This is a genomic window from Burkholderia sp. 3C, from assembly GCF_054589155.1.
The window spans coordinates 57,777-102,968 of record NZ_BAAILN010000132.1 but is presented as its reverse complement, the minus strand read 5'-3'; the positions used below and the strand labels follow the sequence as shown (position 1 = coordinate 102,968).

The following is a 45,192-nucleotide window of genomic DNA, read 5'->3' as shown; positions in this document are numbered from 1 at the left end:
GCCGTTTCTTCTTATGATTACCGTGATTGCCGCAACGCAGCGTTGCGGGCCGGCGCTGCCGGGCGCCCCGGAATCCGCGCCCGGCAAGGCTTTCGGCCGCCCGTCCAGCCGTGCTGGGCGTCGCGGCGGCCGCCGCCGAGCGCCGCGCCGTTACATCGAGTAACGATTACCCAGATGCGGAAATTGCCGCGCTGCACACCTTGCAGGCATCAATCCAAGGCAGGCCCTATAATTCGGCGTTCTGTGTAACAGGATTGACAGCTCCGTGAGCTCCCCTTCCGAGTCCCTGCTGGAACTTCGCGATGTCGATTTCGGCTACGGCGATCGGCTCGTGCTGTCGAATCTGAACCTGCGCTTCGGGCGCGGCCAAGTGGTCGCGGTGATGGGCGGGTCCGGGTGCGGCAAGACGACCGTGCTGCGGCTGATCGGCGGCCTGGTGCGCGCGCGGCGCGGCCAGGTGCTGTTCGATGGCGCCGATCTCGGCGCGCAATCGCGTGACGGCCTTTACGCGCTGCGCCGCAAGATGGGCATGCTGTTCCAGTTCGGCGCGCTGTTTACCGACATGTCGGTGTTCGACAATGTCGCGTTCGCGCTGCGCGAACATACCGACCTGCCCGAGCCGCTGATCCGCGATCTGGTGTTGATGAAGCTCAACGCGGTGGGCCTGCGCGGCGCGCGCGACCTGATGCCGTCCGAGGTATCGGGCGGCATGGCGCGCCGCATCGCGCTGGCCCGCGCAATTGCGCTCGATCCGCAACTGATCATGTACGACGAGCCGTTCGCCGGCCTCGATCCGATCTCGCTCGGCATCACCGCGAACCTGATCCGCACGCTGAACGAGGCGCTCGGCGCGACCTCGATCCTGGTCACGCACGACGTGCCGGAATCGTTCGCGATCGCCGATTACGTCTACTTCCTCGGCAACGGCGGCGTGCTGGCCGAAGGCACGCCCGACCAGTTGCGCGCCTCGACCGAGCCGAGCGTGCGCCAGTTCATCGACGGCGTGCCCGACGGCCCGTTCCGGTTTCACTACACGAGTCCGCCGCTCGACGCGGATTTCGGCCTTGGCGGAGGGCGCCGATGATCAGCGCGATCGGTCGTTACGTGATCGGCGGTTTCGAACGCACGGGCTATGCGTCCCGGCTGTTCGTGCGCCTCGTGTTCGAATTCTTCGCCCTGCTGCGCCGGCCGCGGCTCGTCACGAAACAGATCCACTTCCTCGGCAATTATTCGTTCGTGATCATTGCCGTGTCGGGCCTGTTCGTCGGCTTCGTGCTGGGCCTGCAGGGCTACTACACGCTGAACCGTTACGGCGCGGAGCAGTCGCTCGGCCTGCTGGTGGCGCTTTCGCTGGTGCGCGAGCTCGGGCCGGTGGTCACCGCGCTGCTGTTCGCGGGCCGCGCCGGCACCTCGCTGACGGCCGAAATCGGCTTGATGAAGGCCGGCGAGCAGCTCACCGCGCTCGAAATGATGGCGATCGATCCGATCAAGACGGTGATCGCGCCGCGCCTGTGGGCCGGCATCATCGCGATGCCGCTGCTGTCGGCGATTTTTTGCGCGGTCGGCGTGCTCGGCGGCTACGTGGTGGGCGTGATCCTGATCGGCGTCGATCCGGGCGCGTTCTGGTCGCAGATGCAGGGTGGCGTGGACGTCTGGTCCGACGTCGGCAACGGCGTGCTCAAGAGCGTGGTGTTCGGCTTCGCCGTCACCTTCACGGCGCTCTACCAGGGTTACGAAGCGAAGCCGACGCCGGAAGGCGTGTCGCGCGCGACCACCCGAACCGTCGTGTACGCGTCGCTCGCGGTACTCGGCCTCGATTTCCTGCTGACTGCGCTGATGTTCAGCTGAGTCGGCCATTTCAGAGATGACGATGAAAAAGACTGCTCTCGACTTCTGGGTCGGCCTGTTCGTGGTGGTGGGCTTCCTGGCCCTGCTGTTCCTTGCGCTGAAGGTCGGCAACATGAGTTCGCTGTCGTTCCAGCAAACCTACCCGGTCAAGATGAAGTTCGACAATATCGGCGGCCTCAAGCCGCGCGCCGCGGTCAAGAGCGCGGGCGTGGTGGTCGGCCGGGTCAGCGCGATCGGCTTCGACACCAATACCTATCAGGCCGTCGTCACGATCGACGTGGACAAGCAGTACGAATTCCCGAAGGATTCGTCCGCGAAAATTTTGACCTCCGGCCTGCTCGGCGAGCAGTACATCGGGCTCGAGCCGGGCGGCGACACGGAAATGCTGAAAGCAGGCGATACGATCACGATGACGCAATCCGCGATCGTGCTGGAAAACCTGATCGGACAATTTTTGTACAGCAAGGCGGCGGATGCGGGCGGTGCGAAGCCGCCGGCGGCGGCCGCGGCCTCGGGGGCGAGCGCGCAGTAGGCGGCGCCATCCTCCCCACGACGAAACAAGACAAAAGAGAAGAGGGAACTTAACCATGCAGACCATGCGCCTCAGGAACGCGGCATTGGCCGCCGCGGCCGTCGCCGCGATGAGCGGTTGCGCCACCGTCCAGACGCCCACCAAGGGCGATCCGATGGAAGGCTTCAACCGCACGATGTACAAGTTCAACGACACGATCGACACCTATGCGCTGAAGCCCGCCGCGAAGGGCTACCAGTGGGTGGTGCCGGGGCCGGTCCGCGACAGCGTGACGAATTTCTTCTCGAACATCGGCGACGTGTATATCGCCGCCAACAACCTCGCGCAGCTGCGCATCGCCGACGGCGTGGGCGACATCATGCGCGTGGTGATCAACACGGTGTTCGGCGTCGGCGGCCTGTTCGACGTGGCGACCGTCGCGAAGCTGCCCAAGCACTCGAGCGACTTCGGCATCACGCTCGGCCACTACGGCGTGCCGGCCGGCCCGTACGTCGTGCTGCCGCTCCTCGGACCGAGCACGGTGCGCGATACGGCGGGCTTGGCCGTCGACTACGTCGGCAATCCGCTCACCTACGTGAACCCCGATTCGCTGAGCTGGGGCCTGTTCGGCGTGAACCTGCTGAACACGCGCGCCAACCTGCTCGGCGCGGGGGACGTGCTCGACGCGGCCGCGATCGACAAGTATTCGTTCGTGCGCAACGCGTACCTGCAACGGCGCCAGTCGCTGATCTCCGCCTCGGGCGGCCCTGGCGGCCGGGCGGCCGCGGCGGCCGTGCCCGACTACAGCGGCGATTCGCTGCCGAAGTACGACGTGCCGGACGACGGCGCGGCGCCGGCGGGCGCTGCGGCAGCGGGTGCAGCCGGTGCAGCGGGTGCGGCAGCCGGGGCGGCGGTTTCGCCGGCCGGCGCGACGCCGGCCTCGGGCGCTTCGGCGGCTGCCGCCGCGCCTGCGTCGAATGCCTCGGACGCCACGGCGGAGCAGCCGAATCCGGCCAGCGCCACCCACGTGCCGGCCCAGAACGTGGTGCCGCCGTCGCCGAACGGCTTCCGTTGGCCGAGCCTGCGTCTCCACTGATCCGGCCCCGGTTCGTTACAGCCAGAAACGTTTGTGACGGCGACGGATGCAACGTGCAGCCCGTTGCCGGTGCAAAATGACGCACCGTTCACTTCGCAGGACACGCTCATGAAAAAGTTTTTTCTGATCCCCGTCGCCGCCGCCTTCCTCGCGTTCGGCAGCGCGGCCCATGCCGAGGTCGACCAGTCGAACCCGCAGGCGCTCATCAAGACCGCGACCGAGCAAGTGCTCAACGAGGTTCGCACGCAATCGATCAAGCCTGGTGACATCGGCAAGATCACCGATATCGTCAATCGCGACATCCTGCCGTACACGGATTTCCGCCGCACCACGCAGCTCGTGATGGGGCGCAGCTGGCGCGCCGCCACGCCGGATCAGCAGGCCCAGGTCATCGATCAGTTCAAGATGCTGCTGATCCGCACCTATTCGGGCGCGATCGCGCAGTTGAAGGCCGATCAGCAGATCCAATACCTGCCGTTCCGCGCCGATCCGGGCGCCACCGACGTGGTGGTCCGCACGCTGGCGCAGACCAACGGCCAGCCGGCGCAGATCGATTACCGTCTGTACAAGTCGCAGCAAGGCTGGCGTGTCTATGACCTGAACGTGCTCGGCGCCTGGCTGATCCAGACGTACCAGCAGCAGTTCAACGAGAAGATCCAGCAAAGCGGCGTGGACGGGCTGATCCAGTTCCTGACGCAACGCAACCAGCAACTGGCCAACGGCAAGGCATCGTGAGCCAGTTCGCCACCGGCGCCACGCTGACCCACGCGAGCGCGAAGGCCGCGCTCGACGACGGGCTCGGCCGGATCGCTTCGGGCGCCACCGTGGTCGACTGCGCGGCCCTCGCGCAGTTCGACTCGGCCGCGCTGGCGGTGCTGCTCGCCTGGCAGCGCGCCGTGCACGCGCGCGGGGCGAATCTCGACATCCTCAATCTGCCGCCGAAGCTCGCCAGCCTCGCGCACGCCTACGGCATCGACACCCTCCTGACCGGGCGACATTGACGCTCGCCCGAGCCACGCCCCGCCGCAGCGATGCGCGCGGCGGCGCCGGTCCGCTGCGGGTTCGCCGCCCCGGACCGCCCTGCCGGTTTGCCCTATAATCAACCGTTTTGCGGGGCATCCAATCGGCCCCCGTTTTTCCCCATCCGTTTTACGACCAGAATCAGGCATCGCGGCGCTCGTTCGTCGCGCTCAGTCATGTCAGCCATAGAAATCCGTAACGTCAAGAAGCGCTACCAGTCGCTTCAGGCGCTCAAGGGCGTCAGCCTGTCCGTCGAGGAGGGCGAATTCTTCGGCCTGCTCGGTCCGAACGGCGCCGGCAAGACCACGCTCATCAGCATCCTGGCCGGGCTTGCCCGCGCCGACGAAGGCAGCATCTCGGTGCGCGGCCACGATGTCGTCACCGATTTCCGCGGGGCGCGCCGCGCGCTCGGCGTGGTGCCGCAGGAGCTGGTGTTCGATCCGTTCTTCTCCGTGCGCGAAACGCTGCGCATCCAGTCCGGCTATTTCGGCCTGCGCCGCAACGACGACTGGATCGACGAGATCATGGCCAATCTCGATCTCACCGAGAAGGCCGACACCAACATGCGCGCGCTGTCGGGCGGCATGAAGCGCCGCGTGCTGGTCGCGCAGGCGCTGGTGCACCGGCCGCCGGTGATCGTGCTCGACGAGCCGACCGCCGGGGTCGACGTCGAACTGCGCCAGACGCTCTGGAAGTTCATCTCGCGCCTGAATCGCGAAGGTCACACGATCGTGCTGACCACCCATTACCTCGAGGAAGCCGAATCGCTGTGCGACCGCATCGCCATGCTGCGCCGCGGAGAGGTGGTGGCGCTCGAACGCACCGATGCCCTGCTGCGCCGCTTCGCCGGCCTGCAGCTCTACCTGCGGCTGTCGCAGGGCGAGCTGCCGGCCGAGTTGCGTACGCTTGCGAGCGAGCCGGCGCCGTCCGGTGCGCGCGAGCATCTGCTGCGGCTCAACAACTACGACGAGGTCGAACGCATTCTGTCGGCCTGCCGCGCGGCGGGCTGCGGGTTCGAGGAGATCGAGGTGCGCAAGGCCGACCTCGAGGACGTGTTCGTCCAGGTGATGAACGGAGCCGATGTGGTCGAGGGGTTGGCATGAGCGGGTTTCGCACGCTGTTCTACAAGGAAATGCTGCGGTTCTGGAAGGTGTCGTTCCAGACCGTGCTCGCGCCGGTCGTGACGGCGCTGCTGTATCTGACGATCTTCGGCCATGCGCTGTCGGGCCGCGTCAACGTGTATCCGGGCGTCGAGTACGTGAGCTTCCTGGTGCCGGGCCTGGTGATGATGAGCGTGTTGCAGAACGCGTTCGCCAACAGCTCGTCGTCGCTGATCCAGTCGAAGATCACCGGCAACCTGGTGTTCATGCTGCTGCCGCCGCTGTCCTACGCCGATATCTTCGGCGCCTACGTGCTGGCGGCCGTGGTGCGCGGGCTGGCGGTGGGCCTCGGGGTGTTCGTGGTGACCGTGTGGTTCATCCCGATCGGCTTCGCCTCGCCGCTGTTCATCGTGCTGTTCGCGCTGTTCGGCTCGGCCATTCTCGGCACGCTCGGCCTGATCGCCGGCATCGTCGCCGAGAAGTTCGATCAACTGGCCGCGTTCCAGAACTTCCTGATCATGCCGCTCACGTTCCTGTCGGGCGTGTTCTATTCGACGCATTCGCTGCCGCCCCTGTGGCGCGAGATCTCGCGTCTCAATCCGTTTTTCTACATGATCGACGGCTTCCGCTACGGGTTCTTCGGCATCGCCGACATCAACCCGTTCGAAAGCCTCGCGATTGTGGCCGGCTTCTTCGTGCTGCTCGCGCTGATCGCGATGCGGCTCCTCGCCTCCGGCTACAAGCTGCGCCACTGATATCGACTGGAGCTTTTCTCATGTTGCCGACTCCCGAACAGGTCAAGCAATACATCGCGGGTGGTCTCGTCTGCTCGCATCTGGAAGTCGAAGGCGACGGCCAGCATTTCTTCGCGACCATCGTGTCGGCCGAATTCGACGGCAAGCGGCTGATCCAGCGCCATCAGCTCGTCTACGCGGCGCTCGGCGACCGCATGAAGCAGGAAATCCACGCGCTCAGCATGAAGACGCTGACGCCCGCCGAATGGCAGAACGCATAAAGAACGGACGAACTTCGTGCAAGTTTCAGTAAACGAACGCGACGCGGTCAGACACGTCGCGACCGCGAGCCCGGCCGTCGCCCGGATCGGGCAGGCGCACGGCGAACAGCTCGTGATGACCGGCGGCCGGCGGCTGGTCGGCGAAATCCAGGTGTCGGGGGCGAAGAACGCCGCGCTGCCGATCCTTTGTGCAAGCCTGCTCAGCGCCGAGCCGCTCGCGCTCGACAACGTGCCGGATCTGCAGGACGTGCGCACCATGCTCGCGCTGCTGGCCGGCATGGGCGTGAAGAGCGAGGTGGACGGCGCGCGCGTGGTGCTCGACGCCGCCGACGTGACCGAGCCGGTCGCGCCGTACGAGCTGGTCAAGACCATGCGTGCCTCGATCCTGGTGCTCGGCCCGCTGGTGGCGCGCTTCGGCTACGCCAAGGTGTCGCTGCCGGGCGGCTGCGCGATCGGTGCGCGGCCGGTGGACCAGCACATCAAGGGCCTGCAGGCGATGGGCGCCGAGATCACCATCGAGCACGGCTACATCGAGGCCCGCGCGACGCGCCTGAAGGGCGCGCGCATCGTCACCGACATGATCACCGTGACGGGCACCGAGAACCTGCTGATGGCCGCGGCGCTGGCCGACGGCGAAACCGTCATCGAGAACGCCGCGCGCGAACCCGAAGTGACCGACCTCGCGAACCTGCTGGTGGCGATGGGCGCGAAGATCGACGGCATCGGCACCGATTGCCTGACGATCCAGGGTGTCGAGCGGCTGCATGGCGCGAGCCACGCCGTGGTGCCCGACCGCATCGAGGCCGGCACGTTCCTGTGCGCGGTGGCGGCGGCCGGCGGCGATGTCACGCTGCGCGGCATGCGCGCGCACCTGCTCGACGCGGTGCTCGGCAAGTTGCGCGACACTGGCGCCGTGCTCGACGAGCGCGCCGACACGCTGCGCGTGACGATGGACCGCCGCCCCGGCGCGGTCGCCATCCGCACCTCGGAATACCCGGCGTTCCCGACCGACATGCAGGCGCAGTTCATGACGCTGAACGCGGTCGCCTCGGGCACCGCGCACGTGGTCGAAACCATCTTCGAGAACCGTTTCATGCACGTGCAGGAGCTGAACCGGCTCGGCGCGGACATCGTGGTGGACGGCAACACCGCGCTCGTGACCGGCGTGCCGCGCCTGTCCGGCGCGAACGTGATGGCCACCGACCTGCGCGCCTCCGCGAGCCTCGTGATCGCCGGCCTGTGCGCCGACGGCGAGACCGTGATCGACCGCATTTACCACCTCGATCGCGGCTATGATCGGATGGAAACCAAGCTGAACGCAGTGGGCGCCGACGTGCGCCGCCTCACCGGGAGTCCCGCATGAACGCACCGCTGACCCTCGCGCTGTCGAAAGGGCGCATCTTCGAGGAAACCGTGCCGCTGCTGGCGGCCGCAGGCATCGAAGTGACCGAGGATCCGGAATCGTCGCGCAAGCTGATTCTGCCGACCAACGATCCGAACGTGCGCGTGATCATCGTGCGCGCCACCGACGTGCCCACCTATGTCGAATACGGCGCGGCCGATTTCGGCGTGGCGGGCAAGGACGTGCTGATCGAGCACGGCGGCGGCGGGCTCTACCAGCCGATCGACCTGAACATCGCGCGCTGCCGCATGTCGGTGGCGGTGCAGGCCGGCTTCGACTACGTCAACGCGGTGCGCCAGGGCGCGCGGCTGCGCGTGGCGACCAAGTACACCCAGGTGGCGCGCGAGCATTTCGCCGCGAAGGGCGTGCACGTCGACCTGATCAAGCTGTACGGCTCGATGGAGCTGGCGCCGCTGGTCGGCCTGGCCGACGCGATCGTCGACCTGGTCAGCTCGGGCGGCACGCTCCGGGCCAACAATCTGGTCGAGGTCGAGGAAATCATGCCGATTTCGTCGCGCCTCGTGGTGAATCAGGCCGCGCTCAAACTGAAGCGCGCCGCGCTGAAGCCGATTCTCGACGCGTTCGAACGCGCGTCGAAGCAGGTCGCGGCCTGACGCGTTCAGGCCCCCGGCGCATTACCCGAACGGAAAGCATCATGTCCATCAAGATTCGCAAGCTCGATTCCAGCAACGACGGCTTCCACGCCGACCTGCGCGCGGTGCTCGCCTTCGAGGCGGGCGAGGACGAGGCGATCGAACGCTCGGTCGCCGGCATCCTGGCCGACGTGAAGGCGCGCGGCGACGCCGCGGTGCTCGATTACACGAACCGCTTCGATCGCCTGAACGCCACCAGCGTGGCCGCGCTCGAGCTGCGCCAAGACATGCTGGAAGCGGCGCTCGAAGGGCTGGAGCCGAAGCGCCGCGCGGCGCTCGAGGCGGCCGCCGCCCGCGTGCGCGGCTATCACGAGAAGCAGAAGATCGAGTGCGGCAGCCATAGCTGGCAATACACCGAATCCGATGGCACGGTGCTCGGCCAGAAGGTCCTGCCGCTCGACCGCGTCGGCCTCTACGTGCCGGGCGGCAAGGCCGCCTATCCGTCGTCGGTGCTGATGAACGCGATTCCCGCGCGGGTGGCCGGCGTGGGTGAAATCGTGATGGTGGTGCCCACCCCGGACGGCGTCGTCAACGACCTGGTGCTGGCCGCGGCGTATCTCGGCGGCGTCGATCGCGTGTTTACGATCGGCGGCGCGCAGGCCGTGGCCGCGATGGCCTACGGCACCGTCACGGTGCCGGCCGTCGACAAGATCTGCGGCCCCGGCAACGCCTATGTGGCGTCGGCCAAGCGCCGCGTGTTCGGCACGGTCGGCATCGACATGATCGCCGGCCCGTCCGAAATCCTCGTGATCTGCGACGGCACCACCGATCCGCACTGGGTCGCGATGGACCTGTTCTCGCAGGCCGAGCACGACGAACTCGCGCAGTCGATCCTGTTGTGCCCCGATGCCGCCTTCATCGAGCGCGTCGAGAAGGCGATCGTCGAACTGCTGCCGACCATGCCGCGCGAGGCCGTGATTCGCGCCTCGCTGGAAGGCCGCGGCGCGCTGATCAAGGTGCGCGACATGGCGGAGGCCTGCCGTATCGCCAACGATATCGCACCCGAGCACCTGGAGATTTCGGCGCTCGAACCGCAGCAGTGGGGCAAGCATATCCGCCACGCCGGCGCGATCTTCCTGGGCCGCTACACCAGCGAAAGCCTCGGCGATTACTGCGCCGGCCCGAACCACGTGCTGCCCACCTCGCGTACGGCGCGCTTCTCGTCGCCGCTCGGCGTCTACGATTTCATCAAGCGTTCGAGCCTGATCGAAGTCAGCGCCGACGGTGCGCAGACGCTTGGCGAGATCGCCTCGGAACTCGCCTACGGCGAAGGCCTGCAGGCCCACGCCCGCGCGGCCGAATACCGGATGCGCAACCACGGCAACCACTGACGCCGTTGCGCAGTCGCGCCGGCCGGGCCGGCGGCGCGGCGCTCGCCGTGTTCGATGCGCCGGCGCCGACGGGCCGAGGCCGGTGAGCGATTCGCCCGGCCCGTCCGATCGGCAACAACCGCAATCACCAAAAGATCCGCAACCCCCCGGAACGCGCGCCGATTCCCGCGCGGCCCCAGGCAGACAGGGCGGCGCGTTGCACGCCGCGCACATCATGACGACGCCACAAGACATCATTCGCCCCGACGTGCTCGCGATGACGAGCTATCCGGTGCCGGACGCCACCGGCTTCGTGAAGCTCGACGCGATGGAGAACCCGTACACGTTGCCGGCGCCGCTGGCGGCCGGGCTCGGCGCGCATCTGGCGCAGGTCGCGCTGAACCGCTATCCGGCCCCGCGGCCGGCTGCGCTGCTCGACAAGCTGCGCGCCGCGATGGCCGTGCCGGCCGGTTGCGAACTGATGCTCGGCAACGGCTCCGACGAATTGATCAACATCCTCTGCGTGGCCTGCGCCAAGCCGGGCGCTTCGGTGCTGACGCCGGTGCCGGGTTTCGTGATGGTCGAGCAGTACGCGCGTTTCGCCGGGCTCGATTTCGTCGGCGTGCCGCTGCGCGAGGATATGTCCCTCGATATCGACGCGATGCTCGCGGCGATCGCCGCGCACCGCCCCGCGCTGATCCACCTCGCGTTCCCGAACAACCCTACCGGCACGCTGTTCGCCGACGCGGACATCGAGCGGATCGTCGCCGCCGCCACCGGCAGCCTGGTCGTGATCGACGAGGCCTACCAGCCGTTCGCCGGCCGCAGTTGGCTCGCGCGGGCGCCGGAGTTCGACAACGTGGTGGTCATGCGCACGCTGTCGAAGCTGGGCCTGGCCGGTGTCCGGCTCGGCTATCTGGCCGGCGCGCCGCGCTGGCTGGCGGAATTCGACAAGGTCCGCCCGCCGTACAACGTCAACGTGCTGACCCAGGCGGCCGTCGATTACCTGCTCGATCACCTCGATGTGCTCGACGCGCAGGCCGCCGAATTGCGCGCCGCCCGCGAGCAATTGATGGCGGCGGTGGCCGCGCTGCCCGGCACGACCGTGTTCCCGAGCGCCGGCAATTTCGTGCTGGTGCGGGTGCCGGACGCCGCCGCCGTGTTCGATACGCTGCTGACCGAGCGGGTCTTGATTAAAAACGTGAGTAAAATGCATCCGTTGCTCGCCAATTGCGTACGGCTGACGGTTGGTTCTCCTGACGAGAACCGCGCGCTGCTCGCGGCGTTGCAACAGGTGCTGTGCTGAGCGGACCGCCCGCCGCCGGTACCTTCCAGCCCCCTTTACCCAGCCATTTCAAGGAATCACCATGCGTGTGGCGGAAGTCGTTCGCAATACGAGCGAAACGCAGATCCGTGCGTCGATCAATCTCGACGGCACCGGCCAGCAGAAGCTGGCGACCGGCGTGCCGTTCCTCGACCATATGCTCGACCAGATCGCGCGCCATGGTCTCATCGATCTCGACATCGAAGCGCACGGCGACACGCATATCGACGACCACCACACGGTGGAAGACGTCGGCATCACGCTCGGCCAGGCGATCGCCAAGGCCGTCGGCGACAAGAAGGGCATCCGCCGCTACGGCCATGCCTACGTGCCGCTCGACGAGGCGCTGTCGCGCGTCGTGATCGATTTCTCGGGCCGTCCGGGCCTCGAATTCCACGTGCCGTTCACGCGCGCACGGATCGGCACGTTCGATGTCGATCTGTCGATCGAATTCTTCCGCGGCTTCGTGAACCACGCCGGCGTCACGCTCCATATCGACAATCTGCGCGGCATCAACGCGCACCATCAGCTCGAGACCGTGTTCAAGGCGTTCGGTCGCGCGCTGCGGATGGCGACCGAGCTCGATGCGCGCGCGGCCGGCCAGATTCCGTCGACCAAGGGCAGCCTCTGATCGAGAACCCGCCCGGTGCGCGGCGGCGCGGCTGAAGCAGGGCCGCCCCGCGTGCCGGCACGCCGCCGACGAGGCTGCACGTCCCGCACGACCCGCACATGGATCTGCTCAAATCGTTCATCTCGCTGCTCGCGCTGATCAACCCGCTCGGCGCGGTGCCGTTCTTCCTGAGCCTGACGGCGTCGCAAAGCGACGACGAACGGCGCCGGACGGTGCGCGTGGCGGCGGTTTCGGTGTTCTGCGTGATCGTGGTGACCACGCTGCTCGGGCAGCAGATCATCCACTTCTTCGGGATTTCGGTCGGCTCGCTCGAAGTGGGCGGCGGCATCATCATGCTGCTGATGGCGATCAACATGCTGAACGCGCAGATGGGCAACGCCCGCTCCACGCCCGAGGAGCGCGACGAGGCGGAATCGAAGAACAGCATCGCCGTGGTGCCGCTCGCGATTCCGCTGCTGACCGGCCCCGGCTCGATCAGCACGGTGATCATCTATTCGGCCAACGCCGCGCACTGGTACGAGCGGCTCTGGCTGATCGCGATCGGCGCGGTGATCGCGGGCCTCTGTTTCGTCGCGATGCGGCTCGCCGAGCCGATCGCGAACTGGATCGGCCGCACCGGCATTAATATTGCGACGCGGCTGATGGGATTGATGCTGTCGGCGCTGGCGGTGGAATTCATCGTCGACGGACTGAAGGCGTTACTGCCTGCACTGAAATGAAAACTTCGATTGCGATTGTGGATTATGGGATGGGCAACCTGCGTTCGGTGGCCCAGGCGCTGATGAAGGCGGAGCCGCTGGCCGAGGTGGCGATCGTCGATCGCCCCGAGCAGATCCGCGCGGCCGACCGGGTGGTGTTGCCGGGCCAGGGCGCGATGCCCGACTGCATGCGCTGCCTCGGTGAATCGGGCTTGCAGGAGGCCGTGATCGAGGCCTCGCGCAGCAAGCCGCTGCTCGGCGTGTGCGTGGGCGAGCAGATGCTGTTCGACTGGAGCGCCGAGGGCGACACGCCGGGCCTCGGCCTGCTGCCGGGCAAGGTGCTGCGCTTCGATCTGGCCGGCCAGCTGCAGGACGACGGCTCGCGTTACAAGGTCCCGCAGATGGGCTGGAACCGCGTGCGCCAGACGCTCGCGCATCCGCTCTGGAGCGGCGTACCCGACGAGGCGTTCTTCTACTTCGTGCACAGCTACTACGTGGTGCCGGCCGACCGCGCGCATGCGGCCGGCGAAACACCCTACGGCGAGCCGTTCGTGTCGGCGGTGGCGCGCGACAATATCTTCGCGACCCAATTTCACCCGGAGAAGAGCGCCGAGGTGGGCCTGCGCCTGTATCGCAATTTCGTCCACTGGAAACCGTGAACGTCGCGCCGAAGCCACGCCGGCGGGGCCTCGAATGCCTGTCGCGCGGGGCGTTGGCGTCAAAACCCTGAAAGACTTGTACTAAACTAGCAAGCGTCGCCGTCCGGCCCGGCTCACCCGGCCCGGTTACGGCGCGCCAACCCTCCATTTTTTCAGACGACTCCCGATAGCTATGCTGCTGATTCCGGCCATCGATCTTAAAGACGGTCAGTGTGTGCGCCTCAAACAGGGCGATATGGACCAGGCGACGATTTTCTCCGAGGACCCCGCGGCGATGGCCCGCAAATGGGTGGATCTCGGGGCGAGACGTCTGCATCTGGTTGACCTGAACGGTGCCTTCGCGGGCAAGCCGAAGAACCTCGAGGCGATCGAGGCGATCCTCGCCGAAGTCGGCGACGAGATCCCCGTGCAGCTCGGCGGCGGCATCCGCAGCCTCGAGACGATCGAGAAGTACCTCGACGCGGGCCTGTCCTACGTGATCATCGGCACCGCCGCCGTGAAGGACCCGGGCTTCCTGCAGGATGCCTGCACCGCGTTTGCCGGCAGCATCATCGTCGGTCTCGACGCGAAGGACGGCAAGGTCGCCACCGATGGCTGGAGCAAGCTGACCGGCCATGAAGTGATCGACCTCGCGCAGAAGTTCGAGGATTACGGCGTCGAATCGATCATCTACACCGACATCGGCCGCGACGGCATGCTCCAGGGCATCAACATCGAAGCCACCGTGAAGCTCGCGCAAGCGGTCGGCATTCCGGTGATCGCCAGCGGCGGCCTGTCGAACCTGAACGACATCGAGCAGCTTTGCGACGTGGAGGGCGAGGGCATCGAAGGCGTGATCTGCGGCCGCGCGATCTACTCCGGCGATCTCGATTTCTCGGTGGCGCAAAAGCGTGCCGACGAACTGAACGGCGAACTCGACGACGCCTGACTCGCGAGCGCGGGCGGCGTGCCGCCGGCCGCCGCGCTGCGTTCTCGCCCGAGCCGCCCGCCTGCGCGGGCGGCCTTACCAGCGGCAATCGTGCACCATCATGGCTCTAGCTAAACGCATCATCCCCTGTCTCGACGTCACCGCCGGGCGCGTCGTGAAGGGCGTCAATTTCGTCGAACTGCGCGACGCGGGCGACCCCGTCGAAATCGCGCGGCGCTACGACGATCAAGGCGCGGACGAACTGACGTTCCTCGACATCACGGCCACCTCCGACCAGCGCGACCTGATCCTGCCGATCATCGAAGCGGTGGCCTCGCAGGTGTTCATTCCGTTGACGGTCGGTGGCGGCGTGCGCGCCGTCGAGGACGTGCGGCGCCTGCTGAACGCCGGCGCGGACAAGGTCAGCATGAACTCGTCGGCCGTGGCCAATCCGCAGCTCGTGGCCGACGCGGCGAACAAGTACGGCTCGCAATGCATCGTGGTCGCGATCGACGCCAAGCGCGTGTCGGCCGACGGCGAAGTGCCGCGCTGGGAAGTGTTCACGCACGGCGGGCGCAAGGCCACCGGCCTCGACGCGATCGAATGGGCGCGCAAGATGGCCGAACTCGGCGCGGGCGAGATCCTGCTGACCAGCATGGATCGCGACGGCACCAAGTCCGGTTTCGACCTGGCGCTCACGCGCGGCGTGTCCGACGCCGTGCCGGTGCCGGTGATCGCTTCGGGCGGCGTGGGCGGCCTCCAGCATCTGGCCGACGGCATCGTCGAAGGCCATGCCGACGCGGTGCTCGCGGCGAGCATCTTCCATTACGGCGAACACACGGTCGGCGAAGCCAAGCGCTTCATGGCCGATCGCGGCATTCCGGTGAGACTGTCATGACGACGAAACCCCAAGCGGCGGCGCTGCCCGCCTGGCTCGACAAGGTGCGCTGGGACGACAACGGCCTGGTGCCGGTGATCGCCCAGGAAGTGGGCAGCAACGACGTGATGATGTTCGCGTGGATGAACCGCGAAGCGCTCGCAAAGACGGTTGAAACCGGCCGCGCCGTGTATTACTCGCGCTCGCGCAAGCGTCTGTGGTTCAAGGGCGAGGAATCGGGGCACGTGCAGCACGTGCACGAAGTGCGCCTCGATTGCGACGAGGACGTCGTGCTGCTGAAGATCGACCAGGTGTCGGGCATCGCCTGCCACACCGGCCGTCATTCCTGCTTCTTCCAGAAATTCGAAGGCACGGCGGAGGCCGGCGACTGGGTCGCCGTCGAGCCGGTGCTGAAAGATCCCGAGCACATCTACAAATGACGCAAACCACCAACGACACGCTGCTGCGCCTCGCGGCCGTGATCGATAGCCGCAAGGGCGGCGATCCCGAGCAATCCTATGTGTCGCGTCTGTTCCACAAGGGCGATGATGCGGTGCTCAAGAAGATCGGCGAGGAAGCGACCGAAGTGGTGCTGGCCGCCAAGGATGTGCGTCAAGGTGGCGCACCCACCGCGCTGGTGGGCGAAGTGGCCGATCTCTGGTTCCACTGCCTGGTGGCGCTGTCGCATTTCGACCTGAGCCCGGCCGACGTGCTGGCCGAGCTGGAGCGTCGCGAAGGATTGTCCGGCCTCGAGGAAAAGGCGCTGCGCAAGCGCCGCGAACGCGAGGAAAACGACGGCGGCTGAACGGGCTTGCCGCATGCATCAGTCATGTCATCTGAGAGGGGTAGCATCATGACCGAACCATCAGTCCAGCCGGGCGGCGTGCCGGTGCCGGTGAATTTTCCGGGTGGCCGGTCCGCCGGAGAACGCGAGCGTTCGCTGAAGACCCTGACGCATGTGCTGTACGCTCTGTATGCGCTGCAGGGTTTCACGGGCGGCTTCACGGCGCTGGTGGCGATCATCATCAATTACGTGAAGCGCGAGGATGTGGTCGGCACGCATTACCAGGCGCACTTCGAGTGGCAGATCCGCACGTTCTGGCGCGCGTTGATCCTGGCGGCGATCGGGTTCCTGTTGGTGTTCGTGGTGGTCGGCTTTTTCATTCTTGGTGCGGCGGGAATCTGGTGCCTGTACCGTATCATCAAGGGCTGGCTGTACCTGTACGACGAGAAACCGCTCGATCCGAAGGCATGGTTCTGAGCCCTGGTGGCGAAACCGGGTTCCGGACCGGATTCATTCTCGGGCCGGTGAGCGGTCTGGCGGTCTATCATCGGCATGCGCGCCGGTTCGCCGGGCCGGGTTCCTGGAAGCGGGCCGGCTCGAAGCGGGTCGTCACGCAGTGAAGGCAGTCAAAAGCAGCAGAAGGCAGCAACGCGGTAACACAACAAGAGTCGACGGAACGCATCAGCAGATCGGAGTGGCGGCGCATCGTGTGCCGCCGCGCTTCGGGAAAGAGGCCGGCGCCGCCGGCAGTTGACGCCGCCATTGGCGGCGAGGTTGAGGAGAGTTGCATCATGGGCGGATTGAGTATTTGGCACTGGCTGATCGTTTTGCTGATCGTCGTGATGGTGTTCGGCACCAAGAAGCTGCGCAATCTGGGCGGCGATCTGGGCGGTGCGGTCAAGGGCTTCAAGGACGGCATGAAGGAAGGCGAACCGTCGGCCGACGGCCAGCAGCTGCCGCGCAACGGTTCAGTCGACGTCGACGCGAAGGAAGCATCGCGCTCGTCCGATTCGCACAAGGCGTAAGCCACGACCTGACGAAACGGCACGATGCTCGATCTCGGTATTTCGAAGATGGCGCTGATCGGCGTCGTCGCGCTGGTGGTGCTCGGCCCCGAGCGCTTGCCGCGCGTCGCGCGCACGGCAGGCGCCTTGTTCGGGCGCGCGCAGCGCTATATCAACGAAGTGAAGGCCGAGGTGACGCGCGAGATCGAACTCGATGCGCTGCGCACCATGAAGACGGACTTCGAAAGCGCGGCGCGCAACGTCGAAAACACCATTCACGACAACCTGCGGCAGCACGAGCAGGATCTCAACGAAGCGTGGAGCACGGCGGTTTCCGGTGATGCCGGCACCTCGTCGGAGCCGGTTTCGGTCCAGCCGGACGGCGCCGCGCCGTTCTGGCAGGGCAGCTCGGTCAGCACCACGTTCACGCCGAAGCGCCGCAACTGGCGCGTCAAGCAGACGGCGACGCCCGCCTGGTACAAGCGCGCCACCACGCGCCGCACCCACGTGCAGTCGGGCGCCGCGCGCGTCGCGCGTCATCAGCCCGACAGCCTGCGCCGTCCCACGCGTTTCTTCTGATTCAGCACGATGAAGCGCGCCCATCACTCGAACCGAGGGCCGGTGTGAGCGACCCCCTGCACAACCCGGAAGAAGCCCGGGAAGAAACCTTCATTTCCCATCTCGTCGAATTGCGCACCCGCCTGGTCCGGGCGGGCGCCGCCGTGTTCGTGGTGTTCGTCGGGCTGGTGTATTGGGCGCCGGACATCTTCCGGCTGCTCGCGCGGCCGCTGATGCAGAACCTGCCGGCCGACGGCAAGATGATCGTCACCGACGTGACCGGCTCGTTCTTCGTGCCGATGAAGGTCACGATGCTCGTCGCGCTGGTGATCGCGCTGCCGGTGGTGCTGTACCAGATCTGGGCCTTCGTGGCGCCGGGGCTGTACCAGCACGAGAAACGGCTCGTCATGCCGCTCGTCGGCAGCAGCTATTTTCTGTTCCTGTGCGGCATGGCGTTCGCGTACTTCGTGGTGTTTCCCACCATCTTCCGCGTGATGGCGCACTACAACGCTCCGCTCGGCGCGGAAATGACCACCGACATCGACAACTACGTGAGCTTCGTGCTCGGCATGTTCCTCGCGTTCGGCGTGACGTTCGAGGTGCCGGTGGTGGTGGTGCTGCTGGTGCGCATGGGCGTGCTGTCGATCAAGAAGCTCAAGGAAATCCGGCCTTACGTGATCGTCGGCGCGTTCGTCGTGTCGGCGGTGGTGACGCCGCCGGACGTGTTCTCGCAGTTGATGCTGGCGCTGCCGCTGATCGTGCTCTACGAAGTCGGCCTGATCGCGGCGCGCATCTTCATCGGCGACAAGCGCGTCGTGAAGGACGAAGGATCGGAAGCGGCGGGTTGACAGGGCAGCCCGGCCCGGCCGAGTACGTAAAAAAGGCAGCCTCGCGGGGCTGCCTTTTTTTATTCCTGTTCCTCGTTGTTCTGATCGTCCGAGGCCTGTTTCGGCGGTGGTGGACGCTTGCCGATCACCACCGTCAGATCGAAGCTGCGCGTCTTGCGCACCACGCTCACCTTGGTCGGCGTGCCCGGCTTGATCTGCGCGACCGTGTTGAGCAGCTTGGTGGTGTCGGTGATCGGCTCGTCGTTGACGGTGGTCAGGATGTCGCCGGGCTTGATGCCGGCCTTGTCGGCCGGGCCGCCCTGCAGCACGCCGGCCACGATCGCGCCCGACTTTTGCGCGAGGCCGAACGAATCGGCGATCTCGGGCGTGAGATCCTGCGGCTCGACGCCGATCCAGCCGCGCGTGACCGCGCCGCTGGTGATGATGCTTTCGAGCACCGTGCGCGCCGTGGAGACCGGAATCGCGAAGCCGATGCCGAGCGAGCCGCCCGAGCGCGAGTAGATGGCGGTGTTGATGCCGAGCAGGTTGCCGCTCACGTCCACCAGCGCGCCGCCCGAATTGCCCGGGTTGATCGGGGCGTCGGTCTGAATGAAGTTCTCGAACGTGTTGATGCCGAGGTGATTGCGCCCCAGCGCGCTGATGATCCCCATCGTGACGGTCTGGCCTACCCCGAACGGGTTGCCGATCGCGAGCACCACGTCGCCGACGCGCGCCTTGTCCGAGCGGCCGAGCGTGATGGTCGGCAGGTTGGTCAGGTTGATCTTGAGGACGGCGAGATCGGTTTCGGGATCGTTGCCGATGACCTTGGCCGTCGAGGTGCGGCCGTCGGCCAGCGCCACTTCGATCTGATCGGCGCCTTCGACGACGTGCTGGTTAGTTAGAATGTAACCTTCCGGGCTCACGATAACGCCGGAGCCCAGGTTCGATGCCGGTTCTTCCCGTTGGTGGCGCGGGTTGCGATCGCCGAAGAAATACCGGAACAGCGGGTCTTTCGCGCGCGGGTCGGGCGGCAGCGAACCATCCTTGCTCGAAAACACGTTGACCACGGCCGGCATCGCCTTTTGCGCCGCATCGGCGTACGAGGCTTGCGCGGGCGCGCCGCCCACGCCGGGCGCGACTTCGCGCAGGGCCACGATCGGCGCGGCGAGCTGCTTGCCGAGTTGCCCCTGGCGCTGCAACCACTGAGGCTTGAGGGTCGCGACGATGAACATCAGCGCGAGCAGAACCGTCACAGCCTGAGCGAAGAACAGCCAGAAGCGTCTAAGCATTTGAAGAGATTAGGGGAAATATATGGACCGGATCGAACTCGAATTGTACTTGAACAATACCCTGGACATTACGCGGTTCAAGGACTACTGCCCGAACGGCCTGCAGGTCGAGGGGCGCCGCCGCATCGAACGGATCGCCACCGGCGTGACCGCCTCGGTGGCCCTGCTCGAACGGGCGCTCGAATGGGGCGCCGATGCCGTGCTCGTGCACCACGGCTATTTCTGGCGCAACGAAGCGCCGCAGATCACCGGCCGCAAGTACCAGCGGTTGAAGCTGCTGCTCGCCAACGACCTGAACCTGTTCGCGTTTCATCTGCCGCTCGACGCGCATCCCGAACTCGGCAACAACGCGCAGCTCGGCGAGCGCCTCGGCCTGATCGCCGATACGCGCTTCGGCGATCACGACCTGGGCTGGCTGGCCACGCTGCCGATGGACGTTTCGCTCGAACACTTCGCGGCCAAGGTCGAGCAGACGCTCGGCCGCGCGCCGCTCGTGCTCGGCGACATGGATCAGCGGCTGCGCCGGGTGGCCTGGTGCACCGGCGGCGCGCAGAGCTATTTCGATGCGGCCATCGACGCCGGCGCCGACGTGTTCCTGACCGGCGAAGCCTCCGAATTCGTCACGCACGCGGCCGCCGAAAGCGGCGTGGCCTTCGTTGCGGCGGGGCATCATGCCACCGAGCGCTACGGCATCCAGGCGCTCGGCCGCCATCTGGCGGAACACTTCGGCCTCGAACACACGTTCATCGACGTGCCGAACCCGGTCTGAGGCCGCCAAATTGCGGCGGCGCACCGTTTCTTTTTATGAAGCATCCGCTTAATAACTGATTGAAAAACACCGTTCGGCGATGGGTGAAAACCCTTGCCGATCAATGACTTCTGCGCAATATCGGGTTTCAGGCCTTGAAAATGCCGAGCCCGAACGCGCACACTATCGGCGATATGCGAAGTCATGACGGTGAATCCAACTCAGAAGTGGGGCGTGAGATGCGAGATAAAGAAGAGAAACGCGTCGACAGCGGCCGCCGTACCTGGCTGATTGCGACCTCCGTGGCGAGCGGGGTTGGGGGTGTCGCCACGGTCATTCCATTCGCGGCTTCGCTGGCGCCATCCACCAAGGCCAAGGCCGCCGGTGCGCCGGTCGAGGTCGACATCTCCGGCCTCAAACCGGGCGATCTCGTCACCGTGGCGTGGCGCGGCAAGCCGGTCTGGATCCTGAACCGCACCGAGGCGATGCTGGCCGATGTCAAGAAGGCCGACCCGGAGCTGGCCGATCCGCAAAGCCGGGCCACGTACTCGATGCCGATGCCCGAGTACTGCGAGAACGAATACCGCTCGCGCGCCGACCGCAAGAACATCCTCGTCGTGATGGCCGTGTGCACCCACCTCGGCTGCACGCCCACCTCGCGCTTCAACCCCGGCCCGCAACCGAACCTGCCTGACGACTGGCCGGGCGGTTTCCTCTGCCCCTGTCACGGCTCGACCTACGATCTTGCCGGGCGCGTCTTCAAGAACAAGCCCGCGCCGCAGAACCTCGATATTCCGCCTTACATGTTCACCTCGGCCAACACGGTCTTGATCGGCAAGGACGAGAAAGGAGAAGCGTGATGGCGACCGACAATAAAAATGTCTCCACGACAGGGTTCATCGGCTGGATCGACGCGCGCTTCCCGTTCACCTCGACGCTGCGCAAGCATGTGACCGAGTACTACGCGCCGAAGAACTTCAACTTCTGGTATTTCTTCGGCTCGCTCGCGTTGCTGGTGCTCGTCAACCAGATCGTCACCGGCATCTTCCTGACGATGAACTACAAGCCCGATGCGACGCTCGCGTTCGCCTCGGTCGAGTACATCATGCGCGAGGTGCCGTGGGGCTGGCTGATCCGCTACCTGCATTCGACCGGCGCGTCGATGTTCTTCGTGGTGGTGTATCTGCATATGTTCCGCGGGCTGCTGTACGGCTCGTACCGCAAGCCGCGCGAGCTGGTGTGGATCTTCGGCTGCGCGATCTTCCTGTGTCTGATGGCCGAGGCGTTCTTCGGCTACCTGCTGCCGTGGGGGCAAATGTCGTTCTGGGGCGCGCAGGTGATCGTCAACCTGTTCTCGGCGATCCCGTTCATCGGCCCCGATCTGTCGCTGTGGATTCGCGGCGATTACGTGGTGTCCGACGTCACGCTGAACCGCTTCTTCGCGTTCCACGTGATCGCGATCCCCCTGGTGCTGGTCGGGCTGGTGGTTGCGCACCTGGTGGCGCTGCACGAGGTCGGCTCGAACAACCCCGACGGCGTCGAGATCAAGGAGCACAAGGACGAACGCGGCATCCCGCTCGACGGCATCCCGTTCCATCCCTATTACTCGGTGCACGATTTCTTCGGCGTGTGCGTGTTCCTGATGATCTTCGCGCTGATCGTGTTCTTCGCGCCGGAGATGGGCGGCTACTTTCTCGAAGCCAACAACTTCGTGCCGGCCAACCCGCTGCAGACGCCGCCCGAGATCGCCCCGGTGTGGTACTTCACGGCGTTCTACGCGATGCTGCGCGCCACCACGGACCCGTTCAAGATCGTGCTGATGGTGGTGATCGCGCTGCTAGGCGTAACCGCGCTGTGGCGCGCGCGCGGCAAATGGCGGCTCGGGCTGCCGGTGCTGGCCGCCGCCGTGGTGGTGTTCATGGGGCTGACCGAATCGAAGTTCTGGGGCGTGGTGGTGATGGGCGCGGCGGTGGTGTCGCTGTTCTTCCTGCCCTGGCTCGACCGCAGCCCGGTCAAGTCGATCCGCTACCGGCCGACGTTCCACAAGGTATTCCTCGGCATCTTCGTGCTGGCGTTCCTGACGCTCGCGTTCCTCGGCACGCAGCCGCCGTCGCCGGCGCGCACGCTGATCGCGCAGGGCTGCGCGCTGATCTACTTCGCATTCTTCCTCGGCATGCCGCTCTGGACCCCGCTCGGCACGTTCAAACGTCCACCCGAGCGCATCACTTTCCGGCCCCATTAATGCGAGCGAGGAGAACACCATGATCAGGATGATGTGGAAGGCCTTGCTGCTGATCGGCGCCGCGTGGCTGGTGCTGGGCGGCGCGGCGGCGCGGGCCGACGAGGCCAATATTCCGCTCGACCGGGCGCCCGATAACGCGGAAAATCTCGTTGCCCTGCAACATGGCGCGCAATTGTTTGTAAACTACTGCCTGAATTGCCATAGCGCGAACCTGATGCGCTACAACCGTCTGACGGATCTGGGCATTTCCCAGAAGGAGATCGAGGCGAATCTCCTGTTCACGACGGACAAGGTCGGCAATACGATGGGCGTCGCGATGCGCCCCGACGACGCCAAACGCTGGTTTGGCGTAACCCCGCCCGATCTCTCGGTCGAGGCGCGGGCTCGGGGCCGCGACTGGCTCTATACGTACTTGCGCAGCTTTTACCGCGACGACACGCGGCCGACCGGCTGGAACAATGCGGTGTTCGAGAACGTCAGCATGCCTCACGTGCTCTGGCAGTTGCAGGGTCAGCGCACGCCGAAATACGAGGAAACGACCGACATGGAGAGTGGCGAGAAGGTTCGCAAGCTCGTCGGTTATACGCAGGTCACGCAAGGAACGCTCTCGCCGGTGGATTATGATGCTGCCGTGGCCGACCTCGTCGCGTACCTGGGATGGATGGCCGAACCCGAACAGCAAACGCGCAAACGCATCGGCGTCTGGGTGCTGCTGTTCCTGGGCATCCTGACCTTTTTCGCGTGGCGGCTTAACGCCGCGTATTGGAAAGATATCAAGTAAACACGCCAAGACCGGCGTGGGGCCGGTGCAAGGGCAAACCTGCTGGCAGGTTTGTCTGCGTGCCGGCCCTCGGCTTTTATTAGGAAACGTTAATCATGATGGTTCTGTATTCGGGCACGACGTGTCCTTTCTCCCAGCGCTGCCGGCTGGTGCTGTTTGAAAAGGGCATGGACTTCGAGATTCGCGATGTGGACTTGTTCAACAAGCCCGAAGATATCGCCGTGATGAATCCGTACGGTCAGGTGCCGATTCTGGTCGAACGCGACCTGATCCTGTACGAGTCGAACATCATCAACGAGTACATCGACGAGCGCTTCCCGCATCCGCAACTGATGCCGGCCGACCCGGTGCAGCGGGCGCGTGCGCGCCTGTTCCTGCTGAATTTCGAGAAGGAGCTGTTCGTTCACGTCAGCACGCTCGAAAACGAGAAGGGCAAGGCCGCCGAGAAGAACCACGAGAAGGCACGCCTCGCGATCCGCGATCGCCTGACGCAACTCGCGCCGATCTTCGTCAAGAACAAGTACATGCTGGGCGAGGAATTCTCGATGCTCGACGTCGCGATCGCGCCGCTGCTGTGGCGCCTGGATCACTACGGCATCGAGCTGTCGAAGAACGCCGCGCCGCTGATGAAGTACGCCGAGCGTATTTTCAGCCGCCCGGCCTATATCGAAGCGCTGACGCCGTCGGAAAAGGTGATGCGTCGTTAATAACGGCTGACGGCCAGCGGCCATCGGCATGCGCCCGGCAGTGCCGCCGCGCGCATGCCTTGTACGAGGACTGTGATGCAAGAGACTTCCACGAAGCCGTATCTGCTGCGCGCGCTGTACGAATGGTGCACGGACAACGGTTACACGCCGCACATCGCGGTGCGCGTCGACAATTCCACGCGCGTGCCGCGGCAGTATGTGCGCGACGGCGAGATCGTGTTGAACATCAGCTTCGAGGCGACCACCGCGCTGCAGATGGGCAACGAATGGATCGAATTCACCGCGCGATTCTCGGGCAAGGCGCACAAGCTTGAGGTGCCGGTTGCCAACGTGCTGGCGATCTATGCGCGCGAGAACGGGCAGGGCATGGCGTTCCAGGTGGACTTGACGGCCGACGAGCCGGGCGAGACGACCGTGGAGGACGACGCCGACGAAGCGGTGCCGGCTGCCACCGCGCCGGCCATCGCCGAAGTGGTGCGCGATTCGGACGAGCCGTCGGAAGGCGCGGACGTGCCTGCGTCGTCACCGGACGATGAAGGCGGGGCTGCGGGAAAGAGCAATCGACCCCGCCTCAAGATCGTGAAATGAGGTAGAATCTGCGGCTACGCCGGCTTAGCTCATCTGGTAGAGCAGTTGATTTGTAATCATCAGGTGGCGGGTTCGAGTCCTGCAGCCGGCACCAGTTCAGAAGTAAAAAGCGGCCTCCAGCAATGGAGGCCGCTTTTTTTATTCGGCATTTTCAATGGCGAATAACGAATGACGGAATAGCGAGCACCACCGGTATCGAATCCCGCCTCATTATCGAGACAAGCATCCGCAATCGCGCGCCTCCCGACCAGCCGCCGCGCCCCACCCCACCCACCGTCACGCCCCCTTCACCCTTCTCCCCGACAATCCGCCTCCAAATCGATTGGAAAACCGAAAGCCTAGCCTTGACGGCAGCCTTTCAGGCCTTTATCGTCCGCATTCCACCGCCGCGAGAGAGCGCGAGCGGGCGTCGCGGAATTCGATTATTCGCACGAGGCATGCTGCCGAATTCGGGCAGCCATGAAGCACGACACGGGAAACGGGGAACCAGAAAATGAAGCCGCTGTTCGAAGACAAGCCGTCCACCACGGTCAGCCCGAGCCTTTCCCCGTCGCCGTCTCCAGCCACTGCGATCACACCCGCGCCGGCCCGGGCCATCGCGCCCGCGCAGCCGGCCACGCCGCTCGTCGATCTCGACCGCTTGATGTCGATCGAGGAAATCGATCAGCTCGGCGCCTCGCAAGGCACGCGCATCGCCGGGTTCTCGCAGCAGATCCTCGCCAGCGTGCGCGCCTCCGACGCCGACCAATTCGGCGACAAGCTCAACGAACTGATCTCCACCGCCAAGGGCCTCGACCCGCGCAGCATGGATAAAGGCGGCCTGCTGTCGAAGGTCTCGCATCTGTTTCGTTCGACGAAGGAAAAGCTGTTCGCGCAATATGAATCGGTCAGCAAGCGCATGGATACGCTGACGTCCGAGCTCGAACGCCACGCGCAGCAGCAGAAGGCCGGCATCGACGGCCTCGAGCACATGTACAACGACAACTACGCGCTGCACCAGGAGCTCGCGCAGGCCAGGGCGCACGGCGCGGCGGCGCTCGAAGCGCTGCGCGCGCACCTCGCGGCCGGCCAGCAACAGGCCGAGGACGCGTTCGGCGCGCAGCGCCTGCTCGACGTGAAGCGCAAGGTCGACGCGCTCGAAGTGAAGCTCGACGATCTCGATCGCGCGATGCTGATGTCGAAGCAGCTCGCGCCGCAGATCCGCATGGAGCAGGACCAGAAGCGCTCGCTCACCTCCAAGTTCGCCACCATCAAGACGGTGCTGATCCCGGCCTGGACCAACGCCTTCGCGCTCTACCTCGAACAACTGAGCACCAAGCGCGCAGCCGAGCTGGCGAACGCCACCTACGATGCCGCCGACGAGGCGATCCGCGCGCAGGCGGACCTCAACCGCCAGAACGCGCAGGAAGTCGCGAAGCTGTCGCAGCGCCCGGTGATTTCCACCGACACGTTCGAATACGCGCAGCAGCAACTGTTCGGCGCGTTCGACGACGTCACCAAGATCATCGCCGAGGGCAAGCGCCAGCGCGAACAGGATGCGCCGCGCCTGCGCCAGCTCGAACAGGATCTGATCACCCGTTTCGCACCGAAGCACAACTGAGGCCCATCGCATGATCACGTTGGAAAAACGCGCGGCCAAGGTCGCGATCGTTCTGGAAAAACGTCGTCTCCTGACGCCGCCCGTGGTGCGCGTGGGCGCGGCGCTCGATATGTCGGGCTCCGCGGCGCCGCTGTACGAATCGGGCATCATCCAGGAAACGCACGATCGTATTCTCGGCATCGCGCTGAAGTTCGACGACAACGGCGAAGTGGACACCTGGACCTTCACCGAAGGCTTCGACCGCCTGCCGACCGCCACGCCGGACAACTACGGCTCGTACATCGGCGAGCACGTGCTGAACGGCCCGATCAAGAAGTGGGGCGGCACGCGCTACGCGCCGGTGATGGGCGACATCGTCGATTTCTTCTTCCGCACTCCGCAACCGAGGAGCGAGCCGAAACGCGGCGGTTTCCTGAGCCGGCTGTTCGGCGGTGGCGATGCCACACCAGCCGCGCCGGCCGCATCGCCCGAAGGCGCGCACCTGCCGGCCTGGGTGCTGTTCATCACCGACGGCCAGAACCCGTCGCAGGATCGCGACCGCGTGCGCCGCCTGCTGGCCGATTCGCAGCATTTCCCGCTCTACTGGTCGCTGATCGGCGTGGGCGATCCGGACGAATTCGGCTTCCTGGCAGAGATCGCCGACGAAATGCCGAACGTGGGCTTCCTTCACCTCGAATCGCTCGACGTGCCCGACGAGCAGATCTACGAGCACCTGATCACGCCGGAATTTTGCGAGTGGGTGCGTGCGAAGTAAGCGCATCCCGCCGGCCACTTCTCCTTCGGACCCCTACCTTCCATCATGCTGAAAGATTTCAAGATCCCGCTGTCGCTGACGGTACTGGCGCTGATCGCGGCGTACCTGCTCGGCGGCTTCAAGGACATGCTGATCGTCGCCGTCCTGTGCGTGCTCGAGATTTCGCTCTCGCTCGATAACGCGGTGGTCAACGCCTCGGTGCTCAAGGGCTGGTCCGAGAAGTGGCGTCAGCGCTTCATGCTGTTCGGCCTGCCGGTGGCCGTGTTCGGCATGCGGCTGGTGTTCCCGCTGCTGATCGTGGCGGTGATCGGCCATATCGGCCTGATCGACGCGTTGAAGCTGGCGATCGAATCGCCCGACCGCTATGCGGCGGTGCTGGTCTCGGCGCACCACGAGGTGTCGGCGTTCGGCGGCGCGTTCCTGCTGATGGTGTTCTTCAAGTTCATGCTCGATGCCGGCAAGGACGAGCACTGGATCGGCTTCCTCGAAGGCCCGATGCGCCACCTGGGCCGCATCACGGCGATCGAGGTCGCGCTCACGCTGGCGATCGTGATCATCGCGTCGTTCTACGTGCCGGCCGCCGAGCAGGTGAGCTTCCTGCTGGCGGGCGCGTTCGGCGTGATCGGCTTCGTGATCGCGCACGGCATCGGCGACCTGGTGGGCGGCGAGAATACCGGCACGCGCGTGGTGCGCGAAGGCATGGCCGGCTTCTTCTATCTCGAAGTGCTCGATTCGTCGTTCAGCTTCGACGGCGTGATCGGCGCGTTCGCGCTGTCCAACAACATCTTCCTGATCGCGCTCGGCCTCGGCGTGGGCGCGGCCTACATCCGGGAAATGACGCTCGTGCTGCTCAAGAAGGGCACGCTCGCGCAATACCGCTTCCTCGAACACGGCGCGTTCTGGGCGATCGGCGCACTGGCGGCGATCATGTTCGTCGGCGTGAAGTACGAGGTGCCGGAAGTCGTGACGGGCTTGGTGGGCGCGGCCATGATCGGCGCGGCGGTGTGGTCGTCGATCATCGTGCAGCGCCGCGAGGCGCGCACGGGCAGCGCGGACTGACACAAGCCATTCCTTGGCCCGCGCGCTGCGCGGCGCCGCATTACCGCCGGTGTTGCGGCGGGTTCCAGCAAACGAGGTTCAGATGATCAATTTGTCGAAAGGCGGCCGGGTCAACCTGTCGAAGGAAGCACCGGGCACGCAGAAATTCCACGTCGGCCTGGGTTGGGATGCGAACGCGACGGATACCGGCGCCGATTTCGATCTCGACGTGTCGGTGTTCCTCTGCAAGTACGACGAGCAGAACAGCCCGCGCCTGATCTCCGATCAGCATTTCGTGTTCTACAACGCCGAAGTGCGCACGACGGACCGCAAGGAAACCTTCATCCAGCCCGGCGACGATTTCCCGAAGCGCGGCATGCCGGCCTCGAAGTGCCTGGGCGTGGTGCATAGCGGCGACAACCGCACGGGCAGCGGCAGCGGCGACGACGAAGTGATCTTCATCGACGTCACCAGGCTGGCCCAGGACATCGAGGAAATTTCGATCGTGGTGACGATCGACCAGGCGGAAGCGCGCCGCCAGAACTTCGGCCAGGTGCGCAACAGCTACATCCAGATATCCGACGAAGTGACGGGCGCGGTGATCGCCAAGTACGCGCTGGAAGAGGATTTCTCGATGGAAACCTCGGTGCAGGTCGGCAGCTTCTACCGCCGCGACGGCCAGTTCATGTTCAAGGCGGTCGGCGCGGGCTACAACCGGGGCCTCGGCGATTTCGTCAAGGCTTACGGCGGCTCGGTCTGACTGGCGGCAGCCCGGCGCGCGGCGATGCCGCCAGCCGGGCAGGGCGTACCGATGACCCTCCCACCCGACGAGCCGAAACGGCTCGATTTCGATACCGAACCGGCGCGCAAGCCCGGCCGGCCGCTGTTCGATGCGGCGCCGGCTGCGGCTGGCCCGGCGTCGCACGCGCCCGAAAACCGCGTGCGGCCGATCGAATTGCCGCGAGCGACGCAAGCGGCACCAGCGGTGCAATCGGCACCGGCGACTCAAGCAGCGCAAGCGGATCAAGCAGCCCGGCCGGCGCAAGCGACTCAAGCGGCCTGGCCGGCGCAATCAGATCAAGCGGCCAGACCGGCACCAGCGGCACCAGCGGCTCAAGCGGCTCAAGCGGCTCAAGCGGCTCAAGCGGCTCAAGCGGCTCAAGCGGCTCAAGCGGGCCGACCGGCACCAGCGGCTCAAGCAGCCCAAGCTCCACAACCGACCACCCCCGCACGCACCGACCGGCCCGCGCCGGCGGCGCTCGATCTCGGCCCATCGCCGTCACCGCGCGCCGAATCGCGCTCGCCGGCCGCCGAAACGGTCGGCAAGAGCCTGTTCGGCGGCGCCGAGCATCCGCAGTTGCAGGCCTGTTTCGACGCGGCGCGAGCGGCTTATCCGAATCTCTATCCCGAGCACGGCGCGCGCGTCGAGCGCCACATCCGTCAACTGCTGCCGCCGCGCCTCGCCACGGTGGCGACGATCGGCGACACCGCGCTGGTGGCATCGGGCGATCTGGTCGAGGCGATCGCCGACACCACGCGCGAGTTCGGCGAACTGAACGCGGCCGACCTGATGGCGGGCCTGCTCGCCCAGGTCACGCGCAAGGACGGCATGCTCGAGCGCTGGTTTCGGCCGGCCACGACCCCCCCGGTCGATTACCGCGCGGCGCTCGGCGCGCTGAAGCAGTCGCTCGGCTTCTTCCCGCGCCGCACGGCGATGCTGGCCGAAAAGCTGCGACACGCCGACGAGGGCCTGGTGGTGGTGCTGGCGGCGCTGAGTGCGGTGACCGACGTGGTGCGCATCCCCGACGACGCCGGGCTGGAGCGCACGCTGCACGACCGCCGCAGCATCTTCGCGCAGGCGCTCCAGCAGTTGCGCATGCAGCCGATGCAGTTGAGCGGGCTCGACGAGCGCGCGACCGATCTGATGTCGCGTGCCGATCACCTGATGAACGTGGTGCTGCCCGCCGCGCATGCGGCGCGATTGCGCGGTTGATTCCGTCGGGGCAGAGGCGGCCCGATTTTTCGGTCCGCTGCTCCGGCCCGCACGAGATTGCCGAATTTCGCGATGACGGCGCCCCCATTCATTTTGATTTTCCCGCCGAAAGATCGAGTGAAACGCAGTGCCCGCCTGAGGTGTGCTCGTCATGCCGAATTTATTTTGGCGGGTTTGGAAAATGGGATTAATCCGGTTTTGTGGAATTGACGCCGTAAATCGAATGATTCGAGCGCGATTATCGGCATTCAATCGATTGCCTTTTCCCGTATTTTGATTATTATTGGCGCCTGGTTTGCCGCACCGGCTTCCCGCCCGCACCGGCCGGCCGCCGCGAGGTGCCGGGCTCTGCGCCGTCGCGTTTCAATAACAACTCAGGAACCTCGAACGATGAATCAAACCGCTCCGCAGCAACCGTCCTTCGCATTCATCGCCGCATCGTGGGCCGCCTTGCTGGCCGGCATCGTCGCGTACCTGCTCGGGCTCTGGAACGCAGGCATGCAGCTCAACGAAAAGGGCTACTACTTCACGGTGCTGATGTTCGGCCTGTTCGCCGCGGTGTCGCTGCAGAAAAGCGTGCGCGACCGCGTCGAAGGGCTGCCCGTGACGGGCATCTACTACGGCCTGTGCTGGTTCTCCACGCTGCTGGCCGTGCTGTTGCTGGCGGTCGGCCTGTTCAACGCCACGCTGGCGCTGAGCGAAAAGGGCTTCTACGGCATGGCGTTCCTGCTGTCGCTGTTCGGCGCGATCGCGGTGCAGAAGAACACGCGTGACATTCAGGCCGCGCGCCCCGATTTTCGCGACGCCGAACCGGCCTCGCCGCTTCAGGAATAAGCGTTCACGGCGCGATTGCGCGGCGGCCAATTCGATATCGGCGTATTGACGTATTGCCCCCGCCGCGATTTTTCAGGAGAATGCGCCGCATCTCATGCGATGGAATGTCGGGGCGTGATTGAAACGCCCGTGGGTTAAACGTTTACATATCCATCGCATGCGCACTCCGCGCGCCGATTCGAATTCCGTTCCAGATCGATGTGAAGGCAATATTCCTTGATGGCTGTCGCCGTCAATGCGTCTGCCATCCTATTTCACATTTTGCTTTTCCCGGAACTGATAAATTCCGAACTACGCCTGTTGAAACGCATGCGCGTCGCGAGCCTCATCGACGCGCGGAATCCACGCCCCTGTCATGTCCGCCATCACCGTTGCTCTGGCCACTACCGCGATGTTCGGGCTTCTGATGCTCGTTCTGCTCGGCTCGCTGATTCGCACCCAGGCGGACGGCGTGCGCGAGTGGTTCGGCGCGAACCTGCTGTTGTCGGCGGCGCTCGCGCTGGTGCTGGCGCACGGGATGGTGCCCGACCTGATGTCGGTGGTGGTGGCCAACGGCATGTGGGTGCTGTCGGGCGTGATGCTGTATGCCGGCTTCGCGCGCTTCCTGCGGCTGCCGGTGCGCTGGCTCTGGCTGGCCGTGCCGGTGGCGCTCACGCTGCCGGCGCTGACCTACTGGCGCTACGCGGTCGACAGCATTCCGATGCGCGTGGTGATCTCCACGCTGTTTACCGCCGGGGTTTGCATCGCGATCGCCGCGATCGTGATCCTGCGCCGCCGCGCCGGCCAGTCGCGCTACCCGTATTTCGCCACGGCCACGCTGGCGATCGCGTTCGCACTGAGCCAGCTCGTGCGCGGCATCCATTTCATGATGCTGCCCGGCCCGTCGAGCGTGACGATGCTGGGCACCACGGTCAACGTGATCCTGCTCTGCATCGGCGCGGCGATCATGCCGGTGATGACGATGTGCGCGATCCTGCTGGTGCACGATTCGCTGCAACGCGAGGCGCGGCACGTGATCGATCACGATTTCCTGACGGGAGCGATGTCGCGGCAGCGCTTCGAGTTCGTGGCGCGCGCGCGCGTGGAAGAGGCCGAGCGCAACGGCACGCCGCTGTCTCTGCTGCTGGTGGATCTCGATCACTTCAAGGCGATCAACGATACCTACGGCCACGCGGGCGGCGATTGCGTGCTGCGCGAATTCACCGAGCTGATGCGCAACCGGCTGCGCGGCGGCGATGCGCTCGGGCGGCTCGGCGGGGAGGAGTTCGCGATCCTGCTGCCGAACACGACGATGGCCGATGCGTACCGGATCGCCGAACGGCTGCGCGACGAAGTGAGCCGTCACGAGGTGGCGACTGCCACCGGCTTGTGTTCGTACCGCACCAGCGGCGGGGTGGCGGGCCGGCAGCCCGGCGAGACGCTCGAGCAACTGGCCGGGCGCGCCGATCAGGCGCTGTACGACGCGAAGGTCACGGGCCGCAACCGGGTGTGCATGCATGGCGGCAGCCTGCCGGTGGCCACGTCCACGCCCGCACCCGCGCTGAAGCTGGTGGGGCAGGACTGACGGCACCGCCGTCAGTCCGTTCGAGCGCCGGGCGTTACGGCAGCGAGATCGTCAGGTTGGCCGATTCGGGGCCGACCTTGATGATCTGCGAATACGGCGCGAGCGCCTTCAGCGTGTGATCGCGCAGGTAGGCGTTCAGGCCGATGAAGGCCAGCAGCCCCACCAGCGCGAACACCGCGCCGATCGACCACAGCGGCACTTCGCGCTTGAGGCGGTGCGCGATCTGGTCCGGCAGCGGCCAGTGCGGCGCGAACGGCGCGCGCTTGCCCTTGATCTGCGCGATTTCGTCGCCGATCCGCGCGGTCAGGTAGGCGAGCTTCTCCGGCCCTTCCAGCAGATACTTGCCCTGGAAGCCGAGCAACAGGCACATGTGGAACACCTCGAGCGATTGCAGGCGCGCCGCGCCGCGCGCCCGGCATTCCTCCAGATACTGGAAGAACTTCTCGCCGGCCAGTTGCTCGCCGAACAGCACGAGCTGCAGCGGGCGGCGCTCCCATTCGGCACGCACCTTGAACTGCGAGGACAGCACGGCCTCGTCGATCGCCGCGCAGAACGCGAACTTGGCGGCGTACACGTCGTCCGCGCCGGCGTTCAGCTTCTTCGCGCCGCGCTCGAAATCGGCCAGGAATTCCTGGATGCGCGTGCGGAATTCGTTCGCCTCGCCCGGCTCGCGGCCGTTCTTCAGCAGGAACATCATGAAGAAGCCGTCGTACAGCAGGTCGAGCAGCGAGCGCGCCTGGAAGCTGGCGTCGGTCGAGGCAGCCGAATGCGGCGCGGGGGGCGGCGTGTTGCCGCCGAACAGGGAAGGCGCGTAGCTCATGAGGTGACGGCGATCAGTTCGAATTTGAGGTCGTTGATGCCCGAGGGCGCGTAGATCATCGCGGATTGCGATTGCAGCATCCGTTCATGCAGCGGGCTGCGGCCGTCGAGCGCGAAATAGCAGGCGCCCGGGCGCACCGGAATCGCCGGCGGCACCTGCGGCGTGTACGACAGGCGCACGCCCGGCATCGCGGACAGCACCAGCTTGTCGACGTCGTCGGGCGCGCCGACCTTGAAGCGCGCCGGCACCGCATCGACCAGCTCGACCGACGGCATGTCGGCCGACACCGCCAGATAGAACTCGGTCTTGTCGTCGATCTTGCCGGAATCGAGGCGGCCGATATGGAACGACGGCCGCACTTCTTCCAGCGTGATCGCGAAGTAGCGCGTGGAGATCACGGTTTCGAGCAACTCGCGCAGCATCGTGTCGAGGCGCGCGAACGGCGGGCCGGGATCGTCGTGACGATAGGCCGGCAGATCGGCGAGCGCATAGCCCTTCGAGAACGTCATCAACTGGCCGGCCAGGCGCAGCAGCTCCTGGAACAGCCGCTCGGGATGCAGCGCCGAGTGCTGATACAGGTGCGCGAGCGAGGCGAACGCGGCATTGGCCGTGTGCAGCAGCCAGAACGAGGCGATGTCGCCCGAGCGGAACTCGATGATGTTCTTGGTCGGCTCGCGGTGGAACCCGTACAGCGCGTTGACCTTGGCCTGCAGCGCGTCGATCAGTTGACGCAGCCGCTGCATCAGCACGCCCGAGGCCTCGATCGCGAGGCACGGCGGCACGAACGAATCGTCGAACTCGAAGCCCGAGGTGGCGGTGCGCCGCACGCGTACCAGCGGGATCGCGAGCAACTGGTCGCGCGGCTCGCTGTGCGCGATCAGCTTGACGTGGGTTTTCAGGAACGCGATGTCGGCCTCGGCCGCATCGGTGAACTGGTCGGCGATCGGGCCGTTCTCGCTCGTGAAGCGGCTGGAAAAGCCGGCATCGGCATCTTCCACGTAGTTCGAGCCGGCTTCGCGCAGCGGATGCAGCGCCAGGTAGAACGTGAATTCGTTGATGCCTTCGGGCAGCGTGTCGAGCGCGACGGGGCGCGGCAGGTCGTCGGCCTGCGGCGCGGAAAAAAGCGCGCCGTCGGGGAAGATCAGCGACAGCTCGGACAGGCGCAGCACGTTGCTGCTGATCGCGTCGCGATCGAGTTTCAACGAACGCAGGCCCCAGTTATATGGCTGGATCGCCTGGATCGACTCGAACAGGCGGGCCTCGTGATAGGCGTCCTGCCGCTGAAAGTGCTGAGGCCGCAAAAACAGGCCTTCACCCCATAGCACCTTGGCCGAATAACTCATGACAAACCTTGTAGGTGATTGGGATGCCGCTTTTGCATAATCGCACCCCGATTCATATCGTCGTCAAACTTTGTTAATTGACTTGGAAACGTCATCGAATCGTTAATTGCCGCAACTGACCGACGACAGCATATTCAGTTGCTGTGCCGGCAGGCCCTGTTGCGATGCGATCACGATGCCGTCGGTAACGGTCATCGCGCAGTTGTGCAGGCCGATGATTATGCCGGATTTCTCCGATTTGGCCGGATCGAACACCAGTTTCCAGCGCTGTATCGCGGGGCTGCGAAATAACGCGACGATGCCGAAGGCCTGCGCTTCACGAGAAACTTTTTCCGTTGCGGCGTAGCGCTGGCCCGGAATCAGCGTCACTTCGCGCACGCTCAACAGGTCGGCGCCGAGCGCCGCTTTTTCCTTGGCCGGATCGGTGAAGGCGTCGAACGGTGCCTGCTGGAACGAGGTCGGGTCCTTCAGCGTGTAGAGCCGCACCACCAGCGCCAGCGGCTTGTTGTCGGTGGCGGCGTTCAGGTTGGGCGCGGCATAGAGGGTAATGCCTAAATTGCGCGGCGGCTTCTGCGCGTCGGGCACCTCGGGCTTGCCGATGCCGACCATCTGCAGCGCGGCGCTGCCGGCCGAGCCGAGCAGCGGGACGGCCGCCGCGCAGCCTGCGAGAAGGGCGCAGGCCATCAGCGGCAGCGCGAATCGGGACAAAGACGAAATCATCGTGAATCGAGGACGACGGTCAGTCGTTTCCTGTCAGAAATGCCTGGCGTGGCGCGGGTTTTATCGGGCAAAGGCGGCTTGCAAGGCCCGGTTACTGGTACTTCTGCGAGGTCGCCTGATTCGATCGGAAATTTTTTCTTCAATTTCGTCGCATTTACGGTTATTCAAGTAAATGTTGCCAATTATATTGCTATCCCCCAAGTCGCCCGGATTGTGTAAAGCCGCGCCCGGCGGGTGGTTTCGGTTGTTTAAATCGAATCTCGATGCACGGGAGATTGAATTATGAAAAATTGATCGGTACTATACCCGCGCACTCGCTGCAAAGCAAAACACTGAAACTCAACGATTTAAAAACTCCGCGCCGGTGATAAAACGATGAAAGACCGACTGTTCGCAAAATTTTCCGCAGTAGTAATGGCATGTGCCGTGATCGCCGGTTGCGCAACGCAGCCGCCGGCACCGCCCACGCCCGAAGCATTCAACAAGCAGCTCGACGATGCGGATACCGTCGCGAAGGCCGGGGATCAGGACAAGGCAATCGGCCTGTATCAGCAATTGGCGAAGGCCGACCCGACGCGTGAAGAGCCGTGGGCCCGGATCGCCCAGATCCAGTTCCAGCAGGGCCATTACGGCCAGGCGATCGTGGCGGCGCAGGAAGCCCTGCAACGCGACAACACCGATCGCCAGTCGAAGAGCGTGCTGGCCGTGTCCGGCCTGCGCATCGCCACCGAATCGCTGGCCGAGCTGCGTCAGGACGCCTCGCTGGCCGGCGACGCGCATGCCGATGCGCTGGTGCTGGCCAAGCAACTGCGCGATTCGCTCGGCGAGGACGCGCTGTTCGCGCCCGAGCAGCAAGCCCAGAAGCCGGCCGTCAAGCGCCGCAAGATCTACCGCAAGCGCGTCGCAGGGCCGGCCGCCTCCTCGCCGGAAGCGGCCAAGCCCGCCGCAGCCGCACCGTCGGCGCCGGCTCCGGCGGCCCCGGCCAAGAGCGGCGCGGATCCGTTCGGCGCGCTGCGTTAAGCGCGCACCCACCACCCACGCTATCGGGAGCCGTCATGGCCAAAAAAGAAAGTATTCAGAAGCGCCTGCAAAAGGTACGGCCGCCCCGTGTGCAGCTGACCTATGAAGTCGAGCGCGGCGACGCGATCGAACAGAAGGAACTGCCGTTCGTGGTGGGGGTGGTCGGCGATCTGGCCGGCCAGTCCGAAGTCGAGATGCCGAAGCTGCGCGACCGCAAGTTCGTCAATATCGACCGCGACAACTTCGACGACGTCATGAAGGCGATCGAGCCGCGCGCGGCGTTTCAGGTCGAGAACAAGCTCAGCGAAGCAGGCGGCAAGTTCGGCGTCGATCTGAAGTTCCGCTCGCTCGACGATTTCACGCCGGATCAGGTCGTCAATCAGATCGAACCGCTGCGCCGCCTGATCGAGGCGCGCTCGAAGCTGGCCGACCTGCGCAACAAGATGGCGGGCAACGACAAGCTCGAGGATCTGCTCAGTGAAGTCCTGAGCAACACGCAGCAATTGCAGGCGCTCGCGAAGCAGTCGGGCGATGGCGGTCAGGACGGCGGCGAATAAGCTACGGGGTACGAGATGAATCAGCAAACGGCAGCGGCCCAACCGGCCGGCGCGCTCGAAGGCGCGGAAACCTCGCTGCTCGACGACATCGTCGAGAAGAGCAAGGTGGCGAAATCGCAATCGGAGCACGCACGCGCGAAGGACCTGATCGGCGAGCTCGTCCATCAGGTGCTCGACGGCACGGTGATCGTGTCGGACAACCTGTCGGCCACCATCGACGCGCGCGTCGCGGAGCTCGACCGGCTGATTTCCGCGCAGATGAGCGCGGTCATGCATGCGCCGGAATTCCAGAAGCTCGAAGGCACCTGGCGCGGCCTCGACTACCTGGTGTCGGAAAGCAATACCGGCTCGACCATCAAGATCAAGGCGCTGCACGCGCCCAAGCGCGAACTGGTGCGCGACTTCAAGGCCGCCACGGAGTTCGACCAGAGCGCGCTGTTCAAGAAGGTCTACGAAGAAGAATTCGGCACGTTCGGCGGTGCGCCGTTCGGCGCGCTGATCGGCGACTACGAAGTGTCGCGCCAGCCGGAAGACATGTACTTCATCGAACAGATGTCGCATGTCGCGGCTGCCGCGCACGCGCCGTTCATCGCCTCGGCCGCGCCGGAGCTGATCGGCCTCGAATCGTTCGCCGACCTGGGCAAGCCGCGCGATCTCGGCAAGGTGTTCGACACGGTGGAATACGCGAAGTGGAAGTCGTTCCGCGATTCGGAAGATTCGCGCTACGTCGGCCTCACGCTGCCGCGCTTCCTGGGCCGCCTGCCGTTCCATCCGAAGGACGGCCAGACCGCCGAGACCTTCAACTTCGTGGAAGACGTGGACGGCACCGATCACTCGAAGTATCTCTGGTGCAACGCCGCGTGGGCGTTCGCGGCGCGCCTGACGGCCGCGTTCGACGACTTCGGCTGGTGCGCGGCCATTCGTGGCGTGGAAGGCGGCGGCCTGGTGGAAGACCTGCCCACCCATACGTTCAAGACGGACGACGGCGAGATCGCGTTGAAGTGCCCGACCGAAATCGCCATTACCGACCGCCGCGAGAAGGAGCTGAGCGACCTCGGCTTCATCCCGCTGGTCCACTGCAAGAACTCCGATTACGCGGCGTTCTTTGCGGCCCAGTCGGTGCAAAAACCGAAGAAATACAACACCGACAGCGCCAACGCGAATGCCGTGCTGTCCGCTCAGCTCCAGTACATCTTCTCGGTATCGCGCATTGCGCACTACCTCAAGGCGATGATGCGGGACAAGATCGGCAGCTTCGCGTCGGCGCAAAACGTGGAGTCTTTCCTGAATCGCTGGATCTCCCAGTACGTGCTGCTGGACGATAACGCGTCTCAGGAACAGAAAGCGCAGTTCCCGCTGCGCGAAGCATCCGTCCAGGTGTCGGAGATTCCGGGCAAGCCGGGCTCGTATCGTTCGGTCGCGTTCCTGCGTCCGCACTTCCAGCTCGACGAACTCTCGATCTCCCTGCGCCTGGTGGCGGATCTGCCCAAATCGGCAAATTGATAAGCGATTGAGTCAACGTCGCCTGAGCGGGCCGCTCGGGTAGGAATTGAAAACCACCTCTTTGGGGAGTAATGCGTCATGTTGGACATCTATCTGAATTTCGGCAATCCGTCGATCAAGGGTGAGTCGCAGGACAAGGACCACGCGAACTGGATCGAACTGAAGTCGTGGGACTGGTCGGTCACGCAACCGCGTTCGGCCACCTCGTCGACCTCGGGCGGCCACACCGCCGAGCGCTGCGAACACAGCGACATGGTGTTCACGAAGGAACTCGACATGGCCAGCCCGCTGCTGTATCAGCACGCGTCGGGCGGCACGACGTTCGACGAAGTCTCGATCGACTTCATGCGTTCGGACGGCGAAGGCAAGCGCGTCAAATACCTCGAGATCAAGCTGAAGTACGTGATCATCTCGAGCGTCACGCCGAGCGTGCAGACCGAAGGCCTGCCGGTCGAACAGTTCTCGCTGAAGTACGCTGCCGTGCAGTGGAAGCAGACCAAGCAGAACATCGGCGGCAACCAGGGCGGCAACACGCAGGGCGCCTGGAGCCTGACGAAGAACGACAAGACCTACGCGGTCTAAGCTCGTGATTCGGGACGGGGCACGCGGTGCCCCGTCCTGCGTGGTGCATCACCCGTTGCCTGCCGTTCCATGAAACGCTTCGAACCGAGTTTTCTCGACAAGCTGTTCGACGACGAACCGCATCAGCCGGCCTCGCCCGCGATGCGGCAACTGTCGTTGGACGAGCTGAAGAACACCGTCGCACGCGACGTCGAATCGATCCTGAACACGCGCATCGCGCTGACCGACGACGATCTCGCGGCGCTGCCGGAGTGCCAGCAATCGGTGCTGACCTACGGCCTCAACGATTTCGCGGGCCTGAGCCTGGCGAGCCACTACGATCGCGCGTTCATCTGCAAGTCGATCCAGCAGGCGATCGATCGTCACGAGCCGCGGCTGCAACAGGTCGCGGTGTCGTTCGAACTGAACGAGCAATCGACCAATTCGCTGAATTTCTCGATTCGCGCGTTGCTCGTCGTGCATCCGGCGCAGGAGCCCGTCAATTTCGACGCGATGCTGCAGCCGTCCACCTTGCAATACTCGGTGTCGCGCGGACGCGCCGCCAAGCCTTGACATGAATCCGGATCGCCGCGCGCCAGACGACGCGGCGACCATCCGCCCTGCCCGCAGGGCGTTACGGCCCGCTCACGACCTGAGCGGGCTCTGAGTTTCGGGGACCCTCGATGGAAGAGTTGCTGCCGTACTACGAGCGCGAATTATCGTTTTTACGGCGGTACTCGCATGAATTCGCGCGGCGTTATCCGAAGATCGCCGCGCGCCTGGCCATGACCGGCGAGCATTGCGACGATCCGCACGTCGAACGGATGATCGAATCGTTCGCGCTGCTCGGCGCGCGCATCAACAAGAAGCTCGACGACGATTACCCGGAATTCACCGAGGCGCTCGTCGACGTGCTCTATCCGCACTACCTGCGGCCGTTCCCGTCCTGCTCGATCGCGCAGTTCACGCCTTCCGCCAACGTCTCGCAGCAAACCGCGCCGCATCGCGTGGCGCGCGGCACCGAGCTGAAAAGCCGGGCGATCCGCGGCGTGCAGTGCCAGTTCCGCACCGCCTACGACGTGACGATTGCGCCGATCCGCATTTCGGAGGCACGCTACGCGTCTATCGCCGCCGCGCCGGCCGCCACCGTGCTGCCCGGCAACGCCACCGGCGTGATCTCGATCACGTTCGAATCGCTGGCGCCGCAGTTCGATCTGGCGGGCCTGAAGCTGCCGTCGCTGCGCGCGCACCTGCACGGCGAGCAATCGTTCGTCGCGGCGCTGGCCGATTGCCTGTTCGTCAACACGCTCGCCACCTACGTGGAGCCCGAGCGCAACGGCCGCTGGACCCCGCTGCGCGTGTCGCCCGTCACGCAGGCCGGCTTCGACGAGCAGGACGCGCTGATCGACTACCCGTCGCGCTCGCATCCGGCCTACCGGCTGCTGACCGAATATTTCGCATTCCCGGACAAATTCGATTTCGTCGATTTCGACCTGGCCGCGATGACGCGCCGCGCCGGCCCGTGCCACCGCCTGACGCTGCATATCGTGCTGGCCGACGTGCGCAGCGATTCGCACGTCGCGCGGCTGCTCGACATGTTGAGTGCGACGCACCTGCGGCTGTTCTGCACGCCGGTGGTCAACCTGTTCAAGCAGAACGGCGAGCCGATCCGCATCGATCACCAGAGCGTGTCGTACCCGGTGATTGCCGAGTCGCGCCGCGCGTTCGCCTACGAGGTGTACTCGATCGATTCGGTGCATCTGGTGCGGCAGACGGCGCACGAGGAATCGGTGGTCGAGTTCCGGCCGTTCTATTCGCTGCATCACGGCGAGGCCGGCCACGTGGGCCATTACTGGTTCGCGCGCCGCAACGAGTGGGTGGCGCAGCACAGCCCCGGCTACGAGACGGAAATCTCGATCGTCGACATCGATTTCGAGCCGGCCGCGCCGCAGACCGACACCCTGAGCCTGCGCCTGACCTGCACCAACCGCGACCTGCCGGCGGGGCTCGCCACGGGGCTGGCGGGCGGCGACCTGTTCGCCGACGGCGGCGCCGATTTCGGCGACATCACGATGCTGCGCCGGCCGTCGCCGAGCGTGCGCTTCGCGCGCGGGCGCGCGGCGCACTGGCGGCTGATCTCGCACCTGGCGCTGAACCACGTCTCGCTCGCCAACGACGGCCTCGCGCCGCTCAAGGAGCTGCTGACACTGTACGACCTGCGCCGCTCGGCGGTGTCGACGCGCCATATCGACGGGCTGGTGGCGATCGAGCAGCGCGGCGCGGTGCAATGGCTGCCCGGCAAGCCGTTCGCGACCTTCGTGCGCGGCATCGAGATCCGCCTGACGATCGACGAGGAGCATTTCGTCGGCACCAGCCTGGCCGCGTTCGCGCGCATGCTGGACGCGTTCTTCGGGCTGTATGTCCACCTCAACAGCTTTGTTCAACTGATCGTCGTGTCCAAGCGCACCGGCGAGGAGATCATCCGATGCAAACCGCGAAGCGGCGAATCGATCCTGGCGTAGTCGACCAGTTCCTCGACGAGCCGTATCGCTTCGAATTCTTCCAGGCGGTGCGCTTGCTCGAAACCTGGTTCGCCAAGCGCGACCCGGAGAAGCCCGACGCGCTGCGGCCCGGCGAGCTGGTCGAGCGGCGCGTGGCGTTCCGCAATTCGCTGTCGCTCGGGTTTCCGCCGAGCGAGATCGAGCACGCGCAATCGTTCGATGCGGCCGGCGACAAGGTGGACGAGGCGCAGCGCCGCGCGGCCGTGCGCGACGAGGCGATCGACCGCGTCGAGATCGTGCCGGCGTTCTTCGGGCTGCTGGGCGGGCAGGGCGCGCTGCCGCACCATTACACCGAGCAGATCATCTCGCGCGAGCAACTGAAGCGCGACCATGCGGCGCGCGCGTTCTTCGACGTGTTCTCGAACCGCGCCACCGCGCTGTTCTATTCGGCGTGGAAGAAATACCGGCTGCCGCTGCATTACGAACTCGATCGCGACGAGCGCTACCTGCCGCTGCTGCTGTCGCTGGCCGGCGTGTCGAACCCGGAAGCGCGGCGCGCGATGCAGGACGGCAGCGGCGCGGTGATCGACGAGGCGATCGCCGGCTATGCGCTGGCGGCGCGGCATCGGCCGGTGTCGGCGGCGTACCTGCAACGCACGCTGTCCGATTACTTCCGGGTGTCGATCCGCGTCGATCAGTTCATCGGCAAGTGGTACGACGTGCCGCGCGACCAGTTGAGCGTGCTCGGCGAGGTCAACGCCACGCTGGGCGCCACGGCGCTGGTGGGCGAGCGCGTGTGGCAGCGCGACATGCGCGCGCGGCTGGTGGTCGGCCCCCTGAGCAAGCGCGACTACGAGGCGTTCCTGCCCGGCGGCGATCGTGCGATCGCGCTGGAGCGAATGCTGACGCTGCTGGCCGGCGTGACGCTGGAGTACGAGGTGTCGCTGGTGCTCAAGCAGGAGGAGGTCGGCCCGACCATGCTCGGCATGGGCGGGCGGCTCGGCTGGGACGCCTTCCTCTGCACCCAGGACGCCACGCAGGATCGCGCCGACGCGCGTTACGAACTGCATGTGATTCATTGAGCGCCGGCCGGCCCGGCGCCAGCCATACCGACCATCCGAACGATACCGAAAGAACCCGAGAGCGACCGACTTCATGAGCACGCCACTGAAGACCCTGATTGCGAAACTGAACCCCACCTGCCGCAAGGCCGCCGAGCGCGCCGCGAGCCTGTGCTTCGCGCGCGGCCACTACGAGGTCGATCTGGAGCACCTGTTCGTCGCGCTGCTGGAGGAGAGCACCGGCGACACGCCGATCGTGCTGCGCACGAGCGGCATCGATCCGCACGCGCTGCGCAGCGATCTCGAACGCGAACTCGACGGCCTGAAGAACGGCAACACGCGCACGCCGGTGTTCTCGATCCACCTGAGCGAGCTGTTCGAGCAGGCCTGGCTGATCGCCTCGCTCGACGCGCAGATCGGCCGGATTCGTTCGGGCCACCTGCTGCTCGCGCTGTTGAGCGCGCCCGACCTGGCGCAATTCGCGCAGCGCATGTCGCCGCAGTTCGCGCGGGTGCGCGTGACCGATCTCAAGCACAAGTTCGACGAGGTCACGGCCGGCTCGAACGAGGCCGAGCCGCGCGAAGCGGGCGCGGCGGGCGAGGCGGGAGCGGCCGACGTGGAAGCGGCCGCGGCCGGCGGCGCGGCAGCGGGCGCGGGCGGCCCGTCGAAGACGCCCGCGCTCGACACCTACACCACCAACCTCACGCAGCGCGCGCGCGAAGGCCGGATCGACCCGGTGATCGGCCGCGACGCCGAGATCCGCCAGGCCATCGACATCCTGATGCGCCGCCGCCAGAACAATCCGATCATGACCGGCGAGGCCGGCGTCGGGAAGACCGCGGTGGTCGAGGGGCTGGCGCTGCGCATCGCCGCCGCCGACGTGCCGCCGCCGCTGGCGGGCGTCGCGCTGCACGTGCTCGACATGGGGCTGCTGCAGGCCGGCGCGAGCGTGAAGGGCGAGTTCGAGAACCGCCTGAAGAGCGTGATCGACGAGGTCAAGAAGAGCGCGCATCCGATCATCCTGTTCATCGACGAGGCGCACACCATCATCGGCGCGGGCGGCCAGGCCGGCCAGAACGATGCGGCCAACCTGCTCAAGCCGGCGCTCGCGCGCGGCGAGCTGCGCACCATCGCGGCCACCACCTGGAGCGAGTACAAGAAGTACTTCGAGAAGGATGCGGCGCTGGCGCGGCGCTTCCAGGTGGTCAAGATCGAGGAGCCGACCGAGCCGCTCGCGGCCGCGATGCTGCGCGGCATGGCCGGGCTCATGGAGCGCCACTTCAACGTGCGCGTGCTCGACGATGCGATCACCGAGGCGGTGCGGCTCTCGCATCGCTACATCAGCGGCCGCCAACTGCCGGACAAGGCGATCAGCGTGCTCGACACCGCCTGCGCGAAGGTGGCGCTGGCGCAGAGCGCCACCCCGGCCCTGATCGACGACACGAAAAAGCGCCTCGAACGCACCGACGCCGAAATCGCCTCGCTCGAGCGCGAGGTGGCCGGCGGCGCGTCGCACGGCGAACGGCTGGCCGTGCTGCGCGAGGCACGCGAGGCCGACCTGGCCGCGCTCGCGGCGGCCGACCGGCGCTACGCCGAGGAGCGCGCGATCGTCGGCGAGATCGTCGCGCTGCGCGCGCAGATCGACGCGGCCCGAGAAGGCTCGGCCGACGGCGAGCGCATCGACGAGGACGCGGTGCGCGCGCAACTGGCCGAACGGATCGCCGCGTTGCAGGCGGTGCAGGGCGTGGAGCCGATGGTGCCCCTGCAGGTGGACGGCCACGTGGTGGCCGAGATCGTCGCCGCCTGGACGGGCATTCCGCTCGGCCGCATGGTGAAGGACGAGATCGAGACGGTCATGAACCTGAAGCCGCTGCTCGGCGCGCGCGTGATCGGCCAGGACCACGCGCTCGACGCGGTCGCGCAGCGCGTGCGCACCGCCACGGCGGGGCTGGAGGATCCGAACAAGCCGCGCGGCGTGTTCCTGTTCGTCGGCCCGTCGGGCGTGGGCAAGACCGAAACCGCGCTGGCGCTGGCCGACGTGCTGTACGGCGGCGAGCGCAAGATGGTCACCATCAACATGAGCGAGTACCAGGAGGCGCACAGCGTGTCGGGCCTGAAGGGCTCGCCGCCGGGCTACGTCGGTTACGGCGAGGGCGGCGTGCTGACCGAGGCGGTGCGCCGCAATCCGTACTCGGTGGTGCTGCTCGACGAGATCGAGAAGGCCCACCCGGACGTGCTCGAAATGTTCTTCCAGGTGTTCGACAAGGGCGCGATGGACGACGCCGAGGGCCGCGAGATCGACTTCCGCAACACGCTGATCATCCTCACCTCGAACGTCGGCTCGAACCTCGTCATGCAGGCCTGCCTGAACAAGCCCGAGGAAGAACTGCCCGATCCCGATGCGCTCGCCGAAACGCTGCGTCCAGCGCTCTACAAGGCGTTCAAGCCGGCGTTCCTGGGCCGCATGAAGGTGGTGCCGTTCTACCCGATCTCGGACGACGTGCTGGCCGAGATCATCGAGCTGAAGCTCGAGCGCATCCGCCGCCGCATCGAGGCCAACCACAAGGCCCGCTTCGAGTGGGACGAATCGCTGGTCGAGGCGGTGCTGGCGCGCTGCACCGAGGTGGATTCGGGCGCGCGCAACGTCGACCACATCCTCAACGGCACGCTGCTGCCCGAGATCGCCGGGCATGTGCTCGAACGGCTCGCGGACGGCACGGCGATCGAATCGATCGCGGTGCGCG

Annotated in this window: 50 protein-coding genes and 1 tRNA gene; 46 read left to right on the top strand and 5 right to left on the bottom strand. The window is 65.7% G+C overall.

Features of this window, described 5'->3' with window-relative positions; genetic code table 11:
- Nucleotides 1-265: 265 nt before the first annotated feature.
- The 21 genes from ACYP33_RS26940 to ACYP33_RS26840 all read left to right on the top strand — a co-directional run bounded on the left by ACYP33_RS26940 (nt 266) and on the right by ACYP33_RS26840 (nt 16,312).
- Nucleotides 266-1,084: an ABC transporter ATP-binding protein gene (locus tag ACYP33_RS26940; RefSeq protein WP_414443727.1), complete on the top strand. Its 819-nt coding sequence runs from the start codon at nt 266-268 to the stop codon at nt 1,082-1,084.
- On the top strand, nt 1,081-1,848 hold the full coding sequence (gene mlaE / locus ACYP33_RS26935) for a lipid asymmetry maintenance ABC transporter permease subunit MlaE (RefSeq protein ID WP_414443728.1): 768 nt from the start codon (nt 1,081-1,083) through the stop codon (nt 1,846-1,848). The genes ACYP33_RS26940 and mlaE overlap by 4 nt, the downstream gene beginning before the upstream one ends.
- Nucleotides 1,849-1,864: 16 nt before the next feature.
- Entirely contained in the window at nt 1,865-2,380 is a 516-nt protein-coding gene (gene mlaD / locus ACYP33_RS26930; protein WP_414450484.1) for an outer membrane lipid asymmetry maintenance protein MlaD, read from the top strand.
- Between the two features lie 55 nt (nt 2,381-2,435).
- Complete coding sequence (locus tag ACYP33_RS26925) at nt 2,436-3,455, top strand: MlaA family lipoprotein (RefSeq protein ID WP_459624566.1); 1,020 nt, start codon at nt 2,436-2,438, stop codon at nt 3,453-3,455.
- A 108-nt stretch (nt 3,456-3,563) separates the two neighbouring features.
- Nucleotides 3,564-4,190, top strand: a complete 627-nt coding sequence (locus tag ACYP33_RS26920; protein ID WP_414450482.1) for an MlaC/ttg2D family ABC transporter substrate-binding protein — start codon at nt 3,564-3,566, stop codon at nt 4,188-4,190.
- Nucleotides 4,187-4,456: an STAS domain-containing protein gene (locus ACYP33_RS26915; RefSeq protein WP_459624565.1), complete on the top strand. Its 270-nt coding sequence runs from the start codon at nt 4,187-4,189 to the stop codon at nt 4,454-4,456. The genes ACYP33_RS26920 and ACYP33_RS26915 overlap by 4 nt, the downstream gene beginning before the upstream one ends.
- A gap of 195 nt (nt 4,457-4,651) precedes the next feature.
- Nucleotides 4,652-5,578, top strand: a complete 927-nt coding sequence (locus tag ACYP33_RS26910; protein WP_414450481.1) for an ABC transporter ATP-binding protein — start codon at nt 4,652-4,654, stop codon at nt 5,576-5,578.
- Nucleotides 5,575-6,330: an ABC transporter permease gene (locus ACYP33_RS26905; protein ID WP_414443734.1), complete on the top strand. Its 756-nt coding sequence runs from the start codon at nt 5,575-5,577 to the stop codon at nt 6,328-6,330. Before ACYP33_RS26910 ends, ACYP33_RS26905 begins: the two co-directional genes overlap by 4 nt.
- A gap of 20 nt (nt 6,331-6,350) precedes the next feature.
- On the top strand, nt 6,351-6,590 hold the full coding sequence (locus ACYP33_RS26900) for a BolA family protein (RefSeq protein ID WP_206126242.1): 240 nt from the start codon (nt 6,351-6,353) through the stop codon (nt 6,588-6,590).
- 16 nt (nt 6,591-6,606) lie between these two features.
- Complete coding sequence (gene murA / locus ACYP33_RS26895; protein WP_459624564.1) at nt 6,607-7,953, top strand: UDP-N-acetylglucosamine 1-carboxyvinyltransferase; 1,347 nt, start codon at nt 6,607-6,609, stop codon at nt 7,951-7,953.
- Entirely contained in the window at nt 7,950-8,606 is a 657-nt protein-coding gene (gene hisG / locus ACYP33_RS26890; protein WP_414443736.1) for an ATP phosphoribosyltransferase, read from the top strand. The genes murA and hisG overlap by 4 nt, the downstream gene beginning before the upstream one ends.
- Before the next feature lie 41 nt (nt 8,607-8,647).
- Nucleotides 8,648-9,976, top strand: a complete 1,329-nt coding sequence (gene hisD, locus ACYP33_RS26885; RefSeq protein WP_459624563.1) for a histidinol dehydrogenase — start codon at nt 8,648-8,650, stop codon at nt 9,974-9,976.
- 214 nt (nt 9,977-10,190) lie between these two features.
- Nucleotides 10,191-11,261, top strand: coding sequence for a histidinol-phosphate transaminase (gene hisC / locus ACYP33_RS26880; RefSeq protein WP_459624562.1), 1,071 nt, complete (start codon nt 10,191-10,193; stop codon nt 11,259-11,261).
- 61 nt (nt 11,262-11,322) lie between these two features.
- Nucleotides 11,323-11,910: an imidazoleglycerol-phosphate dehydratase HisB gene (gene hisB / locus ACYP33_RS26875; protein ID WP_414443739.1), complete on the top strand. Its 588-nt coding sequence runs from the start codon at nt 11,323-11,325 to the stop codon at nt 11,908-11,910.
- 98 nt (nt 11,911-12,008) lie between these two features.
- Complete coding sequence (locus ACYP33_RS26870; protein WP_414443740.1) at nt 12,009-12,629, top strand: MarC family protein; 621 nt, start codon at nt 12,009-12,011, stop codon at nt 12,627-12,629.
- The gene (hisH, locus tag ACYP33_RS26865; RefSeq protein WP_414443741.1) at nt 12,626-13,267 is read left to right on the top strand and encodes an imidazole glycerol phosphate synthase subunit HisH; all 642 of its coding nucleotides are present in this window, start codon (nt 12,626-12,628) and stop codon (nt 13,265-13,267) included. The genes ACYP33_RS26870 and hisH overlap by 4 nt, the downstream gene beginning before the upstream one ends.
- 172 nt (nt 13,268-13,439) lie before the next feature.
- Nucleotides 13,440-14,195, top strand: coding sequence for a 1-(5-phosphoribosyl)-5-[(5-phosphoribosylamino)methylideneamino]imidazole-4-carboxamide isomerase (hisA, locus tag ACYP33_RS26860; protein WP_459624561.1), 756 nt, complete (start codon nt 13,440-13,442; stop codon nt 14,193-14,195).
- A gap of 100 nt (nt 14,196-14,295) precedes the next feature.
- The gene (gene hisF / locus ACYP33_RS26855; protein WP_459624560.1) at nt 14,296-15,072 is read left to right on the top strand and encodes an imidazole glycerol phosphate synthase subunit HisF; all 777 of its coding nucleotides are present in this window, start codon (nt 14,296-14,298) and stop codon (nt 15,070-15,072) included.
- On the top strand, nt 15,069-15,491 hold the full coding sequence (gene hisI / locus ACYP33_RS26850) for a phosphoribosyl-AMP cyclohydrolase (RefSeq protein WP_414450477.1): 423 nt from the start codon (nt 15,069-15,071) through the stop codon (nt 15,489-15,491). The genes hisF and hisI overlap by 4 nt, the downstream gene beginning before the upstream one ends.
- Nucleotides 15,488-15,856: a phosphoribosyl-ATP diphosphatase gene (locus ACYP33_RS26845; protein ID WP_206126231.1), complete on the top strand. Its 369-nt coding sequence runs from the start codon at nt 15,488-15,490 to the stop codon at nt 15,854-15,856. Before hisI ends, ACYP33_RS26845 begins: the two co-directional genes overlap by 4 nt.
- Before the next feature lie 48 nt (nt 15,857-15,904).
- On the top strand, nt 15,905-16,312 hold the full coding sequence (locus ACYP33_RS26840) for a DUF4870 family protein (RefSeq protein ID WP_459624559.1): 408 nt from the start codon (nt 15,905-15,907) through the stop codon (nt 16,310-16,312).
- A gap of 67 nt (nt 16,313-16,379) precedes the next feature.
- On the opposite strand, the gene ACYP33_RS26835 is transcribed toward ACYP33_RS26840, so the two are convergent.
- A complete protein-coding gene (locus ACYP33_RS26835; protein WP_414443746.1) occupies nt 16,380-16,628 on the bottom strand; it encodes a hypothetical protein in 249 nt (82 codons plus the stop codon).
- Here ACYP33_RS26835 and tatA point away from each other — a divergent pair.
- From tatA to tatC, 3 genes are read left to right on the top strand one after another with little or no spacing between them, the layout of a single operon-like run.
- On the top strand, nt 16,627-16,860 hold the full coding sequence (gene tatA / locus ACYP33_RS26830; protein ID WP_414443747.1) for a Sec-independent protein translocase subunit TatA: 234 nt from the start codon (nt 16,627-16,629) through the stop codon (nt 16,858-16,860). The genes ACYP33_RS26835 and tatA overlap by 2 nt on opposite strands.
- A gap of 24 nt (nt 16,861-16,884) precedes the next feature.
- Nucleotides 16,885-17,418 (top strand): Sec-independent protein translocase protein TatB, encoded by a 534-nt coding sequence (tatB, locus tag ACYP33_RS26825; RefSeq protein ID WP_414443748.1) that lies wholly within the window; start codon nt 16,885-16,887, stop codon nt 17,416-17,418.
- A 44-nt stretch (nt 17,419-17,462) separates the two neighbouring features.
- Complete coding sequence (tatC, locus tag ACYP33_RS26820) at nt 17,463-18,245, top strand: twin-arginine translocase subunit TatC (protein WP_414443749.1); 783 nt, start codon at nt 17,463-17,465, stop codon at nt 18,243-18,245.
- A gap of 59 nt (nt 18,246-18,304) precedes the next feature.
- Here tatC and ACYP33_RS26815 read toward each other — a convergent pair whose 3' ends face one another.
- On the bottom strand, nt 18,305-19,513 hold the full coding sequence (locus tag ACYP33_RS26815) for a Do family serine endopeptidase (RefSeq protein ID WP_459624558.1): 1,209 nt from the start codon (nt 19,511-19,513) through the stop codon (nt 18,305-18,307).
- A 22-nt stretch (nt 19,514-19,535) separates the two neighbouring features.
- Between ACYP33_RS26815 and ACYP33_RS26810 the strand changes: the two genes are divergently transcribed.
- From ACYP33_RS26810 to ACYP33_RS26745, 14 genes are all read left to right on the top strand, one after another.
- Complete coding sequence (locus ACYP33_RS26810; protein WP_414450474.1) at nt 19,536-20,282, top strand: Nif3-like dinuclear metal center hexameric protein; 747 nt, start codon at nt 19,536-19,538, stop codon at nt 20,280-20,282.
- Between the two features lie 218 nt (nt 20,283-20,500).
- Nucleotides 20,501-21,121, top strand: a complete 621-nt coding sequence (gene petA / locus ACYP33_RS26805) for a ubiquinol-cytochrome c reductase iron-sulfur subunit (RefSeq protein ID WP_459624567.1) — start codon at nt 20,501-20,503, stop codon at nt 21,119-21,121.
- Nucleotides 21,121-22,503 (top strand): cytochrome b, encoded by a 1,383-nt coding sequence (locus tag ACYP33_RS26800; protein WP_414443753.1) that lies wholly within the window; start codon nt 21,121-21,123, stop codon nt 22,501-22,503. The genes petA and ACYP33_RS26800 overlap by 1 nt, the downstream gene beginning before the upstream one ends.
- A gap of 31 nt (nt 22,504-22,534) precedes the next feature.
- Nucleotides 22,535-23,284, top strand: a complete 750-nt coding sequence (locus ACYP33_RS26795) for a cytochrome c1 (protein ID WP_414445687.1) — start codon at nt 22,535-22,537, stop codon at nt 23,282-23,284.
- Nucleotides 23,285-23,379: 95 nt separating this feature from the next.
- Entirely contained in the window at nt 23,380-23,991 is a 612-nt protein-coding gene (locus ACYP33_RS26790) for a glutathione S-transferase N-terminal domain-containing protein (RefSeq protein WP_012734444.1), read from the top strand.
- A gap of 75 nt (nt 23,992-24,066) precedes the next feature.
- Nucleotides 24,067-24,579, top strand: coding sequence for a ClpXP protease specificity-enhancing factor (locus ACYP33_RS26785; protein ID WP_459624557.1), 513 nt, complete (start codon nt 24,067-24,069; stop codon nt 24,577-24,579).
- A gap of 18 nt (nt 24,580-24,597) precedes the next feature.
- Nucleotides 24,598-24,673: transfer RNA gene (locus tag ACYP33_RS26780), tRNA-Thr, on the top strand.
- A gap of 399 nt (nt 24,674-25,072) precedes the next feature.
- Nucleotides 25,073-26,179: a toxic anion resistance protein gene (locus tag ACYP33_RS26775; protein WP_459624556.1), complete on the top strand. Its 1,107-nt coding sequence runs from the start codon at nt 25,073-25,075 to the stop codon at nt 26,177-26,179.
- A gap of 10 nt (nt 26,180-26,189) precedes the next feature.
- Nucleotides 26,190-26,933 (top strand): VWA domain-containing protein, encoded by a 744-nt coding sequence (locus ACYP33_RS26770; RefSeq protein ID WP_459624555.1) that lies wholly within the window; start codon nt 26,190-26,192, stop codon nt 26,931-26,933.
- A gap of 45 nt (nt 26,934-26,978) precedes the next feature.
- The gene (locus ACYP33_RS26765) at nt 26,979-27,992 is read left to right on the top strand and encodes a DUF475 domain-containing protein (protein WP_414450469.1); all 1,014 of its coding nucleotides are present in this window, start codon (nt 26,979-26,981) and stop codon (nt 27,990-27,992) included.
- An 82-nt stretch (nt 27,993-28,074) separates the two neighbouring features.
- Nucleotides 28,075-28,731 (top strand): TerD family protein, encoded by a 657-nt coding sequence (locus ACYP33_RS26760; RefSeq protein WP_459624554.1) that lies wholly within the window; start codon nt 28,075-28,077, stop codon nt 28,729-28,731.
- A 597-nt stretch (nt 28,732-29,328) separates the two neighbouring features.
- Complete coding sequence (locus ACYP33_RS26755; RefSeq protein WP_459624553.1) at nt 29,329-29,964, top strand: hypothetical protein; 636 nt, start codon at nt 29,329-29,331, stop codon at nt 29,962-29,964.
- Nucleotides 29,965-30,354: 390 nt separating this feature from the next.
- Nucleotides 30,355-30,798: an inner membrane protein YiaA gene (gene yiaA / locus ACYP33_RS26750; protein ID WP_414443760.1), complete on the top strand. Its 444-nt coding sequence runs from the start codon at nt 30,355-30,357 to the stop codon at nt 30,796-30,798.
- Between the two features lie 355 nt (nt 30,799-31,153).
- Nucleotides 31,154-32,362: a GGDEF domain-containing protein gene (locus ACYP33_RS26745; protein ID WP_459624552.1), complete on the top strand. Its 1,209-nt coding sequence runs from the start codon at nt 31,154-31,156 to the stop codon at nt 32,360-32,362.
- Nucleotides 32,363-32,396: 34 nt separating this feature from the next.
- Here the strand turns inward: ACYP33_RS26745 and icmH are convergent, their stop codons facing one another.
- From icmH to tssJ, 3 genes are all read right to left on the bottom strand, one after another.
- A complete protein-coding gene (gene icmH / locus ACYP33_RS26740; RefSeq protein WP_414450465.1) occupies nt 32,397-33,182 on the bottom strand; it encodes a type IVB secretion system protein IcmH/DotU in 786 nt (261 codons plus the stop codon).
- Nucleotides 33,179-34,525: a type VI secretion system baseplate subunit TssK gene (tssK, locus tag ACYP33_RS26735; RefSeq protein ID WP_414443763.1), complete on the bottom strand. Its 1,347-nt coding sequence runs from the start codon at nt 34,523-34,525 to the stop codon at nt 33,179-33,181. The genes icmH and tssK overlap by 4 nt, the downstream gene beginning before the upstream one ends.
- 102 nt (nt 34,526-34,627) lie before the next feature.
- Nucleotides 34,628-35,245 (bottom strand): type VI secretion system lipoprotein TssJ, encoded by a 618-nt coding sequence (gene tssJ / locus ACYP33_RS26730; protein WP_414450464.1) that lies wholly within the window; start codon nt 35,243-35,245, stop codon nt 34,628-34,630.
- A 375-nt stretch (nt 35,246-35,620) separates the two neighbouring features.
- On the opposite strand from tssJ, the gene ACYP33_RS26725 reads away from it, so the two are divergent.
- The 8 genes from ACYP33_RS26725 to tssH all read left to right on the top strand — a co-directional run.
- On the top strand, nt 35,621-36,265 hold the full coding sequence (locus ACYP33_RS26725; RefSeq protein ID WP_459624551.1) for a tetratricopeptide repeat protein: 645 nt from the start codon (nt 35,621-35,623) through the stop codon (nt 36,263-36,265).
- 35 nt (nt 36,266-36,300) lie between these two features.
- Nucleotides 36,301-36,822, top strand: coding sequence for a type VI secretion system contractile sheath small subunit (tssB, locus tag ACYP33_RS26720; RefSeq protein ID WP_414450463.1), 522 nt, complete (start codon nt 36,301-36,303; stop codon nt 36,820-36,822).
- A gap of 15 nt (nt 36,823-36,837) precedes the next feature.
- A complete protein-coding gene (gene tssC, locus ACYP33_RS26715; RefSeq protein ID WP_459624550.1) occupies nt 36,838-38,325 on the top strand; it encodes a type VI secretion system contractile sheath large subunit in 1,488 nt (495 codons plus the stop codon).
- A gap of 78 nt (nt 38,326-38,403) precedes the next feature.
- Nucleotides 38,404-38,907 (top strand): Hcp family type VI secretion system effector, encoded by a 504-nt coding sequence (locus ACYP33_RS26710; RefSeq protein WP_206126209.1) that lies wholly within the window; start codon nt 38,404-38,406, stop codon nt 38,905-38,907.
- 69 nt (nt 38,908-38,976) lie between these two features.
- Complete coding sequence (gene tssE, locus ACYP33_RS26705; RefSeq protein ID WP_414443768.1) at nt 38,977-39,459, top strand: type VI secretion system baseplate subunit TssE; 483 nt, start codon at nt 38,977-38,979, stop codon at nt 39,457-39,459.
- 110 nt (nt 39,460-39,569) lie between these two features.
- Entirely contained in the window at nt 39,570-41,408 is a 1,839-nt protein-coding gene (gene tssF, locus ACYP33_RS26700) for a type VI secretion system baseplate subunit TssF (protein ID WP_414450462.1), read from the top strand.
- Complete coding sequence (gene tssG, locus ACYP33_RS26695; RefSeq protein WP_414450461.1) at nt 41,372-42,469, top strand: type VI secretion system baseplate subunit TssG; 1,098 nt, start codon at nt 41,372-41,374, stop codon at nt 42,467-42,469. Before tssF ends, tssG begins: the two co-directional genes overlap by 37 nt.
- Before the next feature lie 73 nt (nt 42,470-42,542).
- A partial coding sequence (gene tssH, locus ACYP33_RS26690; RefSeq protein WP_459624549.1) for a type VI secretion system ATPase TssH occupies nt 42,543-45,192 on the top strand: 2,650 nt, incomplete at its 3' end.

Excerpts from the sequence above, each read along its gene's own strand:
- hisB (WP_414443739.1), top strand. The coding sequence starts at position 11,323 with ATGCGTGTGGCGGAAGTCGTTCGCAATACGAGCGAAACGCAGATCCGT.
- tssK (WP_414443763.1), bottom strand. The coding sequence starts at position 34,525 with ATGAGTTATTCGGCCAAGGTGCTATGGGGTGAAGGCCTGTTTTTGCGG.
- ACYP33_RS26910 (WP_414450481.1), top strand. The coding sequence starts at position 4,652 with ATGTCAGCCATAGAAATCCGTAACGTCAAGAAGCGCTACCAGTCGCTT.
- hisD (WP_459624563.1), top strand. The coding sequence starts at position 8,648 with ATGTCCATCAAGATTCGCAAGCTCGATTCCAGCAACGACGGCTTCCAC.
- ACYP33_RS26725 (WP_459624551.1), top strand. The coding sequence starts at position 35,621 with ATGAAAGACCGACTGTTCGCAAAATTTTCCGCAGTAGTAATGGCATGT.
- ACYP33_RS26815 (WP_459624558.1), bottom strand. The coding sequence starts at position 19,513 with ATGCTTAGACGCTTCTGGCTGTTCTTCGCTCAGGCTGTGACGGTTCTG.
- icmH (WP_414450465.1), bottom strand. The coding sequence starts at position 33,182 with ATGAGCTACGCGCCTTCCCTGTTCGGCGGCAACACGCCGCCCCCCGCG.
- ACYP33_RS26710 (WP_206126209.1), top strand. The coding sequence starts at position 38,404 with ATGTTGGACATCTATCTGAATTTCGGCAATCCGTCGATCAAGGGTGAG.
- ACYP33_RS26905 (WP_414443734.1), top strand. The coding sequence starts at position 5,575 with ATGAGCGGGTTTCGCACGCTGTTCTACAAGGAAATGCTGCGGTTCTGG.
- mlaE (WP_414443728.1), top strand. The coding sequence starts at position 1,081 with ATGATCAGCGCGATCGGTCGTTACGTGATCGGCGGTTTCGAACGCACG.
- hisI (WP_414450477.1), top strand. The coding sequence starts at position 15,069 with ATGACGACGAAACCCCAAGCGGCGGCGCTGCCCGCCTGGCTCGACAAG.
- hisH (WP_414443741.1), top strand. The coding sequence starts at position 12,626 with ATGAAAACTTCGATTGCGATTGTGGATTATGGGATGGGCAACCTGCGT.
- tssG (WP_414450461.1), top strand. The coding sequence starts at position 41,372 with ATGCAAACCGCGAAGCGGCGAATCGATCCTGGCGTAGTCGACCAGTTC.
- hisF (WP_459624560.1), top strand. The coding sequence starts at position 14,296 with ATGGCTCTAGCTAAACGCATCATCCCCTGTCTCGACGTCACCGCCGGG.
- tssC (WP_459624550.1), top strand. The coding sequence starts at position 36,838 with ATGAATCAGCAAACGGCAGCGGCCCAACCGGCCGGCGCGCTCGAAGGC.
- hisA (WP_459624561.1), top strand. The coding sequence starts at position 13,440 with ATGCTGCTGATTCCGGCCATCGATCTTAAAGACGGTCAGTGTGTGCGC.
- hisG (WP_414443736.1), top strand. The coding sequence starts at position 7,950 with ATGAACGCACCGCTGACCCTCGCGCTGTCGAAAGGGCGCATCTTCGAG.
- tssJ (WP_414450464.1), bottom strand. The coding sequence starts at position 35,245 with ATGATTTCGTCTTTGTCCCGATTCGCGCTGCCGCTGATGGCCTGCGCC.
- ACYP33_RS26790 (WP_012734444.1), top strand. The coding sequence starts at position 23,380 with ATGATGGTTCTGTATTCGGGCACGACGTGTCCTTTCTCCCAGCGCTGC.
- tssE (WP_414443768.1), top strand. The coding sequence starts at position 38,977 with ATGAAACGCTTCGAACCGAGTTTTCTCGACAAGCTGTTCGACGACGAA.
- ACYP33_RS26925 (WP_459624566.1), top strand. The coding sequence starts at position 2,436 with ATGCAGACCATGCGCCTCAGGAACGCGGCATTGGCCGCCGCGGCCGTC.
- tatA (WP_414443747.1), top strand. The coding sequence starts at position 16,627 with ATGGGCGGATTGAGTATTTGGCACTGGCTGATCGTTTTGCTGATCGTC.
- ACYP33_RS26845 (WP_206126231.1), top strand. The coding sequence starts at position 15,488 with ATGACGCAAACCACCAACGACACGCTGCTGCGCCTCGCGGCCGTGATC.
- ACYP33_RS26770 (WP_459624555.1), top strand. The coding sequence starts at position 26,190 with ATGATCACGTTGGAAAAACGCGCGGCCAAGGTCGCGATCGTTCTGGAA.
- ACYP33_RS26810 (WP_414450474.1), top strand. The coding sequence starts at position 19,536 with ATGGACCGGATCGAACTCGAATTGTACTTGAACAATACCCTGGACATT.
- ACYP33_RS26745 (WP_459624552.1), top strand. The coding sequence starts at position 31,154 with ATGTCCGCCATCACCGTTGCTCTGGCCACTACCGCGATGTTCGGGCTT.
- ACYP33_RS26765 (WP_414450469.1), top strand. The coding sequence starts at position 26,979 with ATGCTGAAAGATTTCAAGATCCCGCTGTCGCTGACGGTACTGGCGCTG.
- ACYP33_RS26785 (WP_459624557.1), top strand. The coding sequence starts at position 24,067 with ATGCAAGAGACTTCCACGAAGCCGTATCTGCTGCGCGCGCTGTACGAA.
- ACYP33_RS26795 (WP_414445687.1), top strand. The coding sequence starts at position 22,535 with ATGTGGAAGGCCTTGCTGCTGATCGGCGCCGCGTGGCTGGTGCTGGGC.
- ACYP33_RS26900 (WP_206126242.1), top strand. The coding sequence starts at position 6,351 with ATGTTGCCGACTCCCGAACAGGTCAAGCAATACATCGCGGGTGGTCTC.
- ACYP33_RS26835 (WP_414443746.1), bottom strand. The coding sequence starts at position 16,628 with ATGATGCAACTCTCCTCAACCTCGCCGCCAATGGCGGCGTCAACTGCC.
- mlaD (WP_414450484.1), top strand. The coding sequence starts at position 1,865 with ATGACGATGAAAAAGACTGCTCTCGACTTCTGGGTCGGCCTGTTCGTG.
- ACYP33_RS26800 (WP_414443753.1), top strand. The coding sequence starts at position 21,121 with ATGGCGACCGACAATAAAAATGTCTCCACGACAGGGTTCATCGGCTGG.
- hisC (WP_459624562.1), top strand. The coding sequence starts at position 10,191 with ATGACGACGCCACAAGACATCATTCGCCCCGACGTGCTCGCGATGACG.
- ACYP33_RS26840 (WP_459624559.1), top strand. The coding sequence starts at position 15,905 with ATGACCGAACCATCAGTCCAGCCGGGCGGCGTGCCGGTGCCGGTGAAT.
- tatB (WP_414443748.1), top strand. The coding sequence starts at position 16,885 with ATGCTCGATCTCGGTATTTCGAAGATGGCGCTGATCGGCGTCGTCGCG.
- petA (WP_459624567.1), top strand. The coding sequence starts at position 20,501 with ATGCGAGATAAAGAAGAGAAACGCGTCGACAGCGGCCGCCGTACCTGG.
- ACYP33_RS26760 (WP_459624554.1), top strand. The coding sequence starts at position 28,075 with ATGATCAATTTGTCGAAAGGCGGCCGGGTCAACCTGTCGAAGGAAGCA.
- yiaA (WP_414443760.1), top strand. The coding sequence starts at position 30,355 with ATGAATCAAACCGCTCCGCAGCAACCGTCCTTCGCATTCATCGCCGCA.
- ACYP33_RS26920 (WP_414450482.1), top strand. The coding sequence starts at position 3,564 with ATGAAAAAGTTTTTTCTGATCCCCGTCGCCGCCGCCTTCCTCGCGTTC.
- ACYP33_RS26775 (WP_459624556.1), top strand. The coding sequence starts at position 25,073 with ATGAAGCCGCTGTTCGAAGACAAGCCGTCCACCACGGTCAGCCCGAGC.
- ACYP33_RS26870 (WP_414443740.1), top strand. The coding sequence starts at position 12,009 with ATGGATCTGCTCAAATCGTTCATCTCGCTGCTCGCGCTGATCAACCCG.
- tssF (WP_414450462.1), top strand. The coding sequence starts at position 39,570 with ATGGAAGAGTTGCTGCCGTACTACGAGCGCGAATTATCGTTTTTACGG.
- tssB (WP_414450463.1), top strand. The coding sequence starts at position 36,301 with ATGGCCAAAAAAGAAAGTATTCAGAAGCGCCTGCAAAAGGTACGGCCG.